Here is a 55,854-nt window from a genome sequence, read left to right as displayed (position 1 = left end):
ATATTACGGGCACAAAAAAAACGCCGCAATCAGACGGTGGCGTTATGACGCCGAGGGTACATAAAAGGGTTCCTACGCCCTGTCACTGAATTTGCAGCGACAGGCCAAAGACTAGCCACACAAGCACCACCCAGCAAGTTCACGCAAAGCGCGACAACATGCAGGAAATGTCCGACACCGCACTTTTTTAAACTTTGCACAAAACCAAATGTGGGAGGGGGCTTGCCCCCTCCCACATTTGCTTTGTGTTGCCTGCTAATTTCGCTGTAGCAGCACTGGCAACTGCGCTACCAGCTTCTGGTTGTTCAGCGGCGCACGGATAAACCCACGCTGGGTGCCGTCCGGGCCGATCAGCGCGAGGTTGCCGCTGTGATCCACGGTGTAGTTCGGCTTGCTGGTATCTGCCGGAATGAAGGGTATGCTCACGGCATTCGAGACCTTCTGCACATCTTCCACATTCGCGCCGGTCAGCCCTTCGAACTGCGGATCGAAGTAGCCCAGGTACTGCTTGAGCTGGGCCGGAGTGTCGCGGTTCGGGTCGACGCTGACCAGGATCACCTCCAATTTATCCACAGCCTCTTTGGGCAGCTCGCTTTTGATCTGGCGCAGTTGGGCGAGGGTGGTCGGGCAAATATCCGGGCAGAAGGTGTATCCAAAAAACAGCAGGCTCCACTTGCCTTTCAATTCATTGACCAGCACCGGCTGGCCGTCCTGGTTGGTCATACTCACCGAAGGTAATTGGCGGCTTTGCGGCAACAGGATGATGCCGGCGTCGATCAGCGCGGTGGGGTCGCCCTGGCCCTTGCCCGAGAGCACTTTGTTAACGGTCAGGCCCATGATCAACGCCACAAGGGCCACGAGGATGAAGACGGTTTTTTGAGTTCGAGTCATAGGTTCAACAGTAGGTAGTGGTCTACGAGCAGGGCGATAAACAACAGGAACAGGTACCAGATAGAGTACTTGAACGTGTTGATCGCCGCGTGCGGCTGGCTGCCACGGTACAGCACCCAGGCCCATTGCAGAAAGCGTGCTCCCAATACCAAGGCACAAGCCAGGTAGAGCAGGCCGCTCATATGGATGACGTAGGGCAACAGGCTCACCGCCAGCAAAGCAAAGGTATACAGCAGGATGTGCACCTTGGTGTAGTGCTCGCCATGGGTGACCGGCAGCATCGGGATATCGGCCTTGGCGTATTCCTCTTTGCGGTGGATGGCCAGGGCCCAGAAGTGTGGCGGGGTCCAGGCGAAGATGATCAGTACCAGCAGCAGGGGTTCGGCACTCACATGCCCGGTGACGGCGACCCAGCCCAGCAGTGGCGGCGCTGCGCCGGCGAGGCCGCCGATGACGATATTTTGCGGCGTCGCGCGCTTGAGAAAACCGGTATAGATCACTGCGTAACCGAGCAGCGAGGCCAGCGTCAGCCATGCCGCCAGCGGGTTGGTGAATGCAAGCAGCAGGGCCAATCCCGCAACAGCCAGAAACAATGCAAACGCTAACGCCGCAACCGGCGATACACGCCCCTCAGCCATCGGGCGTTTATGGGTACGCGCCATCACCGCATCAATCCGTCGATCGACCACGTGGTTCACCGCCGCCGCGCCGCCGGCACACAGGGCAATGCCCAGGTTGCCGAAAAGCAGCACCGTCCACGGCACCCCGGCGCGGGTGGCGAGAAACATGCCCACCAGCGAGGTGATCAGCATCAGCACCACTACTTTCGGCTTGGTCAGCTCCAGATAATCGCGCCAGATCGCCTGATCGCGACGTGCGCCGATCAAGGTCGCCATGGCATTTCTCCTTTAAGGGTGATCAGGCCCGAAACCCGTTTGCGCGGGCTGAAACGCCAGCCGAACGGTAACTGGTGGCGAACCCGGACCAGGCTGGTACGGGCGTGGTAATTGACCAGTACCAGGGTCAGTAACAACGCCGCTCCACCCGCGTTATGCCCCACCGCCACCGGCAACGGCAGGCCGAAAGCCACATTGCTCACCCCCAGGCTGATTTGCGCAGCCAGGGCGATCAACAACAAACCCGCCAGCCGCGTCATGCCCACGGCGCGAAGCTGCCAGGCCAGGCCCAGCAGCACCAGGGTGACCAGTACAGCGCCGATGCGATGGGTCAGGTGGATCGCCGTGCGCGCCTCGCTGTCGAGCTGGCCGCCCAAGTAATTGGGACCGATGTGCTGGGTCAGGTGAAAGCCATTGGCAAAATCTGCCGCCGGCCACCATTGACCGTGGCAGGTCGGCAGGTCGACACAGGCCACGGCCGCATAGTTGGAGCTGACCCAACCGCCCAGCGCGATCTGCCCGATCACCAGTACCAGCCCCGCCGTCGCCCAATACTGCAGGCGCTTGGGCACGATCAGCGCCGGCAGCACGCCAGATAAACGCAGGGTCAGCAAAAACAGCAGGCTCAAGGTCGCAAAACCACCCAACAGGTGCCCGGTGACGACTTGCGGCCACAACTTCAAGGTCACCGTCCACATGCCAAAGGCGGCTTGGGCGAATACCACCACCAACACAAACATGGGCAATTTCACCGGCTGGCCCGGATCACGCCGATGGCTCCACGAGCGCGCGGCCAGTAGCGCGATCAATAGCCCCAGGCTGCCCGCGAAATAGCGATGGGTCATCTCGGCCCAGCCTTTGTCAGCCTCTACCGGCGTGTCGGGAAAATGCAGTTCGGCATGGGCCAATTGGGCTTCGCTGTTGGGCACGCTGATAAAACCGTAGCAACCCGGCCAATCCGGGCAGCCCAGGCCGGCATGGGTCAGGCGCGTGTAGGCGCCTAGCAGCACCACAATCAGCGCCAGCAACGTGGCAAACAGCGCGAGACGAAATCCAGGCTTGGCCATGACGATCCCTTATCCGATGTTCGACAGTTTCAGCAGCAGGCGCAGGTCGTTGAGCAAGTCCTTGCCCTTGACCTTGGCGTCGTAGCGCAGCACCAGGTTGCCGTGGGGGTCGACGATCCACAGTTGCGCTTCGCCGGGGGCGGCGGCGCTCCTGGTAAAGGTCGGCAGATCCAGCGGGTAACGCTGCAGTTGTGGGTATTCGGCCTTGAGCTTGGCGTCGTATTGCGCAGCGACAGGTTGCGCGCTGGCCAGGGCGTGGCTGGCACGGGAGGCGTCGCGGCCGAGGCCGATCTGCAGTTGCCGAGCGAGGTAGACCAATTGCTGGCAATCGGCAGCGCAAGTAGCAGGGGCAGTAACCAGCAGCTGCCAGCGATCTTCATCTGCCTGTACGCCGATGTCGGCACGGGCCTGGCCGTTGCCGATCAGTTCGCCGTGGTAGCTGCGACTGTCCGGAACCCAGAATTGCAGCTTGTACATCAGGGTCGCCAGCACCATCGGGCCGACCACCATGAGCAGGATCAGGACCAGTTGCCAGCGACCTTTGCGGCGGTCAGGCACCTCAGATATGTTGAGTGGATTCATGGCCGCTCCCATGGGGCTTCTCCTTTTTGTTGTGCCATCCGAGGTAGAGATAGAGCACCAGCAACGCCAGTGCCATGGCGAACCACTGCACTGCATAGGCCAGGTGTTTTTCCGGGCCCATGGCGACTATTGGCCAGGTAGTTTCGTACGTACCGGGCCCGGCTTCGGCACGTAGTTCGTAGGCAAAGCCGCTACGCCCAAGCTCGTCCCACAGCGCGGCGGGGTGCAACGCGGTAAGCAGACGCGGCCATTGCGAGCTTGCAGGGTCGGCATGCAGCTGGAAGGTCTCACCGGGGGCGACATAGACCCAGGCGTCGAGATTCAGTGCCTGTTCAGGAGTGGAAAAGGCCGGTGGCGTACGCCGGTCCGGCCACGGCAGCCAGCCGCGATTAAGCAACAGCCACAGGCCGCTGGCCTGATCGTGAAAGGGTTGCAGCAACTCGACACCAACCTTGCCGTCACGCATACGGTTATCCAGCAGCACGCTGTGCTCGGCATCGAATTGACCACGAAGATGGACACGGCGGAAGGCTGGATCGGCCATGTCGTTGAGTTGCACGCTGCTCACCGGCTCGGCGGCGCGGCGCTCGGCATAGCTGTCCACCAGCAGCTGTTTTTCATGCCCTCGAGCCAGTTGCCAGAACCCCAGGCTCACCATCAATGGCAACAACACCAGCACCACCAGCGTCGGTGCGATACCCGGACGAAAGCGCTGCATGGCACTGGCTATACTGGATCTCATCGCCCCTCCCCCCAATAGCCCTGGAGCCAGACCATGCTCAAAGCAGCCATTGCCCTGATGCTGATCGCGACTGTCGTGAGCCTGTTCAGTGGCTTGTTCTTCCTGGTCAAGGACGAGGGCAACTCCAACCGCCTCGTCACTGCCTTGACCGTGCGCGTGGTACTGGCCGTGATTACCGTGAGCTTGATCGCCTGGGGCTTTTTCAGCGGCCAACTGGTCTCTCATGCGCCGTGGTAAACCACCTCACAGCACATAAACGAAGAAAAACAGCCCGATCCACACCACATCCACAAAGTGCCAATACCAACTGGCCGCCTCGAAACCGAACTGATGCTCGGCGTTGAAATGCCCACGCAGGATGCGCATCAGCATCACAAACAAAATGATGGTGCCAATGGTCACGTGGGCACCGTGAAAGCCCGTGAGCATGAAGAAGGTCGCGCCGTACACGCCAGAGCCCAAGGTCAAGCCCAGCTCTTTATAGGCGTGGATGTATTCCTCAGCCTGAAAACCGAGAAACGCCAGGCCCAGCAGCACGGTGATCGCCAGCCAGATCTTCAGCGCACCGCGATGGCCTTTACGCAGGGCATGGTGGGCGATGGTGATGGTCACGCTGGAGCTCACCAGCAGAATGGTATTCACCAACGGCAGGCCCCAGGGGCTGATGGTGCCTTTGGGCGCCGGGTAGAGCTTGGGATCGGGGTTGTTGAGCAGCGGCCAGGCAAACTCGAAATTCGGCCACAGCATATGGGCGATGCCTTTGGGGCCTTCGCCCGCCAGCCAGGGGCCCGCCCACACGCGGACATAGAACAGCGCACCAAAAAAGGCGATGAAGAACATCACCTCGGAAAAGATGAACCAGGTCATGCCCCAGCGAAACGAGCGATCCATCTGCGCGCTGTACAAACCGGCGCGGCTTTCCTTGATCACCGCGCCGAACCAGCCGAACAGCATGTAGGCCAGCAGCAGCCCGCCGACGAAAAAGATCCACGGGCCATGGGATTCCGGACGCGCCGCCTTCAAGTCGTTGAACCACACGGCCAGGCCATACACGGTGACCAGCAGGCCAATTGTGGCAATTATTGGCCATTTGCTTTGCGCTGGTACGTAGTACGTATCATGAGTCGACATGTATTCGCTCTCCTGATTGAGGGGGCAAACAGTAGCTAGCCGCCGCTGTTCGCGGCCACCGGCGCTTGCCGCGCAGTGATATCAAACAGCGTGTAAGCCAGGGTCAAATGCTTCACATCCTTGGGCATGGCGCGGTCGACGATAAAACGCACCGGCATTTCGATACGCTCGCCTGGCTGCAGCACCTGCTGGGTAAAGCAAAAGCATTCGGTCTTGTGGAAATACATCGCCGCCTCGGCCGGGGAAATGCTCGGGATCGCCTGGGCCGTCATCGGCTTATCGGTCGGGTTATAGGCCACAAACAGCATCTCGTTGACTGCCCCGGGGTTGACCACGATTTCATCGGCTTTGGAGTGAAACTCCCACACCATGTCGATGGCATTGGTTGACAGAAACTGCACCCGCACCTGGCGTGAAGGGTCAACGATTTGCTCACCCTCGTACTGCCCGGCGGTCTTGCCGTTGATGCCAAATGCCTTGCACATCACGTCGTAGATCGGCACCAGGGCGAAGCCGAAGGCGAACATCGCCAGCACCAGGATCAGCAGGCGGGTGACCAGGCGTTTGAGGGGCACGGAGTCAGCCATGACACCCACCCAAGGCTGGTGCAGTCAATGTGGGAGGGGCGGTGCGACGATTCGACTTGCTCCCGATGACGGTGTGCCAGGCGACATCATTAGTGGATGTGAGACCGCCAGCGGGAGCAAGTCGAATCGTCGCACCGCCCCTCCCACATGTACCGCGTTCGCAACACACAGAGGTATTCATTTGACCTCCGGCGGTGTGGTGAATGTGTGATATGGGGCGGGCGAGGGCACGCTCCATTCCAGCCCTTCGGCGCCATCCCACGGCTTGGCGGGTGCCGGTGTGCCGCCACGGATGCACTTGATGACAATGAACAGGAAGAAGATCTGCGTAGCACCGAACATGAAGGCGCCCACGGATGAGACCATGTTGAAGTCGGCGAACTGCAGGTTGTAGTCCGGTATCCGGCGCGGCATGCCGGCCAGCCCCACGAAGTGCATGGGGAAGAACGCCAGGTTCATGCCCACGAAGGACAGCCAGAAGTGCAACTTGCCCAGGGTTTCGTCGTACATGTGGCCGGTCCATTTCGGCAGCCAGTAGTAGGCCGAGGCGAAGATCCCGAAGATCGCGCCGGGCACCAGTACGTAATGGAAGTGCGCCACCACGAAGTAGGTGTCGTGGTACTGGAAGTCCGCCGGGGCAATCGCCAGCATCAGCCCGGAGAAACCGCCAATGGTGAACAGGATCACGAACGCCACGGCAAACAGCATCGGCGTCTCGAACGTCAGCGAGCCCTGCCACATGGTGCTGACCCAGTTGAACACCTTCACCCCCGTGGGCACCGCGATCAGCAGGGTCGCGTACATGAAGAACAGCTCACCCACCAGCGGGATACCGACCACGAACATGTGGTGCGCCCACACGATGAACGACAGGAACGCGATACTTGCCGTGGCGTAGACCATCGAGGTGTAGCCGAATAATGGCTTGCGAGAGAAGGTCGGGATGATCGAGCTGACGGCACCGAAGGCCGGCAGGATCATGATGTATACCTCCGGATGGCCGAAGAACCAGAACACGTGCTGGAACAGCACCGGGTCACCGCCGCCGGCAGCACTGAAGAAGCTGGTGCCGAAGTGAATATCCATCAGCATCATGGTCACGCAGCCCGCCAACACCGGCATCACCGCAATCAGCAGGAACGCGGTGATCAGCCAGGTCCACACGAACAGCGGCATTTTCATCAGAGTCATGCCCGGCGCGCGCAGGTTGAGGATGGTGGCAACCACGTTGATCGCGCCCATGATCGAACTGATGCCCATCAGGTGGATGGCGAAGATGAAGAACGTCACGCTCTCCGGTGCGTAGGTGGTGGAGAGCGGTGCATAGAAGGTCCAGCCGAAGTTCGGCCCGCCGCCGGGGCTGAACAGGGTGGACACCAGCAGCAGGAATGCCGCCGGCAGCAGCCAGAAGCTGAAGTTGTTCATGCGCGGCAGGGCCATATCCGGCGCGCCGATCATCAACGGGATCATCCAATTGGCCAGGCCGACGAAGGCCGGCATCACCGCGCCGAACACCATGATCAGGCCATGCATGGTGGTCATTTGGTTGAAGAACGCCGGCTCGACGATCTGCAGGCCCGGCTGGAACAGCTCGGCGCGGATCACCATGGCGAACGAGCCGCCGAGCAGGAACATGGTGAAGGCGAACCACAGGTACATCGTGCCGATGTCTTTGTGATTGGTGGTCAGCACCCAGCGCATCAAGCCTTTGGCAGGGCCGTGGGCATGGTCGGCATGACCATGGTCGATCACAGTGCTCATGGCCGTTCTCCTGCAAGCGAGTCAGCGGGGCGATTCAGGGCATTCGCAACGAAAGTAGTCATTTGCTTTCCGCCTGTTTCAGAGCCAGCACGTCTTTGGGCGTAACCATGTCGCCTTTGTTATTGCCCCAGGCGTTACGCTCGTAGGTCACGACAGCGGCGATATCCACTTCCGAGAGTTGTTTGCCGAAGGCTGCCATCGCGGTACCGGGCTTGCCGTGATAGACGATACCCAAGTGATCGGCTGCGGGGCCGGTGGCGATTTTCGAGCCCTTGAGCGCCGGGAACATCGGCGGCAAACCTTGGCCTTCCGCCTGGTGACACGCCACGCAGGTGGTGTGATAGACCTTGTCGCCACGGGCTACCAGCTCATCCAGCGTCCACTCTTTGGAGGTCAGTTCCTTGAGCTTGGCGGCCTCTTCCTTGCGCTCGCCGAGCCAGGTGTCGTAGTCGGCCTTGGATTTGACCTCGACCACGATGGGCATAAAGCCGTGGTCCTTGCCGCACAGCTCCGCGCATTGGCCACGGTAGATGCCGGGTTTCTCGACGCGGGTCCAAGCCTCGTTGACAAAGCCTGGGATGGCGTCGCGCTTGACCGCAAAGGCCGGCACCCACCAGGAGTGGATCACATCGGCGGCGGTCACCAGAAAGCGCACCTTGGCGCCCACCGGCAACACCAGCGGCTGGTCGACTTCCAGCAAGTAATGTTCGCCTTTGGTCGCCTGGTTATGGATCTGCTCGGCGGGCGTGGCCAGGTTGCTGAAGAACTCCACATCCTGGCCCAGGTACTTGTAGTGCCACTTCCATTGGTAGCCGGTGACCTGGATATCGATATCCGACTCACTGCTGTCGTAGATGTTGATCAGGGTCTTGGTCGCCGGAATGGCCATGGCCACCAGGATCAGCAGGGGCACCACGGTCCAGAGAATCTCCACGGTAGTGCTCTCGTGGAACTTGGCCGCAACCTGGCCCGTGGACCGGCGGTGCAGGATCATCGACCAGAACATGGCGCCAAACACGACGATGCCGATCACCACACAGATCCAGAAGATGGTCATGTGCAGGTCAAACACGGCGTGACTGACTTCAGTAGCCCCTGGCGCCATATTCGTTGTCCAGGCGGCGTGCGCCTGGCCGAATACCGACCACAACAGTAGGCCCATCCAAACGTGTGGATGTCGCGTCATTGCGGGTTCCCCTTTATGTTTCTTGTTATCCCGCCGGTTTGCACCTGCGGCGAAGGGAGCGGCTTCCATACTGCTTACAACCGCCAAGCCTTGCCTGCGTCATGCAGTTGGGCGTCATCAGCTAATTGCGTACAAAACCGAGTATAGACAGCCAGGGCAACCCCGCAATGTGTAGGGGCAAATGAGCGAAAACAGACCGGTGGGCCCAATAAAACCGGGGACGCAAACGTTTATCTGACGAACGATGGCATTTCGATATAACACACACGTATAACCATGAAATAATTATGACAAATGCGTCTTAGGCGCTCGTTTAAACGAGCTACCTTATCCTCTCCCTTTTCCTACACCTGCTTCACTGGAGCCTTCATGAACACCGCCGCATTGCGCGAGCAGATTTCCCGTGCCCGTCAACACGAAGCCAGCACTGGCCAGCTTGCCACACAGCTGGAAAAACAATTGCCGCACCTGCATTCGGCCATTTCCTTGGCTGACGGTGATAGCAACATTGTCATGACCCGCTTTGTCACCGCTTATATCGATCTGGTTCCCGATTTGCTGGACGCCGCCAATGATGTGGCCCGCGAGGCCGGAATTGAAAGCCAAATCAAGCCGGTGCTGAAAATCGCCGAACACTTTTTCCTGCAGCCGCCCGCGATCATGGCTGGGCACGAGGGCCTCGACGGCCTGCTGGACGAGGCTTACCTGGCCCATCGTCTGGTGGAGGAGGTCAACGATCTGTATATCAAGCATTTCGGCCAGCCGTTGATTCCCGCAGATACCACCGTAGCCAATGTGATTGCTCACCGATTGATCGGCGAAACATTCGCCAACCAATTGGATGAAGCCGTACACCACGCGGTAGATGAAATGCTTAACGAAGAAAGCTTTGCGCTGGAGTCGGTCGAGGCCTATCGCGAACAGCTCAAAAGCCCGGAAACAGAAGCGGCGTGGAAGCGCTGGCCATGCCTGTCGCGCCAGCTTGGGGTCGAATTGACGCTGGACCAGCCGGCGTAAATCGTCTGGTTTACAAAGATCAAATGTGGGAGTCCCCACCACATCTTCGATGTGACGCTGTCGCGCAGCAAACTAGGGAGCTTGCTCCTGTGGCGGCCTGACAGCCGAGCAGGATGTCGGTTTTCGTCTTGGGTACATATCCGTTATTTGGGCAACGGCCACTTATGGTTCCGCTTTTACAGCGGCTCACTTTTGAAAAGCGCAAAAGTAAGCAAAACGCTCTTGCCCCACCACTCGGCACCTCGCCTAGGCTCGGTGTGCCCTCACTCCGGCTTGAATCCGTGGGCCGCCGTCATGGGCCATCCCTGGCCCAGGACGGCTAACCCGGCGTCCTGCCGGGTTACCCACGGCTTCAAGCCTGCGTTCGGCCAGCGTGGTTTAACGGGGCGCCTGAGATCAAGATCAAAAGCGACTCGCTGCGCGTCGCAGATACGCTGGCGGTGCTTCTGCTTTTCTGTAGGAGCGAGCTTGCTCGCGAAAAACCTGAGAACGCCGCGTTCTTTCTGGTTTCCCGCGTCATCGTTAACGACCTTCGCGGGCAAGCCCGCTCCCACAGGGGTACGCGCACGCTTCAACGATCAGGTCGGCTATAAGGCCGCCTCGCTGTGTTTTTGATCTAAGGCGCCCCGTTAAACCACGCTGGCCGGAATTCGACAGGGATTTGGGGGGTAAACCGGCAGGGATGCCGGTTTAGCCGCCCCGCGCCATGGATGGCGCGTGGCGGCGGCCCCCAAAATCCCTGTCGGATTACGGGCACACCGAGCCCAAGCGAGGTGCCGAGTGGTGGGGCAAGAGCGTTTTGCTTACTTTGCCGCTTTTGCAAAGTGAGCCGCCGTAAGGGCGGAACCTATAGTGGCCGTTACCTAAGCAACGGATATGTACTCGCCCCAACAACCCAACAACCCGGTCACATCGTCGACGTGGCGCCGTCGCGCAGCAACCTGGGCCGACTCCAAAATATCCAGCGTCAGGACTAAATTTTAACCCTTTAAAATCAGTAGATTACTTGAAGTTTGATAAGAGGGGGCTTGCTCCCGCCCACATTTTTTGATCCGGTTTCGTCAGGTAGTAGACGGCGCCGAACCTATCCCCACCGTTGTGCGCACACGACCTTCCAACCGGCGCTTGAGCCCACGCGCCTCGATCACCAGCGTCGAGCCCTTGGCTGCATTGGCCCGGCCCCACTCCTCCAGTAACTCCAGGCAAGAGTGGTCGATATAACTCAAGTTACTCAGCGGCACGTGCAACGTGGTCCCCGCAGGCACCGCCGACAGCACCTGAGTCAGCGCTGGCACTTTGAGAAAGGTCGCGGCACCGGTCAGGCGCAACTCCATTTCACCGTCCTGAGGCAGGTCGACCAGACTGACTTTCAATCGTGACGCCTTGAATGCCAGCTTGACCAGAGTCAGTCCGAAGCCCACCAATACGCCGGTCAGCAGGTCAGTGAAGATGATCGCCAGCGCCGTGGCCGCATAGGTAAACATCGGCATCCGCCCATAGCGCCCCAGTGCCTTGAACGCCTTGACGTCCACCAACTTGATCCCGGTGTACACCAGCACACCCGCCAGGCTCGCCACCGGAATGCTTTGCAGTACGCTAGACAGCAAGAGTACAAAGCCCAGCAGCCACAGGCCGTGGAACATCGCCGATAAACGCGTGGTAGCACCGGCCTGGACGTTGGCTGAGCTGCGTACAATCACGCCGGTCATCGGCAAGGCGCCCACCAGGCCGCAAAGCATGTTGCCGACACCTTGGGCAGACAACTCCTTATCGAAATCGGAGCGCTGGCCGCTGTGCATACGGTCAACCGCAGCGGCAGACAGCAGGGTTTCGGCACTGGCAATAAACGCGACGGCAAATGCCGCGATCAACAGCTGTGGATCCGCCAAGTTGAGCAGGTCGCTGGGGCGCAGCCAGTCGATGGCATCCGCGAGGTTTTCCGGGACTTCCACACGCTTGACCTGCAAGGCCAACACCAGGCTGGTGACGGTCGCAAGGCCCACGCCGAGCAAGGCGCCCGGCACGAACCGTAGCTGTTGCGGACGGAATTTATCCCACAGGTACATCACCAACATGGTCGACAGGCCGAGCAGACCGGCTTGCCAACCCAGCCCGCCGCCGAGGGTCGGAATTGCTTCAGCGACAGCCGCCGGGAAACCTGCAAGATTATCCAGCCCAGACGGCTTGGGCGCCCCATCGAGCATCACATGGATCTGCGATAACACGATCAATACGCCGATCCCCGCCAACATGCCGTAGACCACAGCCGGTGCCGTGACACGAAACCAGCAGCCCAGGCGTAAACGTCCAGCCACCAGTTGCAGGAAACCCGCCAGCAACAGGATCGGCCCCAGCATCAGCATGCCGTGTTGGCGCACCAGCTCGAACACCAGCACCGCCAGACCCGCTGCCGGGCCGCTGACTTGCAGCGGCGACCCTGCCAACCAGCCCACCACCAGGCCGCCGATGATACCGGTGATCAGCCCTTTGGCCGGCGGCATGCCGGACGCGATCGCGATCCCCATGCACAGGGGCAGAGCGACCAGAAACACAACCACGGAGGCGAGCAGCTCCCGCGGCAGTACAGCTTTCAATTGAGCAGCACGCATTATGGCTCTCCCGAGGCATTCGCCGGGCACGGCAAAGCCTGGCTGCATCCATGGCAGCCACCGCTTTACCCGGCGGGGAAGTGTTTTAGAAGCGCGCTCTAGGCGTCGCGGACGGGATCGGCTCGGTGCCGTTCAACGGTCGAAACGCTGCCTTTTCCGCATCGTAGGCCCGAATTTCGCTGGTCTCGATGTTGTAGATCCAGCCATGGATAAACAGGTGACCATTGGCCATGCGCGAGGCCACGGAGGGGTGGGTGCGCAAATGCTGCAACTGGGCGATGACGTTTTCTTCGGTCAACACCTTCATGCTCTCGCCTTCATTGGCGCAGTCGCAGTTGTCATGGACCATGGCCTTGGCGACTTCGGCGTGACGCAACCATGCCCTGACCGTCGGCATCTTTTCCAGGCTGTCGGGGTTGAGTACCGCGCGCATGGCGCCGCAGTCGGAGTGCCCGCACACGATGATGTGCTGTACACCAAGGGCGAGCACCGCGTACTCGATGGCCGTGGATACGCCACCGTTCATCTGGCCGTAGGGAGGCACCACGTTACCGACATTACGGGTTACAAACAGGTCACCGGGGGAGCTTTGGGTAATCAGCTCAGGCACGATGCGCGAATCGGCACAGGTAATGAACATCGCCCGCGGGCTCTGCGCCGTGGCGAGTTTCTTGAAGAGTTCTTCCTGCTGGGGGAAGACGTCGTGATGGAAATGCAAAAAGCCGTCAACGATATGTTGCAACGCTGCATCGGCGGACTCCGCCCCAGGGGCTGAAGCCGACGCAGCCAAAGGCTGTTTATCCTTGTCACTCATGATTCATCCTCTTGATTAATGCAGGGGAGCGTTCATTACCATTCGACGCCGGGCGAGTGGAATAGTTGAGACCCCAGAATCCACGGCGGCGACTAATGAGTCACTCGCTGAACAAGGTAACCGCCGAAACTTAACTCAAACTGAATGAACCGCTCTAGCTCGGGGCTTTCAGTGATATCAAAACGCGACCACTCATACAGTAATCGTGCCGTCTTATTCATCAGTCTACAACAATGCCATTTGCCTGCCCGGCGGACAGAACGCCGCGCAATCCAGATTGAAACCTTCACGACGATTCAGCCCCAGGCGCTTGATCGCCTTGCTGAAGCGTTGCGCCAGCAGGTCCGCAAATGGCCCTTCACCCCGCATTCGCACACCAAAGCGGCTGTCATACACCTGGCCACCGCGCACCTGGCGCACCAAGCTCATGACATGGGCGGCACGCTGAGGATAATGGGCCGCCAGCCATTCCTCGAACAGCGGCGCAACCTCCAACGGCAAGCGCAGCATCATATACGCCGCGCTTTGTGCCCCGGCCGCGTGAGCCTCGGCGAGCAGGCTCTCCAATTCGCTGTCGTTGATCATCGGAATCATCGGCGAGCACAACACGCCCACCGGGATACCCGCCTCGCGCATAACCCGAATCGCCCTCAGCCGCGCCTTGGGCGCCGCCGTGCGTGGCTCCAGGATGCGCTTGAGTTCATCGTCCAGGCTGGTGAGGCTGATCATCACCGCCACCAGCCGCTGGCGGGCCAGCTCGGTCAGCAGGTCGAGATCGCGCAATATCAACGACCCCTTGGTGATGATAGTCACCGGGTGCCGGTAGCGCAGCAGCACTTCCAGAGTTTGCCGAGCGATCTTGTATTCCCGCTCGATAGGCTGGTACGGATCGGTATTGGAGCCCAGGTTGATCGGCGCGCACACATAACCAGGCTTTGACAGTTGCTGTTCCAGCACATCAGCCGCGTTGGTCTTGGCGATCAACCTGGTTTCGAAGTCCAGCCCCGGGGACATGTCCCAATAGGCATGACTGGGCCGCGCATAACAGTAGATGCAACCGTGCTCGCAGCCGCGATAAGGGTTGATGGAACGATCAAAGGGCAAGTCCGGCGAGTTATTGCGCGTGATGATGGTCTTGGCCGTTTCAATACGCACTTCGGTGCCTTGGGTCTCGGGCACCTCCTGGTACCAGCCGTCGTCCTCAGCCACGCTGACCGTAGGTGCAAACCGGTTGTGCAGGTTGGTGGCCGTGCCCCGACCGCGGGGCGGCAACGCAGTAGACATGAAAACGCCTCGATACTGTTTTTTTATACAGTACCGAGGCGTGAGGTTTCTGACCAGTGCCGTTGGGCAGCCAGGGAGAAATCAGTGCTTTTGCGTCACCTGCCCCAAGTCATCCCCCGAGGTCGTGCGCATAGTGCTCTTGCGCAGGTCCGCCACCTCACTGGCATTGACTGGCGCCCCCTTGTTGCCCCAGCTACCACGAATGAAACTGACCACATCCGCCACTTCCTGGTCCGACAGGCGCCAGGCGAACGCCGGCATGGTGAAGGTCGATGGCGCCGTATGGGTCGCCGGCAAAGTACCGCCGTTCAACACGATGTTGATCAACGATGTGGCATCCGCCGTCTGCAATACCGGGTTACCCGCCAGTGCCGGGAACACACGCGTATAGCCATGGCCATCGGTACGGTGGCAGGCCGCGCAGTTGTCGATATACACCGACGCACCTGGCTTACTGTCATCGCCTTTCCAGAGCGCTTGGGCTACCTGCTTGTCGTACTGGTGTGGCTGGTCCTCGGGATCGACCGCCGGCAGGCTCTTGAGGTAACGGGCGATAGCGGTCAGGTCGTCTTGCGACATGTACTGCATGCTGTGGACGACAACATCGCTCATGCCACCGAACACCGCGCTGCGATCACTGCGACCGGTCTTGAGGAACTGCACCAATTGCTCCTCGCTCCAGCTGCCAAGGCCATCCTTGTGGTCACCGCGCAGGCTCTTCGCGATCCAGCCTTCCAACGGTGCACTGCCGGACAGGAAGGCGTTGCCATCAGTGGCACTCAGGGCTTTTTCCTGCATGGTCAGGGCACGAGGCGTATGGCAGGCGCCACAGTGGCCGAGGCCTTCAACCAGATAAGCACCACGATTGATCACCGGATCAGCAGCGGTTTGCGCCTGATGCTCCTCGACCGCAGGCGCGAACATCCAGCGCCAAGCCGCCAAAGGCCAGCGCATGCTCAAGGGCCAGGGAATATCGCTGTCTTTGTTCTCTTGGGCAACCGGCTCAACGCCCTTCATGAAATACGCATACAACGCCTGCATATCGCTGTCGCTGACACGCGCGTAAGACGGGTAGGGCATCGCCGGGTAAAGCGTACTACCGTTCTTGGCGACGCCATGGCGTACGGCCTTGTCGAAGTCCTCGAAGCTATAGTCGCCCAGGCCGGTCTTGTCCGGAGTGATGTTGGTCGAATAGATCACGCCGATGGGGGTTTCCATGGGCAGGCCACCGGCGAAGGGTTTGCCGCCCTTGGCGGTATGGCAGGCCACGCAGTCACCGGCACGCGCCAGGTATTCACCCTGCTTGATCAAGTCGGTTTCGACGGCGCTGACCGAGCAACTGCTCAAGAGCGCCAGGGAGGCGATAACGAATGCTTTCATGTTCATCGCTCCTTATGCCTGAACCAGCGGGCCGGGGTTTTTCAGGTACTGCTCACGGATCGCCCGAGCTGACCAATAGGTCAACGCTGCCACCAGCCCCGTAGGGTTGTAGCCCAACCCTTGTGGGAAAGCAGACGCACCCGGGACAAACACGTTGTGTACATCCCAGCACTGCAGGTAGCGGTTCAAGGCACTGGTTTTTGGATCGGTGCCCATGATCGCGCCACCGTTGAGGTGGGTGGTCTGGTACGAGGCAGTATTGAAGTGCTCGCCGACTTTTTTACCCAACACCGCGATGGCCTTGGGGTTCATGGCTTGGGCGACCTTGCCCATTTTCTCGATCATGAAGCGGTTCATCTTGATGTCGTTTTCTTGCCAGTCGAAGGTCATGCGCAGCAGCGGCAAACCGTAGGCATCGCGGTAAACCGGATCCAGGTCCAGGTAGTTGCTGCGGTAGGACTGATGGGCGCCGTGGGCATCCATCGACACCTGATGGGTGTAGTAATCGGCGGTGGCGCGCTTCCAGGCGCTGCCCCAGGCAGGCGTGCCCGGCGGGTTGGAGGTACCGGCAATCGGCCGGCTGCCGGCCTGGTTGACCCACATCGGCGAGCCACCCACGAAGCCGTGGGGGCCGTGATCGAAGTTGTCGGCGTTGAAGTCGTCGATGGCCACGCCATTGCCGCCCGCGCCGATGAAGTTGTTGGTGTGAGTGTCCTTGTCGAAGAACGCCTTGATGGTGCCCATGTTCTGGTAGGCGAAGTTGCGGCCCACCACACCCTCATTGGTGATCGGATCGTAGGGCTTGCCGATGCCCGACAACAGCATCAGGCGCACGTTATGGAACTGGAACGCGCCAAGAATCACCAGGTCTGCCGGCTGCTCGCATTCGCGGCCCTGGGCGTCGATATAAGTCACGCCGGTGGCTTTTTTCCGGGTGCTGTCGAGGTTGACCTTGAGCACGTGGGAATTGGGTCGCAGCTCGAAGTTCGGCACTTGGCGAAGGGCCGGCAGGATGTTCACGTTCGGAGATGCCTTGGAATACATGTAGCACACGTAGCCACTGCAAAAACCGCAGAAATTACACGGCCCCATCTGCGCGCCATAAGGGTTGGTGTAGGGTCCCGAAGTATTGGCCGACGGCAGGTTGTAGGGTTTGTACCCCACTTCAGCCGCGGCTTTCTGAAACAGCTGTGCGGAGACGGTATTTTTCTGCGCCTCCAGCGGGAACGGGTTGGAGCGATCCGGCGCATACGGGTTGCCACCGCGGCCTACGCCAACCAATTGGCCCTTGACGGTCCAAGCTTGGCCGGAGGTGCCGAAGACTTTTTCCGCATAATCGAAAAATGGTTCCAGTTCTTCGTAGCTGACACCAAAATCCTGGATGGTCATGTCCTTGGGAATAAAGTTCTTCCCATAGCGCTCTTCGTAATGGCTGCGCATGCGCAGTTCGATGGGGTCGACGCGAAAATGCACACCTGACCAGTGCAGGCCCGCGCCCCCTACGCCATTACCCGGCAGGAATGCACCCAACTGACGGTTGGGCAGGGCAATATCATTCACGCTATGGCGAATGGTCACCGTCTCCTTGGAGATATCCTGGAACAGCTTTTTACGCACGCTGTAGGTCAATTCGTCGATGACCTGGGGATAGTTGCCGTCCGGATAAGTGTCCTGCATCGGGCCGCGCTCCAGCGCTACCACGTTGAGACCCGCTTCCGTCAGCTCCTTGGCCATGATCGCGCCGGTCCAGCCGAAGCCAACAATCACCGCATCCACTTTCTTCATGATGGTCGCCACGTTTATGCCCTCTCGCCGCGAATGGAAACAGCCGGGAAGGGGTATTGCTCGTTGCGTTCCACCCAATCCATAAAGTCGGCGCGGGCGCCCGGGAAGCCAATCATGGTCCAACCGACCATGCCTTTATTGCCGCCATGGATGGGATCGCAGAAGAAACCCTCCTTAGTGTTTTGCAGCAACAGGTTGAAGAATATCTTCGCTGGCACCGCCTCGAAATGCGCTGCGACTTCACTGCCGCCAGCCTCCAGGCGCCGCAGCATATCGTCTCGGGTAGCGCTGTCTTGCGCAGCAAAAGCTTTACCGTTGAACGCCTTCGACCATGCATCCGTCGCAGCAATACCCAGGCGGTAGATTTCCTTGGGCACTAATTTGCTCTGCCAACCCATCTCCGGCGCTGCGTCGGCTTTAAACGGGCCTTGCATGTACCACAGGGCGCCGCTGGCATACGGCGTGTTCATCTGACGGTCGATGTATTCCGGCGCGCCAGCTTCCAAGGCGCCAGGGCCCTGTGCGTCAGCGGGAATCAAGCGCTCCACGGCGGCGTTGATAAAGGCCCATTCCTCAGCCGTGAAGTAGCTCGGTTCGTAGGTTTTGTCGCTCGCCACAGGCTTGACCGGAGTGGCCTGGGCAGGCTCCGGCGTAGCCATCAGCATCGAACCGCCAAGGCCGGTGCTGGCAACCGTGACCACCGGGATCAAGGTCAAGGATTTGCGTAGAAAATCACGCCGGGGGTTGTCTTGATCTTGATCAGACATGGGTACACCTCATCATGTGGTCACGGGTTTATCCGCCACTTCTGGGAGCAGCGTGAAGGCTTGCCAAGCACTGGAATCTAAAGTGATAGAGCACACTGGCAAACAATAGTTACAAATGATAGCAGGCTAAGGATTGAGAGGAATCGGTTCATTGACGAAAAAACCGGATCAGATCGTATGAAATCATGGATGCATGGCGTAAGCCGCAGCAGCTGGATAGCCACAATTTATCGGAAAGTGATTCACCAATAGGTTTAGGAGCACGCGATAAATGAGACGACGCTGGGTGCGTTTCGGCGTAATAGTCGATGATCGGCTGGTTGAAGCCAGCGCCAAACGGAAACGAACGTATTAACGCCGCAGGTGCGTCAGCCTGGAAATCGGGCATGGCGAGGAGCATCCGTTTATCTACCAGGTGCAGATGCGCGGCTACTTCACGCCGTCGTTCGCCCGTGGTGGCATGGGCATAAGAAAACGCCGGTTGATCGGTACGTTTGCTCCTTCAGCCGGCGCTCCTGTTTAGGTATAGGCTCTCGGATTTCTAGCGTGAGTTATTCGGTACTAAAACCCCACCATGTTCCGATAGTTCAATGCCCTGAAACTCTGTCTGGCCTCCATACGTTTTTTCATAATACTCATTGTTCAATGCTTCCAATTTTTTCTGCTGCGACTCTAGCGCCTGCTCACTACGGTCAGGCAATGCAGGCTGATCAGGAAATTTTCTTTCCTTATTTAACGTCCGCGCCATTTCGTGTATTTCTTCAACAGACTTTCCTTTAATATCCACCCCAAAGAAATTCAGCACCAAACTGAGTGGCGCAGTGTCCTCAGAGAAATACCCACTCACGACCCCTCCGTTAGGCGCAACTACTTTGGCCACGTCTACTATTGGTTCAAGCGCATTGGAAAATTTTGGAAATTTCTTTGAAAATTGTTCAGGGGTATATGAAAGCTCCTTTCCTTCATATTTTTTTGCATGAAACACCCCTGCCGCTGCATCATAAGTAAAACTGTTGCGATCTATATTAAACTTTGATGCCCACTCATTAATCACATCGTTATTGAATGCGCCTGCTACTTGTTCGTACCAGGGATACAACTTTGAATCTTCGGAAATATTAATGTATGCGCTTGAGCCATCCTTATTAGATTCGTCCAGCTTCAACATCGCATCTGCGGTTGACTCCACGATTTTTGCTTCTGGGAACTGCCTTTGCTCTTTAGGAGAAAGTGGATAGATCTCCGTAGGGCTATTGAGCCTGTCCGTAAATTCAGTTTCCCTCGCCTGCAGGGCCTGCTGTTGCTCTGAAAGTGTCTGTTGATTGCGCTCCTTCACCTCCACGTTGGGCGCAAATGCGTGCCTGCTCAATAACTCATTTCCTGTCTGATTGACTTTTTCTATATTTTTTTCGGTGGGGTCTAATCCATAGAAGCTCAGCACTAGGTCGAGACCAGCCTTATTGTCGGGATACCTTTGAAGAATCACTCCCCCCGCCGGCGAGACTACTTTGGCAACATCAATTATGGGCGTGAGCCCATCGCGGTACTTTGGATACTGCTCGGCAAACTCTTCGGCAGTGAAGTTTAGATTTTTACCCTCCAACGTCTGCACACCAAACAACTTAAGTAATGGGTCATATTTTAAGGTGTCCAGCTTCACGTCATAATTATCAGCCCAGTCCATGAGTATCTTATTACCAAAAGCAGCGTTCACCTGCTGTAGCCATGGCGTCAAACTGGATTTGGGCGGAATATCGATCAGTGGTGTCGGTCCATTAAGGCTCACCTGATCCAGGTTCGCCATTATTTCCCCTGTGGAAGCGGCGATGGTGTCGTTGACGTCCGATGTTTCAAAGTCAAGTTCATCGGGACGATGCTCCACTTCAGGCGCCAATTTATTCACGTAGCTCTTTTCTTTCTGCTCCATGGCAACTCTATGCTTAACCACCTCTGTAACGCCGGGCAACGTGTTTTGAGTTGCATTTGGAAATTCTCCATGGTGCAGCTCTTTCGCGATCTCGTGAATTTTTTCAAGTGACTTCTCATTGGGGTCTAAGCCGTAGAAACTTTGAATCAGATCAAGGCCCGCGCTACCCTCTGGATATTTCTGAAGCTGGACGCGACCCTTTGGAGCAACGACCTTTGCAACATCAATGATTGGATCAAGCGCCTCTTTATATTCCGGAAATTCTGATGAAAATTCACTTTTTGTGAAGCTCAGCTCCTTGCCATCAAGCGTCTTTGCATGAAAAGTATTCGTTAAGGTGTCGTAACGAAGACTGGCGGGATCTACCTTATTATCTACCGTCCAATCCCGAAGTATTCGGTTGGTGAAAGCAGCAGATACCTGAAGCATCCATGGATACAGCGTCGATTTCTTGGGTACGACAACTTGTGGTGAGGGATCACTCAGGTCGGCCTCTGTTAGAGCTTGCATCTTTTGTGACGTGGCGGTTGCGAGCAGGGCATCACCTTCAGATCTATCGGCCACTGCCTCGAAATCATCGACATGCTGTGCAGTATCCACTGGGGGACCGTCGGGGCTAATTGCATTTTTTTTTGCCCACTCATCCAGCGCACTTTTAGTCGCCGTTGCTTCTTTTTCTAAAACTTGTCCGGTTGGCGTTTTTTGATGATAGACACTGGCGTCCCTTTTCGCTCTGTTAAGGCCAGAACCGTTCGTGTCAAAACGATGTAGCACTGCCTGTTCCCTGAAGGTGTTTTTCACCTTCGCCTCTTCTGCCATCATCCTAGGCTTTGGAACTAGCGGTTGAACATAGCGTTGCTCAACGGAACCATCCAACTTCGGTTTACTGTTATTGAATTCAGGCAATTGCTGCGGTACATAAACTTTGGATTCAGTCACCAGGCTCAATTTGATTTCCCTGTAGGTCAAATACACGTAAGCATATGGAATAGATATGCGCTTACTGTGTGACTTTGCCCAAGCATGTCGTTCCACAGCACTTTGTAACTGTCAATTTCTCAAGTGTTTTTTACATTCAGAGCCCTACACGTTTTGAAGGCAGACTTATTTATGAGTACTTAAACTGAACACGGTAATGTGCCAGCGTAGTACTTATATTTAACCTGATAATTTTTCAAGCCAAGGTTCGCCCAATAGGGCAGGCGAAAAACATAGCGGCTTAGCTCGCCAGCGGCGAAGGCAAAGCCCTGAAAAGACGTGGCTACCCTCGAGTACCGGTGGTCACGAGGGTTAGCCAATAGGGCAGGAGGTTTTGGTTAGAGCGCATATAAGCAGATGAGACAGCTACTAAAACCGCGCCCCTGAAGCGGCGCTCCAGGGGGGCATCAGTCTTTTTTCAACTTCGGATTAGGAAAGAACTGCACCGCTTGCACCTTCGGGTCCGCCGGCGCCTTCAATGCCGATGTGTTGACCCGCGTACCCAATTCCTTGGGTACAGACAAGCCTTGATCATTCAGCGTATCGGTATAGCCGCAGGCCACGCATTCACGGTGCGGCACGCTGTCTTCGGTCCACATCTTCAACTTGTCCGGCTCGCTGCACGCCGGGCAGACTGCCCCGGCGATAAATTGCTTTTTGGTAATCACAGGCCCTTCACTCATGCTGCCGCGTCCTCACTCAGGCCGCTGTGGCGCAAGAGTGCGTCAATCGACGGCGCTCGTCCGCGGAAGTCGACGAACAGCACCATCGGTGCCTGGGAACCCCCACGCGCCAGAATCGCTTCGCGGAAGGCCCGACCGGTCTGGGCGTTGAGCACGCCGTCTTCTTCGAATTTGGAAAATGCGTCCGCAGACAGCACTTCCGCCCACTTGTAGCTGTAGTAACCCGCCGCATAACCACCGGCAAAGATGTGCGCGAAGCTGTTAGGGAAGCGGTTGTAGGCTGGCGGACGCATCACCGAGACTTCGTCACGCACGCCTTCGAGCACCTGCGCCACGCTGCGGCCATCGCCATGGGTGGCGTGCAGCTCGAAGTCAAACAGCGAGAACTCCAGCTGGCGCACCATCATCAGGCCGGACTGGAAATTTTTCGCGGCGAGCATTTTTTCCAGCAGGTCGTGGGGCAGCGGCTCGCCGGTTTCATAGTGGCCGGAGATCAGTGCCAGACCTTCGGGCTCCCAGCACCAGTTCTCCATGAATTGGCTCGGCAACTCCACCGCATCCCACGCCACGCCGTTGATACCGGATACGCCGGCATGTTCAACGCGGGTCAGCAGGTGATGCAGGCCGTGGCCGAATTCGTGAAACAGCGTGGTGACTTCATCGTGGGTCAGCAGGGCAGGCTTGCCGCTGTCGGCCGGAGTGAAGTTGCACACCAGGTTGGCCACGGGGCTTTGCAGCACGCCGTCGACGGTGCGGCGGCGGTCACGGGCTCCGTCCATCCAGGCGCCGCCGCGCTTGTTGGCGCGAGCGTACAGGTCGAAGAAGAAGCGCCCCACGTGTTCGCCGTTTTCCTTGATTTCGAACAGGCGGACATCCGGATGCCAGGCGTCGAAGCCCTTTAGCTCGGCGATCTCAATGCCATACAGGCGCTGAACGATGGCAAACAGCCCGCCCAGCACCTTGTCGATGGGGAAGTAGGCGCGCAGGGCTTCCTGGGACACGCTGTAGCGCTGCTCGCGCAGTTTCTCGCCATAGAAACCGCTGTCCCAGCTCTGCAGGTCAGCGCAGCCTTGTTCGGCGGCGTAAGCCTTGAGTTGCTGCAAATCCTGGGTAGCAAACGGCTTGCTGCGCTTGGCCAGGTCACGCAGGAAGCTCAGCACCTGGTCACTGGACTCGGCCATCTTGGTTGCGAGGCTGAGCTCGGAGAAGGACGCAAAACCCAACAACTGGGCCAGTTCCTGACGCAGGTCGAGGATCTGCTCCATCACCGGGCCGTTATCGTTCTGGCCGGCGTTCGGGCCTTGGTCCGATGCACGGGTGCAGTAAGCGGCGTACACCTCTTCACGCAAGGCGCGGTCCTGGGCGTAGGTCATTACCGCGTAGTAGCTGGGGAATTCCAGGGTGATCAGCCAGCCATCAAGGCCCTTGGCCTGGGCCGCAGCGGCCATTTGCGCCTTGGCAGAGTCGGTCAGGCCGGCGAGGGTGGTTTCATCGGTGACCTGCTTGGTCCAGGCTTGGGTGGCGTCCAGCAGCTGGTTGGAGAATTTGCTGCCCAGCTCGGAAAGCTTGCTCTGCACTTCGGCGTAGCGCTTTTGCTGCTCCGGCGGCAGGTCGATGCCCGACAGGCGGAAATCGCGCAGGGCGTGTTCCAGAATGGTTTTCTGCGCCACGTCGAAACCGGCGGCCTCTGGGCTGTTGGCCAAGGCTTCGAAGGCTTGGAACAGTTCGCGGTTCTGGCCCATTTCGGTGGAGTAGGCGCTCAATGCCGGCAAGCAAGCCTCGTAGGCTTCGCGCAGCTCGGCGCTGTTGCACACGGCATTGAGGTGGCTGACCGGGCTCCAGGCAGCGCCAAGACGATCATTGAGTTCATCCATGGCAAGGACCAGACCGGCCCATGTCGGATTTTTACCCTGGCTTTGCAGGATGTCTGCGATAGCCACACGGTTGTCGGCGAGGATCTGTTCGATGGCCGGCTGGACGTGCTCGGCACGGATCGCCGAGAACGGCGGCAGGTCGTAGGACTGCAATAGAGGGTTGTTCGCGCTCACGGTTGGCACCTTGGCTGAAGAAACATGTAAGAACAAAGATGGGGCCATCTTAATTACAATCAACACCCACCGCAGCTATCAGCAGAAGAGAGAGAGGCTATCGTGACCCTTCGCACCTATCAGAACCACACGCCAACCCTGGGCGCCGGGGCTTTTGTCGATACTTCGGCGGTGGTGATCGGCGATGTCGAAATCGGCGCCGACAGCTCGGTATGGCCGCTGACAGTGATACGCGGCGACATGCACCGCATCCGCATCGGTGCACGTACCAGCGTGCAGGACGGCTGCGTGCTGCACATTACCCATGCAGGGCCGTTCAATCCTGACGGTTTCCCGCTGCTGATCGGCGACGACGTGACCATCGCTCACAAGGTCATGCTGCATGGCTGCACCGTGGGTAGTCGTGTGCTGATCGGCATGGGCAGCATCGTGATGGACGGCGCCGTGGTCGAAGACGACGTGATCATCGGCGCCGGCAGCCTGGTGCCGCCGGGCAAGAAACTCGACAGTGGTTTTCTGTATGTGGGCAGCCCGGTTAAACAGGTCCGTGCGCTGACTGACAAAGAGCGCGCCTTTTTCACCTACAGTGCCGCGAACTACGTGAAGCTCAAGGACCTGCACCTGGCAGCGGGGTTCGACCAGTGAGCCTGCATTACTCAACGGTTCTATTCGACCTCGATGGCACCCTCACCGACCCGCGCGAGGGCATTACCCGTTCGATCCAGTACGCCCTTGGCAAGTTAGGCATCGATGAGCCAGACCTAACCCGGTTGGAGCACTTTATCGGCCCGCCGTTGCTGCAGGCGTTCATGCAATTCTATGACTTCGACGAGGCCAGGGCCTGGGAGGCGGTGAATTTCTACCGCGAGCGCTTCAGGGTCACCGGACTGTACGAAAACCTCGTGTTTGACGGTGTCATGCCGCTGCTGGACGAACTGAACAGCCAAGGCCGCCAGCTGTACGTGGCCACCTCCAAGCCGTGGGAATTTGCCCGTGAGATCGCGCGGCATTTCGATTTTGCCCGGCATTTCAAGGTCATCTACGGCAGTGAACTGGATGGTACGCGCACCAACAAGGTCGAGCTGATCGCCCACTTGATACAACAGGAAGGGCTGGACCCGACCACGACCTTGATGATTGGCGATCGTAAGCATGACCTGATCGGAGCGCGGAGCAACGGGCTGGATTCGGCGGCGGTGGGGTATGGGTTTGGCAGCTTTGAAGAGTTGAATGCCGAGGCGCCGACCTGGCACTTCGAGACGTTGGCGCAGATGCACCAGGCGTTTTTGCAGCGCCCTTGAAACCGCTATCGGGGGCAAGCTCCCTCCCACAATTAGCCTTTGTACATCGCTCAAAATGTGGGAGGGGGCTTGCCCCCGATGAGGCCCTAACGGCCGCGACTCTCCAATTGCCTCAACGCCGCTTTACGCTGCACCACCGGCAATTTCCCCAGCCTTTCCACAGCCGCATAAAACTTCACCCAATCCCCACCCTCCTGCGCAAACAACGCCGCAAACGCCGGCACCCACTGGTCATACAGCCCGAACGGCAACAGCCGCGCATTGTTCATCGGCTGATTGATCCAGGCGTCATAACGCTTGTCGCCGCCCCACTGGCTATCACGCAGCCGCCGGTAGTCGGTGCGCAAACGCTCGAACTGCGCAGCTTTGGCCCGGCGCATCGCATCAGCCGACAAAGGCTGCGCGTAGATCTTTTCCAGGCGTTTACGGGTATCGAGGATCAGCCTGACAAACTGGTCACGCTGCTGCAACGTCGCATCGCTCAGGGGTGCCAGGCCACGAAAAGCCCGCCATTGCCGGGTGCCTTCCTGCTCGACAAAAGTCGCGAATGACTCATTGAACTCGGTGTCGTCCTTCACATAAAAGCGCTGGTGGGCCAGCTCATGGAAGATCAGCGTGGCGAGACGCTCATCGCCCCAGCCCAGCATCGAGCTCATGATCGGGTCATTGAACCAACCCAGGGTGGAATAGGCTTCGACGCCACCGATCGACACGTCCATACCTCGTTGGCGCAACAGCGCCGCTTCGCCACGCGCCGCACCTTGGCTGTAGTAGCCGCGATAGGCAACGCAACCGGCAATGGGAAAGCAGTGGTTTTCAGCAGACAGGGAAAACTCCTGGGTGGCGAAGACATTCCACACCACATAAGGCCGGCCGATATCGGCGTATAGCCGATAACTTTGGTTGTCCGGCAACTGCAGGTGTTCACTGGCAAAAGTGCGGGCTTTCTGCGATTGAGCCAGATGCTCGCGCAGCAATTGCGGGCGAGACGGGTCGGCGATGACCTCGACCACCGGCTCCCGGGCCCGCAACAGCTGCCACTGGCCGCTCGCCAATTGGCCGTAATAACTGACGCTGGAACAGCCGCTGAGGAGCACAACCATCAACCCCGCAAGAAAACGCCTGATCATGCCCCGACTGCCCCTGGTTGATTAAATCGCCAGACTATCGCGCTTGAATGGAATTTTTCCACGGCGCGGCGTGTTTATACTCAAACCTCTCCCTGCGTTGAGTACCTGCCATGCGTCAGTTTCTGTTTCCCGCCGCCGCCCTGTTCCTCAGCGCCTGCGCTTCGGCCCCAATCCCGCCAGTCGATCCGCAGCAGGCCTGGGTCGACTTCACCACGCCGACCCCGGGCTCCAAGTTGGTCATGGCCCAGCGCCTGGATGGGAAGAACCTCGACGACGGGCGCTTTTTCCAGATGCCCCCCGGCCCTCACGAGCTGATGGTGCGCTTTGATTTTGAAGTGCCCGCCGGCGGTGGTTTGGGGGGCCTCAGCCAGATGATGTATCGAACCTGCTTCATGACCTTGCAGTACGACCATTTCCAGGCTGGCCAGCGCTATGTGCTCGAAGGCCGCTCGCTGGCGTTCACGCCCAATATCCGGCTGTATGACTCAGCACGGCAGTTGCTGGCCGAAGAACGCAGCGTTAACTGCATCTGATCAGTCGTTGTTCTTCTGATAGATGATGCGCTTGGTGCCGTTTTCGCACGAACCGACAATCATGGCTTCGTCATGATTCTTGGCTTCTTCGGCGGTAATGATTTCCAGGGTGTAGGACGGAATCGCCTTGGCCTGGAGCTGTACTTCAATTTCCTTCCTGAGCTCTTCACAATCTTTCGGAGCGGCCACGGCCGAAGTGGCCAATCCAGCGCAGATGATCGCCAAGGCAAAACGTTTCATGTGTGAAGCTCCCTGAATGCATGCGCACGAGTGTGCGCCTAAGGCTGCATAGGCTATAGGACCACATAGGGGAAACACGAGTTCTGATTTAACGCATAACTAAATGAAGGAGGGGGCTTGTGCCCGATAAAAGTGTGCCCGTCATCCAACTATTGGCTGACCCACCGCTATCGGGGACAAGCCCCCTCCCACAAAAAAGCGCTGTGTTAGTTAACCAGCGTGCCATCCAGGGTGATGGTCGCGTTCAGCACCTTGGAAACCGGGCATCCCTCCTTGGCCTTTTTGCTCAGTTCGTCGAACTGTGCCTGGCTGGCGCCTGGGATCTTGGCTTTCAGGGTCAGATGCACCGCAGTGATCGCAAAGCCGCCATCGACCTGGTCCAGCGTCACATCAGCCTGGGTATCGATGCTGTCGGCCTTGAGCCCGGCGTCGCCGAGAATCATGGAAAACGCCATGGAGAAACAGCCGGCGTGAGCCGCGCCAATCAGTTCTTCGGGGTTGGTACCCTTGCCGCCCTCGAAACGGGCCTTGAAACCGTAGGGCGCTTCGCGTAGCACGCCGGTTTCCGTTGAGATGGAACCCAGGCCAGTCTTCAGATCACCTTCCCAATGCGCGGATGCTTTTTTAACGATACTCATAGCGGTCTCCTCGAACGGTGGTTTTGCGTCAGTAAGGGTTCTGAGGATAGACGCCCAGGCAAAGTTCATCTTGTCGGAGAAACCTACGGATTTAGTAGGAAATTTCGGACCCCCCTATTGAATCTCGGGTATATGCCCTCATTGCATAGAACATGCACATGAAGCAGCAGGTTTTGGTTCGTCTAAAAAGCCTGCGCCCCAATTGGAGAAGCAGGCTTATGAAATCGCTGTCTGACGTAAAATTCTCGACCCTCGACCTGGTGCCCGTGCGGGCCGACGGTAACCCGGCGCAGTCGCTGCGCAACTCCCTGGACCTGGCCCAGCACGTGGAAAAGTTCGGCTATCACCGTTTCTGGGTAGCTGAGCACCACAATATGGACGGCATCGCCAGCTCGGCCACCTCGGTACTGCTCGGCTACCTGGCCGGCGGCACCTCGACCATTCGCGTGGGTTCCGGCGGCGTCATGCTGCCTAACCATGCGCCGCTGGTGATCGCCGAGCAGTTCGGCACCCTGGAAAGCCTCTACCCAGGCCGTATTGACCTGGGCCTGGGCCGTGCGCCCGGCTCCGACCAGATGACCGCCCGCGCCCTGCGCCGTGAACGCTCAGGCAGTGCCGATGATTTCCCCGAGGATGTGGCCGAATTGATGGCCTACCTGGGCCCACGTACGCCCGATCAACGGGTGATCGCCGTACCGGGTACCGGCACCAACGTGCCGGTGTGGCTGCTGGGTTCAAGCCTGTTCAGCGCGCAATTGGCCGGTGAGCGGGGTTTGCCGTATGCCTTCGCCTCCCATTTCGCACCACGCTTGATGCATGAGGCGATTCGCGTGTACCGCAATCACTTCAAGCCGTCGGCAGTGTTGGACAAGCCCTACGTGATGCTCGGCATTCCGCTGGTGGCGGCGGATACCGATGAACAGGCCGATTACCTGGCCACCTCGGTGTACCAGCGCATCCTCGCACTGATGCGCGGCCAGAGCCTGGTGCAACGCCCACCGGTGAACACCATGGACGGCCTCTGGCTGCCCCATGAAAAAGACGCGGTCGGCAGTTTCCTTGGTTTGGCCATGGTGGGCGGCCCGGCGAAGATCCGCGCCAAGCTGGAGGTGTTGATCGAGCAGACCGGCGCCGATGAGCTGATCTTCACCAGCGACCTGTACGAGCATGCCGACCGAATTCATTCCTACGAGCTGTTGGCGCAGGTGATGAAAGGCTGAACCCAGGCGAAAAAAACGACGCACCTGTGGCGAGGGAGCTTGCTCCCGCTGGGCTGCGTAGCGGCCCCAAGAAAAGGGGAGCGCTGCGCACTCCAGCGGGAGCAAGCTCCCTCGCCACAAGTGCGTCGCTTTATGTCTGCAACATGGGATTAACCGCGTTTGTAGACGATTTCCTTGGTGCCACCTTCGCAGGTGCCGACCACTTCAGCGTCAGTCGAAGCGCCTTTATCCACTACTTCCAGCGAATAACCCGAAGCGCCCTTGGCGTCGATTTTCGCTGCGATTTCGCTTTTCAGCTCTTCACAAGGCTTGCCCGCCGCCAGGGCCGTGCCCGCAATGCTTAACAAACCTACCGCCAACAGAAACTTCTTCATCCGTTACATTCCTTGCGCTGATCGAAAGAGCGTGCCGACGCTCATCGCGTCGGCACCCGTTGTTTGTAGCGCAGGTTATGGCAATCGGCCAGCGGTCAAAGTTCAACTCAGCCGATCAACTACTGGCAATTCGGAATCCCACCTTAAGCGTGACTTGGAAATGCGCGGCCTTGCCATCCTTGATGTGGCCGCGGGTTTCGGTCACCTCAAACCACTCCAGGTGCTTGATGCTTTTATTGGCCTCGGCCAGGGCATTGTTGATCGCGTCTTCGATGCTGGTGGTGGAAGAGCCCACCAATTCGACTTTCTTGTAGGTGTGATGATCACTCATGGCATTTCTCCTAGGGGTCGTTAATCAAGACTAGCAGTGAATACTCGTACTGCTTCTGGCGACCGTTGAGAGGTGAAAGTTCAGAATTACTGCACTTTCTGAAACCGCCGCAGTCGGTATCTACACACGCCACTCAATCACTTCAGGAGATGTTCACATGGCCAACACTTCTTTACGCAAAGCGTCGCTGGAAAGCATGGAAGCCGAGATCTCGAGCCTGCTCAAGTCCCTTGAGAGCCTCAAGGATGATGCATCCGATGAGTCGCGCAAAACGCTGAAGGCCCTGAAAAGCAATGCCGAGAACGCCCTCAAGCACTCTCGTCATCTGATCAGCGATGCCTATGAAGAAAGCAAAGTCAAAATCCGCGAAACTGGTGTTGCCACCCGGGACTACGCACAAGAGCATCCATGGACCACCGCCGGTGTCGCCGTTGGCGCGTTGGGTCTGCTGGCGGCCTACCTTCTGTGCAAGCGCGGCGACTGATTTACCGGCTATAGCGGTTGGCGCATCAGCTCGGCCTTGAGCCATTGCGCCAACTGCGCGGCGCGCCCGTCTGCGGCGCGCTTGGGTAGCCACAACGCCAGGTGCGCCGGGGTTTCGCTGAAACCCCACGGCGCCACCAGGCGACCCGCACGCAGGTCCTCTGCCACCAGCGGTTCTGGCGCAATCGCCACTCCCAATCCTGCAACTGCCGCTTCCAGCAAATAATACAAATGCTCAAATCCCTGGCCGAGTTTCAACGCGCCCGGCTCAATGCCGTGTTGACGCGCCCAACTGGGCCAGGCTTGGGGCCGTGAGGTGGTGTGCAGCAGCGCTTCATCAGCCAAGGCGGATGCCGGTGCCAGGCGCAACTGTTCATAACCGTCAAAACGCGGGCTCATGACCGGACCGATGCGTTCGCTGGCCAGTTCATACACCTGCATATCCGCCGGCCACGGCGGCTCGGCAAATACCAGCAGCGCGTCCAACCCAGGGCGACGAGGGTCAAGGTCACCTTCGCCGGCAGACAGGTGCAAGCGCAAGTCCGGCAAATCCGCATTCAAGCGCCCCAGGCGCGGAATAAACCAACGCGCCAGCAGACTGCCCGAACAACCGAGTACGAAAGGCGCATCGGCGCTGCTCTGGGTGAGCTCAGCGCACACATCCCGCAAACGCTCAAACGCCTCGGCGCTTGCATCTCGCAGCCTTACGCCCGCATCTGTGAGTTTAAGGCCTCGCCCTTCCTTGACGAACAGGCTTACCCCCAAGTGTTCTTCAAGCACTTTCAACTGGCGGCTCACCGCACCATGTGTCACATGCAATTGTCCGGCGGCCTGGCTGACGCTGTTGAGGCGGGCAGTGGCTTCAAATGCGCGTAAGGCGTTGAGGGGTGGAAGGTCGCGGCTCATCTGTGAGTTTTCCTGACAGGTTGCGGCGATCTTATCGGTTTTCAGGCTACAGCGTCAGGGGTAGAGTGGGCCCCATTGCTTCTCACATACATTTTTCCTGGAGCGTCCCATGACTCAGTCCCAGACCGATCTACGCAACGGCCCTGACGCCAACGGCCTGTTTGGTGGGTTCGGTGGCCGCTACGTCGCTGAAACCTTGATGCCGTTGATTCTCGACCTGGCCCGTGAATACGAAGCGGCCAAGATTGATCCGGCGTTCAACGAAGAACTGGCCTACTTCCAGCGCGACTACGTCGGACGCCCCAGCCCGCTGTATTTCGCCGAACGCCTGACCGAGTTCTGTGGCGGCGCCAAGATCTACCTCAAGCGCGAAGAGCTCAACCACACCGGCGCGCACAAGATCAACAATTGCATCGGCCAGATTTTGCTGGCCCGGCGCATGGGCAAGAAACGCATCATCGCCGAGACCGGCGCCGGCATGCACGGCGTGGCCACCGCCACTGTCGCTGCACGCTTTGGCCTGCAATGTGTGATCTACATGGGCACCACCGACATCGAGCGCCAGCAGGCCAACGTGTTCCGCATGAAACTGCTGGGCGCCGAAGTGATCCCGGTGGTCGCCGGCACCGGTACTCTGAAAGATGCGATGAACGAAGCCCTGCGTGATTGGGTAACCAACGTCGACAGCACCTTCTACCTGATCGGCACCGTGGCTGGCCCACACCCTTACCCGGCGATGGTGCGCGACTTCCAGGCCGTGATCGGCAAGGAAACCCGTACCCAGCTGCAAGCCCAGGAAGGCCGCCTGCCGGACAGCCTGGTGGCGTGCATCGGCGGCGGTTCCAACGCCATGGGCCTGTTCCACCCGTTCCTGGATGACACCAGCGTCGAGATCATCGGTGTTGAAGCCGCAGGCCATGGCATCGAAACCGGCAAGCACGCCGCCAGCCTCAATGGGGGCGTACCGGGCGTGCTGCACGGCAACCGTACCTTCCTGCTGCAGGACGACGACGGCCAGATCATCGACGCCCACTCGATTTCCGCCGGCCTCGACTACCCCGGCATCGGCCCTGAGCACGCCTGGTTGCATGATATCGGTCGCGTCCAGTACACCTCGGTGACTGACGACGAAGCCTTGGACGCCTTTCACAAATGCTGCCGTCTCGAAGGGATTATTCCTGCTCTGGAAAGCGCCCACGCCCTGGCAGAAGTATTCAAGCGCGCACCGACCTTGCCGAAGGATCACCTGATGGTGGTCAACCTGTCCGGCCGTGGCGACAAAGACATGCAGACCGTGATGCACCACATGGAACAGTCTCAGCAGGAGAAACACTAAATGAGCCGCCTGCAAACCCGCTTCGCGCAACTCAAGGAACAAAACCGCGCTGCCCTGGTGACTTTCGTCACCGCCGGCGACCCGGGTTATGACACCTCACTGGCGATCCTCAAGGGCCTGCCGGCAGCCGGCGCTGATGTGATCGAGCTGGGCATGCCCTTCACTGACCCGATGGCTGACGGCCCGGCTATTCAACTGGCCAATATCCGTGCGCTGACCGCCAAGCAGAACCTGGTGAAAACCCTGCAAATGGTCCGCGAGTTTCGCCAGGACAACAACGATACCCCACTGGTGTTGATGGGCTACTTCAACCCGATCCATAAATACGGCGTGCCACAATTCATTGCCGATGCCAAGGCAGCTGGCGTCGACGGCCTGATCGTGGTCGACATGCCGCCTGAGCATAACGGCGAACTGTGCGACCCGGCCCAAGCCGCAGGCATCGATTTTATCCGCCTGACCACCCCGACCACCGATGACGTACGCCTGCCCACCGTACTCAACGGCAGCTCCGGCTTTGTGTATTACGTGTCGGTCGCCGGTGTGACCGGTGCCGGTGCCGCCACCCTGGAGCACGTCGAAGAAGCCGTGACCCGCCTGCGTCGCCATACCGACCTGCCGATCAGCATCGGCTTTGGTATACGCACGCCGGACCAGGCAGCAGCCATTGCGCGCCTGGCCGACGGTGTAGTGGTGGGTTCAGCGCTGATCGACCATATCGCCAACGCCGAAAACGACCAGCAAGCCATTGATGGCGTGTTGAGCCTGTGCGCGGCGCTGTCGGAAGGTGTGCGTAACGCTCGCAAGTAAATGTAATCCCTCCATCTGAACGCCTTCCGGCTGATCAGCTAGGCTTCAAGGGAGGCGGGCATGTCGCCCGCCTCCTTTTAACGCGCTTCGTGCCCTTTGCCGTCTAACCACCCTCGCAGGCCACGCAGTCCTTGCCCCCGGTCGTTAAGTTAGCCGCATCAGAAGTCATCTTTGTCTCTTCAGGAGTACATCATGGCATTTGATCTCGTCACCCCTTCAGACCGCCGTCATTCAACATTGCAGAAAGGTTTCAACCTGCGCTGGCCACTCGGCAACGTGCAGGGCCAGTCCTCGCCCAATGGCGCCAACCTGATCTACCTCTGCCACAGCCCGCAAGACATCATTGACGCCGCCGCACAGGCATTGGCCCAACCCAACGGTCGCATTACCGTGCGCAGCGGGGGCCATTGCTACGAAGGTTTTGTCGCCAACAAGATGCCTGATAGCCCCCATGAGGTGCTGTCGATCCTGGATATCAGTGCGCTGAACCGAGTGGTCTACGACGCTGCCGGGCAAATCGGTTCCGATCTGGACCCAGATGCAACTGAACGCTATAGCTTTCGCCTCGAAGCCGGTGCGCAAAACTGGGATGTCTACGTAGCGTTATACAAACTGGCCAACAAGACCCTGCCAGGGGGGTCGTGCTATTCGGTGGGTCTGGGCGGGCACATTTGCGGGGGCGGCTATGGGCTGCTGTCGCGCAAATATGGATTGGTGTGTGACTGGCTCAGCGGTGTGGATATCCTGGTGCCCGATTTCGAAGGCAAAGCTCTCAAAAAGCATCACGTTTCCCGGGACAGCGCCAGCCAGGATGAACTGGACCTGTTCGCTGCGTGCTGCGGTGCGGGCGGCGGGCAGTTCGGCATCATCACCAGCTACTACTTCAAAGACCTGCCACCGGCGCCGAAGGAGGTGCTGTGGCTGGTGCTGGAATGGGACTGGTCCGTACTGACCAAGCCTGCACTCGATAACCTGCTGGTGGCCTATCAGTCATGGTTCGCCAGTAATCAAGGCAACCCGGACACCTGGGGGCTGGCGACCAAATTGGAGATGCGCCACCGACACACGGGCAACATGACCTTGGGCATTCACTATGTGGACAAGGCTGGGGAACTGAACGACCGGGCGCCCTTCGATGACTTTGTCAGCAGAATGCTCACCGCCATTGGCCTGCCCGCGACCGAATCGCTGGTGCCGTTTCATGTCATCCATCTGCCGCCCGGCACCGCCACCGGTCGCACCATCGACTCAGTCTCAGCCGCGAAGGCAGCCGAGCAGCGCCTGGATTGGCTGGTGTGCCAACAGACGTTGAATGGCTCAGGGGACAACCAGCGGGGGCGCTATAAGTCGGCTTACCAAAAGGGCCCATTCACCCCTCAGGTACTGGACGCCATCTGGTCCACATTGAACTGGCCAGACCCAGACAAGCACCTGACACAAAGCCTTATCCAGATTCAGTCTTTCGGTGGCCAGATCAATGCCGTCAGCGCGCCAGTGCGCAGGGAATCCTCAGCCGCGCAGCGCTCTTCCTACCTCAAATGGCAGCCACAATGTTATTGGCGCGATGCCAGCGCCGCTTCGGACCAAGCCCACGCCAGCTGGATCCGAGGGCTGTACCTCAACGCGTTTGCCGATGATCAGGGCGTACCGATCAACAATGAATTCGAAGGTTGCTACATCAACTACCCTGACCTCGACATGACGTACGTGGGTGGCAATCCGCCCAACGGCAAAAACCCCCAGTGGTACCGAATCTTCTTCCCCGACCTGATCATCGAAAGCCGATTAAGGCGTACCAAGCAGCGCTGGGACCCACACCATATTTTTCGTAACGAGATGTCGGTGCCGTAGCTCGAAAAAAAGGGCGACCCTAAGGTCGCCCGTTTTTACAGCTCGATCCGCTCGACTTTACCTACGAGCAATATGTAGGAAAGCGCACCAAGCAATGCCAGTACCGCAATATAGGTAATCGCCGGCGCAAACGAATCGCCGCTGGCCAGAAAACCAATCACGATAGGCGTGGCAATCGCTGCCAGGTTACCGATGAAGTTGAACACCCCACCGGTCAGCCCCAGCAACCGGGCAGGCGCCAGGGTCGACACCAATGACCAGGTGATCGATGCAAGGCCATTGCCGAAAAACGCCACCGCCAGGAACGCGATGACCCACGCCGTGGAGTCCACGTAGTTGGCGCCGATGATCGCCGTAGAAATCAGCAGGCCGCTGATGATCGGCAGCTTGCGCGCGAAGCCCACCGAGGCGCCACGGCGAATCAGCCAATCGGAAAATACCCCCGAACACAGCACGCCCACAAACGCGGCCAGGAACGGCAATGATGCCAACAAGCCTGACTGGATGAAGTCCATGCCGCGATACTTCACCAGGTACGTCGGGAACCAGGTCAGGAAGAACCACAGCGTGGAGTTCAGGCAGAACTGGCCCAGGTAGATGCCCCAGAGTTTGCGCTTGCTCAGCACGATACCCAGGTCGACCCAACTGAAGGGCGCCTTGACGGTTTGTGCCTGCATGTCCACCAGGCCGCCGCCATCACGGATCAACTGGATTTCAGCCGCATTGGCGCCCTTGAAATCCTTCGGCTCACGGTACACCGCGTACCAGATCGCGGCCCACAGGATACCGACGCCACCGGTAACGACAAACACCATGTGCCAGCCATAATGATGTTGCAGCCAGGCAAGGACCGGCGTAAGGAACGCCAGGCCAACGAATTGCCCGGAGGTGTAGACGCCAATCGCGGTCGCGCGCTCGCGCTCAGGGAACCAGGTGGTGACCACACGGCTGTTGATCGGATAGGCCGGTGCTTCCAATGCGCCCACCGCCATGCGCAACACGAAGAGCGCGATAAAGCTTGCGGCGAAACCGAGCATAACGGTGGCGATCGACCACAGCAGCAGGGCGACCGTATAGAGAATACGCGGCGGCACACGATCTACCAGCCAGCCGCCGGGGATTTGCATGGCCGCGTAAGTCCAGCCGAACGCCGAAAAAATCAGCCCGACCTGCACCGGGTCGATGCCCAGGTCGCTGGTCAGCGCCGGGGCGGCAATCGACAGGTTGCTGCGGTCGAGGTAGTTGATAACCACGGTGATAAACAGCAGCACCATGATGAAGAAACGCTTTCGGCTGGGCGTGACTAAAGAAGCCTGCCCGGGGAGGGATTCAGGATGCATGGGGGGTGCCTCTTCTTATGTTTATTGAGGATAGGTCTAACTGAATAAACGCGGTTAGAAATGTGGGAGGGGCGGTGCGACGATTCGACTTGCCCCCGATGGCTGAGTGTCAGTCGACATCGTCGGTGGCAGATTTACCGCTATCGGGAGCAAGCCCCCTCCCACATTTTTGAACCGCAGTTGCGTCAGTCAGAAATCACCACTCGGCAAAACTGCCATCGGCATGACGCCAGATCGGGTTGCGCCAGCGATGGCCAATAGCCGCGCGCTCAACCACATATTCCTCGTTGATCTCGATGCCCAGGCCCGGCCCGTTCGGAATTTTCACAAAGCCCTGGTCATAGTCGAATACCCCCGGGTCACGCACATAGTCGAGCAGATCATTGCTCTCATTGTAGTGAATGCCCAGGCTCTGCTCCTGGATAAACGCGTTGTAGCAAACCGCATCCAACTGCAAGCACGCCGCCAGCGCGATGGGGCCCAGCGGGCAGTGCAGGGCCAAGGCCACGTCGTAGGCTTCGGCCATGTTGGCGATCTTGCGGGTTTCGGTAATACCGCCTGCGTGAGAGGCATCCGGCTGGATGATGTCGACATAGCCTTCGCTGAGCACGCGCTTGAAATCCCAACGCGAGAACAGGCGCTCACCCAAGGCAATCGGTGTGCTGGTCAGCGGTGCCAGTTCTTTCAACGCTTCGTAGTTTTCGCTGAGCACCGGCTCTTCGATGAACATCAGCTTGTACGGGTCGAGTTCTTTCATTAGAACCTTGGCCATGGGCTTGTGCACGCGGCCATGGAAGTCGACGCCGATCCCTACGTTAGGGCCTACCGCATCACGCACGGCCGCGACGTTGGCCAGGGCCAGGTCGACTTTTTCAAAACTGTCGACAAACTGCAACTCTTCGGTACCGTTCATCTTCACTGCAGTAAAGCCACGAGCCACGGCCTCTTTGGCGGCGCGGGCGGTGTCGGCGGGACGGTCACCGCCGATCCAGGAGTACACTCGGATCTTGTCGCGCACCTGGCCGCCCAGCAGATCGCTGACCGACACCCCTAGGGCCTTGCCCTTGATATCCCACAGGGCCTGGTCGATGCCGGCGAGGGCACTCATGTGCACGGCTCCGCCACGGTAGAAGCCGCCGCGATAGAGCACGGTCCAGATGTCTTCGATATTGCGTGGGTCTTTGCCGATCAGGTAGTCGGACAGTTCTTCGACGGCAGCCGCGACGGTGTGAGCACGGCCTTCGACCACAGGCTCACCCCAGCCAGTCACGCCCTGGTCGGTTTCGACCTTGAGGAAGCACCAGCGCGGCGGGACGATAAAGGTCGTCAGTTTGGTGATTTTCATCTCTTGTCTCTCTTATAGATGCAGCGCCTGTAGGCGCGGAACTTGATATCAGCTCAGGGCTTTCCAGGCGGCGACATAAGCCTGGGCATGGCTCGCGACCTGATCCACTGTCATTCCCGGCTTGAACAGCCCGGACCCCAACCCGAACCCCTTGGCGCCGGCGTCGATGAACACCTGCATGTTGTCCGGGGTAATGCCGCCCACCGGCAGCAACAAGGTGCCCGTCGGCAGTACCGCCAGCCATGCCTTGATCACTGCCGGGCCGACTTGCTCAGCCGGGAACAGCTTCAATACATCGGCGCCTTCGGCCAGTGCAGCAAAAGCTTCTGTGGGAGTGGCCACGCCAGGTGATAAGTACAGACCCGCCGCCTTGGCGGCACGCAAGACCTTGGCATCGCTATGGGGCATGACGATTACCTGGCCACCCGCAGCCTTGACCTGCTCGACCTGTCCCGGCGTCAACACCGTGCCGGCACCGATCAGGCAATCGGCGGGCAGGCTGTCACGCAGGGTGCGGATGCTGGTGTACGGGTCGGGCGAATTGAGCGGGACTTCGATCACACGAAAACCCGCGTCATACAGCACCTTACCGATAGCCTGGGCTTCGTCCGGGCGTATGCCGCGCAGGATTGCGATCAAACCGTTTTGCGCGAGTGCTCGCTTGAGCATGTCAGGCCTCCGTTACAGGTTGAATGAGCCCAGCCGCCACGGCCAATTGCCACAGGCCGCGTTCGGTGGCTTCCTGCGCCAGGCTCACATGGGCAAAACCGCAAAGGGCGAGGGCGCGTTGATAGCGGACGCAGAGGGGTGCCGCGCCCACCAGGATGATGGGTTTATGTTTGGCGCTGTCTGGCAAGCCGGCGAGTTCGTGGCCGATCAGCAGGCCGGACAGGTAGTCGGGCTGCTGCTCGGGCGCCAGTTCAGCAGTCAGCCCCAGGGTGCGGGCACTGAACAGCGTCGACAGCACGCCACGCTCACCGTCTTTCGAAAGCGCCACCTGCACACCGCGATCGAACGCCTCGGCCTGGAATTGCTCGCACGGTTGCTGGGTGCGGCCCAGGATGCTGTGCTTGCTCAATACCGCAAACAGTTCGCCGGTCATGAAAGTGTCGAAATGGGTAATGCGACCTTCGACCACCTCGACCCATTTGGAATGGCTGCCAGGCAACCCAATCAGCACCTGGGCCCCAAGGCCTTGGAGCACGCCGAGCACCTGGGTTTCTTCGCCGCGCATCACATTGGGCAGGCCAGCCTGTTCGATTACCCCCGGCACGATATGCACATCCATCCCGCGCAAGCTACGCACGCAGTGCAGCGCCTGGCCGAGGCTGGCGACGTCCACAGGGGTGTTGCGATAAGCCGCCTCGCTCCAGCCCTGGGCGCTGCCGACCATGCCGCAGGCGATCACCGGCAGGCCCGGTTGGGCCTCGAGCCAATCGCCGCAGGCGGTATCGAACGCCAACTCAAAACCGTCAGTACAGTCAACGCCGGCGATCTTCCGGGGTTCACTGGGCAAATGCATGATGCCCAAGGCCAGCGAGCGTTGTTCCAGCACCACGCCTGCGGAGCCGAGTTTGTAAGCACGAAGGGAGCTGGTCCCCCAATCGAGCGCGATCAATTGCGCCTGCATCGCTTCACCTGAAATGAGTGGGTGCTGAAAAAAGCAGATGGGCGAATATAAACCTACGGCCAGGGACATCTCAATATATAAATATCAATCCCATATAATGAGACAAGACAAGATAAGTCCTACAGCTCTCCCGGATTTTTGCGACGGAGAGGCAAGGCTTTATCTGATAAGGAAGGTTAAAAAACCGACAAATTCAATTCGCGCATGGCCCCCATCCAGACCGCGTAGTCGGTGTGATCCTTCAAGTCATCGCCGGTTTCAGGGTGCAGGAACACCACCAAACCATTGCGATGCAGCGCCAGCCACGGCAATACCACACCGATGTATTCCGGCTCGAACGCCAGTTGGCAGCTCCAATCCGGGTGCGGGCCCACCGGCTTCTCGTGCACACGGCCCATGCGCAGGGGAAACAGCCTGGCCGCGTCTTCACATAGGGTACGGGCCTGTTCGATAGTGCTGGCATCGAAGTAGATGTGGGCGTGGTAGCCCTTGATACGTTGCATGACGGACTCCGGATCCAATATGCGCCGATCCTAGACCGCAATCGATGGCAGGGCCAGCCCGGTCAACGACTGCGCACTGCTGGCCTGTTCAGCGACCAGCCACTCGACAAAGCGCTCGACCAACTGCCCACGGCGTTTGCGCTGGGGTTGCACCACGTAATAGCCGAAACGCGAGGTCACGGTGTCGCTGATCGGTCGACACAGCCAGTTTTGCTCCAGCAGGTTATCCACCAGGTGGCGCCAGCCGATGGCCACACCCTGGCCGGCAATCGCGGCCTGGATCAGCAAGGTGTAATTGTCGAAACGCAATTGACCAGGAGTCGGCGCGGCCGTAATACCCAGTTCACGGAACACCCCGCTCCAGTCGAACCACCGGCTGTTATTTTCCTGGCGCAGGTGCAGCAACGGGCAATCTTGCAAGGCCTGCACGGTCAGCGGCGCGGCCTGGTCCTTGAGCCATTGCGGACTGCACACGGGGAATACTTCCTCATTGAACAACCACAGGCTGTCGCCCTGCTTGAAGCGGCCATCGCCAAACAGTACCGCCACATCGATATCGCTGCGCAGGGTGGCGTGGTTGCGCTCACTGGTCACCAGGCTGACATCCACCTGCGGGTTGGCCTGGTGGAAACGGTGCAGGCGCGGCATCAGCCAATAGGCGGCGAAGGCGAAGTCGGTGGCCACTTGCAGCACTTCGTGCTGGTCTTGCTGGGAGATGGCGACGAGGCCCTGGTTGACGCTCTGCAAGCCGCTTTGCACATGCTCGAACAGCAGCGCGCCGGCGTCGGTCAGTTCGATACCGCGATAAATGCGGTCAAACAGGCGGATTGCCAATTGCTCTTCAAGACGCTTGATCTGCTGACTGACGGCCGGTTGAGTAGTGCCCAGCTCCATGGCGGCGGCGGTGAAACTACGATGCCGCGCTGCCGCTTCAAAGGCACGCAGCAGGTCGAGAGAGAGGTTACCCAGCGCTTCATACATAAGCTCAACTTATCCTAGACATTGCTTGGCATGGGCTTTACCCCATGTTTCATAGGCCGCATGCTCATTCGCATAAACACCGCCTATGGAATGCCGAGAAACCATGAAGCGCAAGAACATTCTTTTCATCATGGCCGATCAAATGGCCGCACCCATGCTGCCGTTCTACGGGCCGTCCCCGATCAAATTGCCCAACCTCAGTCGCCTCGCCGCCCAAGGCGTGGTATTCGACGCCGCTTACTGCAACAGCCCGTTGTGCGCACCGTCGCGCTTCACCCTGGTCAGCGGCCAGTTACCGAGCAAGATAGGCGCCTACGACAACGCCGCCGATTTCCCCGCCGATGTGCCGACCTATGCCCACTACCTGCGGCGCCTCGGCTACCGCACCGCGCTGTCGGGAAAGATGCACTTCTGCGGCCCCGACCAATTGCACGGCTACGAAGAGCGCCTGACCAGCGACATCTACCCCGCCGACTATGGCTGGGCAGTGAACTGGGATGAACCGGACGTACGTCCCACCTGGTACCACAACATGTCCTCAGTGCTGCAAGCCGGCCCGTGCGTGCGCACCAACCAGCTGGATTTCGACGAAGAGGTGGTGTTCAAGGCCCAGCAGTACCTGTTCGATCATATTCGCGAGGACGGCGACCAGCCGTTCTGCCTGACCGTGTCGATGACCCACCCCCACGACCCCTACACCATTCCCAAGCCGTTCTGGGATCTGTACGACGACGCCGACATCCCTTTGCCTGCAACGCCGGCGCAAGGAGATTTGGATCCACACTCCCAGCGGCTGCTCAAGGTCTATGACTTGTGGGACAAACCGCTGCCTGTGGACAAGATCCGCGATGCGCGCCGCGCCTACTTCGGGGCGTGCAGCTACATCGACAGTAATGTCGGCAAACTCCTGCAAACCCTGGAAGACACCGGCCTGGCCGACGACACGCTCATCATCTTCTCCGGCGACCACGGCGATATGCTCGGCGAACGCGGCCTCTGGTACAAAATGCACTGGTTCGAGATGGCCGCCCGCGTACCGCTGCTGATCAGTGCGCCGGGGCAGTTCGCCGCTGGCCGCGTCACTCAGGCCGTGTCCACCGCTGACCTGTTGCCGACCCTGGTAGAACTGGCCGGCGGCGAACTGGACCCGCGCCTGCCACTGGACGGCCGTTCGCTGGTCCCACACTTGCGGGGGCAAGGCGGGCACGACGAAGTGTTTGGCGAATACATGGCCGAAGGCACTATCAGCCCGTTGATGATGATCCGCCGGGGCGCCTACAAATTCATCTACAGCGAAGACGATCCTTGTCTACTGTTCGATGTGCACAACGACCCGCACGAGCGGGAGAACCTCAGCGAGTCACCGGAACACCGGGTGTTGTTCGAAGCGTTTTTGCGTGAAGCGCGGGCTAAATGGGACATCCCGGCGATCCACCAGCAGGTGCTCGCCAGCCAACGCCGTCGCCGCCTGGTGTTCGAGGCGCTGACCCAAGGCAAGCTGAAGAGCTGGGACCACCAGCCACTGGTGGACGCCAGTCAGCAGTACATGCGCAACCATATCGACCTCGACGATCTGGAGCGCAAGGCACGTTATCCACAACCCTGCCAAAACCAATAAATAAACAGAGGGAAGGCCATGCAAAAGTTGACTGTGGTGCTAAGCGTAGCGGTACTCGCCTTAAGCAGCGCCCATGTGTACGCGGACGCCCGTTGTGAAACGGTAAAAATGGCCGATCCGGGCTGGAGCGATATTGCCGCCACCAACGCCATCACGGGTTTCCTGCTGACGGGCATGGGCTACAAGCCCAAGGTCGATACCCTGGCGGTGCCGATTATCTTTGGCGGGCTCAAGGACGGCCAGGTGGACGCGTTCATGGGCAACTGGATGCCCGCGCAGCAGGGCTTCTATGACAAGTTCGTGGCCAACGGCGATGTGGTGCAACTGGCGAAAAACCTCGACGGCACCGAGTTCACCCTCGCCGTGCCGGATTACGTATGGGACGCCGGGGTGCATGAGTTTTCCGACCTGAACAAGTTTGCCGACAAATTCGACAAAAAGATCTACGGCATCGGCTCTGGCGCGCCAGCGAATATATCGCTGCAGGAGATCATCAAGAAAAATGACTTTGATCTCGGCCAGTGGAAGCTGATCGAGTCCAGCGAACAGGCAATGCTTGCCGAAGTCTCGCGGGCGGTGAAGAGACAGCGTTTCGTCACTTTCCTCGGTTGGACTCCACACCCGATGAACGTGCAGTTGAAAATGCGTTACCTCAAGGGCGGCGAAAAGTACTTTGGCGACACCGGCAGCGTGTATACCTTGACCCGCAAGGGTTACGCACAAGCCTGCCCGAATGTGGGAAAACTGCTGACCAACCTGAGTTTTACCCAAGAGATGGAAAACAGCATCATGGCTGAAGTGGCCAATAACAAGGTCAGCAATGCCGAGGCGGCGAAAGCGTGGATCAAGGCCAACCCGGCGGTGCTGGACAAGTGGCTCGACGGCGTGAAAACCATCGATGGCCAGGAGGCATTACCGGCGGTAAAAGCCAAACTCTAAGAGGCGCCGCGATCCAAATGTGGGAGGGGGCTTGCCCCCCGATGACGGCCTATCAGCTATGAATGTACGGGCTGAAACACCGCTATCAGGAGCAAGCCCCCTCCCACAGGGAGCCGGTGTGTACTGATACTCTAAGCCAAACCTTCTACCCGAGCCTGCGATGCCCCGGCCCAACCGCCATACCCTCTTCCCCTTCCTCAGTTGGCTCCCGCGTCAAACCCGCGCCAGCATCGGTAGGGATGCCATCGTCGGCCTCAGTGGCGCCGTGCTTGCCTTGCCGCAGTCGGTTGCCTACGCGCTGATCGCCGGCCTGCCACCGGAATACGGGCTCTACGCGGCAATCGTCCCGGTGTTGATCGCCTGTCTGTGGGGCTCTTCCTGGCACCTGATTTGCGGGCCTACGGCAGCCATTTCCATTGTGCTTTACGCCAGTATCAGCCCCTTGGCCGTGCCGGGCTCACAGGACTACATCACGCTGATCCTGTTACTGACCTTGCTCGCCGGGGTATTCCAGTGGCTGCTTGGCTTGCTGCGCTTCGGCGCACTGGTGAATTTTGTATCCCATTCGGTGGTGCTGGGTTTCACCCTGGGCGCGGCCGTGGTCATCGCCCTGGGGCAGTTGCCCAACCTGATGGGGCTGGATTTGCCGAGCCAGGCCACAGCCATCAATAGCTTGCTGGCACTGATCGACCATGGCGCAGAATGGGACCACGCCTCCCTCGCCCTGGGGCTTGGCACTTTACTGGCCGGTGCATTGCTCAAGTATCTGGTGCCACGCTGGCCAACGCTGCTCATCGCCCTGACCCTGGGCAGCCTTGCGGTATGGCTGTGGCCGACAATGTTCGGGCATGTGGCGCTGGTCAGTGCGTTTATCGGCAAGCTGCCGCCGTTCAGCCCGTTGCCGATGGACCTGGACCTGGTCTTGCGCTTGCTGCCCAGCGCCGTAGCGGTAGGGATGCTGGGGTTGGTGACCAGCCTGTCGATTGCCCGCTCACTGTCAGCCCGCTCGCAAAAGTTGCTCGACGCCAACCAGGAAGTGCGCGCCCAGGGTTTATCCAACATCGTCGGCGGATTTTTCTCCGGTTACCTGTCGGCGGGCTCCTTCACCCGCTCGGGCCTCAGCTACGAGGCGGGCGCCTGCTCGCCGTTGGCGGGAGTGTTTTCGGCACTGTGGGTGGCGTTATTCGCGTTATTTGGCGCGGCTTTAATCGCACATATTCCAATCCCAAGCATGGCCGCGAGCATCCTGCTGATTTGCTGGGGCCTGATAGACCACCGGGCCATTCGAGCATTATTCCGAGTCAGTCGCGCCGAATTCGTGGTGATGAGCCTGACGTGTGTCGCCACTTTACTGCTGGAACTGCAAACGGCCATTTATGCCGGGGTGCTGGCGTCGCTGTTTTTCTACCTCAAGCGCACCTCGCAGCCACGGGTTCAGCAATGGCGCGATGGTGATGAAGATGTGTTGCGAGTGGGCGGCTCGATCTTTTTTGGTGCCAGCCATTACCTGCAAGTGCGACTGCAAAGCTTGCAGGGCGAGCGGGTGGTGATCGAGGCGCAGCAGATCAATTTTATCGACTATTCCGGGGTGGAGATGCTGCATCAGGAGGCGCGACGGTTGGCGGGGTTGGGACGCAGCTTGACGTTGCGTCGGGCCAGGCCGCAGGTCGTTGAAGAACTGAAAAAATTGGAAGGTGCCGATAACTGCCCCATCCATTTCGAAGAATGAACATGATCAAACTGTGGGAGGGGGCTTGCTCCCGATTGCGGCCTGTCAGCTACCAAAATGTGACTGACACACCGCTATCGGGAGCAAGCCCCCTCCCACATTTAGATCTGTATCAGGCCAATTGGCGGCGCAGTTCGGCCAGTACCGGCGCCGAATCCGGGCGCACGCCGCGCCACAGGAAGAAGGCTTCGGCCGCCTGTTCCACCAGCATGCCCAGGCCATCCATTGCCACCACTGCGCCGTGTTCCGTGGCCCAACGGCAAAACGCGGTGGGTTCCTTGGCGTACATCATGTCGTAGCAGAACGTCTTGCCCGGTTCGACCAGGCTGCCGGCAATCGGCGGTACATCGCCTGCCAGGCTGGCCGAGGTAGCGTTGATGATCACATCCACCGGCTCACGCAACCAGTCGAAACCACTGGCAGACACCGGACCCAGGTCATCGAACAGCTCAGCGAGCAGCTCGGCCTTTTCCACGGTGCGGTTGGCAATGATCAAGGATGAGGGTTGCTGCGCCAGCAACGGCTCCAGTGCACCGCGCACCGCACCGCCGGCACCCAGCAACAGGATGCGCTTGCCGTGCAGGTTAAGCCCTGCGTTCACCGTCAGGTCGCGCACCAGGCCGGCGCCATCAGTGTTGTCGCCCAGCAATGTGCCGTCAGCCAATTTGCTCAGGGTGTTCACCGCCCCGGCGCGCTGGGCGCGCTCGGTCAAGGTGTTGGCCAGACGGCAGGCTTCTTCCTTGAAGGGTACGGTGACGTTGGCGCCACGGCCCTGTTGGAAAAACTCACGGGCGCAATGGGTGAAATCCTCCAACGGCGCGAGCAAAGTGCTGTAGTCCAGTTGTTCGCCGGTCTGCTCGGCGAACATACGGTGAATCAGCGGCGATTTGCTATGGCCGATGGGGTTGCCGAACACGACATACCGGTCCATCACACCGCCGCCTTGGGCGCGACGACGCCGAGCCAGTCGCGGTCTTGCAAAAAGTAGTCGGTAAGGCGCGCTTCTTCGCTGCCGACCTCGGCTTTCCAGTCATAGCTCCAACGTACCTGGGGTGGCAGCGACATCAGGATCGACTCGGTGCGCCCACCCGATTGCAGGCCAAACAAGGTGCCACGGTCATAGACCAGGTTGAACTCAACGTAGCGGCCGCGGCGGAACTCCTGGAACTGGCGCTGCTGCTCGGTATAGGCCATGGCCTTGCGGCGCTGCACAATCGGCAGGTAAGCGTCGATATAGGCATCGCCGATAGCACGAATGAAGGCAAAGCAGGTGTCGAAGCCCCACTCGTTCAAGTCATCGAAGAACAGGCCACCGATGCCACGGGGCTCATTGCGATGCTTGATGTGAAAGTAGGTGTCGCACCAGGCTTTGTAGCGCGGATAGACGTCCGGGCCAAAGGGCGCACAGGCCTGCTCGGCCACGCGGTGCCAGTGGACGCAATCTTCTTCATTGCCGTAGTACGGGGTCAGGTCAAAGCCGCCACCAAACCACCACACCGGTTCTTCGCCGTCTTTTTCTGCGATGAAAAAGCGCACGTTGGCGTGGGAAGTCGGTACATGCGGGTTGTGCGGATGGATCACCAACGACACGCCCAGGGCTTCGAAGCCGCGACCGGCCAGCTCAGGGCGATGGGCGCTGGCCGACGGTGGCAGGCCACTGCCAAAGACGTGGGAAAAGTTGACGCCGCCTTTTTCAATCACCGTACCGTTCTCGATCACACGGGTGCGACCGCCACCACCGGCAGGCCGGGTCCAGGCGTCTTCGATAAAGCGAGTGTCCGTCTCGAAGGTTTCCAGGGCGCTGCAAATGCGATCTTGCAGGTCAAGCAGATAGGCTTTAACAGCCTCGGTGCGGGTAGTCATGGCATCACCTTGAATCGGGCAAAGCTACGCGAGGCCACTGGGCGTCGGCGGCAAATGGGCGCACAGGATACCACTGCATTACATTGCATCGCAGTTGACGAAGATCAAGCTTAGGAGTGGGATAGGGGGCTACGCGAATGCAACCTCAGGAGAAGTGCAGATGGCCAAACGTATCCAGTTCAGCGCCCATGGCGGCCCCGAAGTTCTCGAATATGTGGACTACACGCCGGCGGAGCCTGGCCCGCAGCAGGTTCGCGTGCGTAACGAGGCGATCGGCCTGAACTTCATCGATACCTATTTCCGCAGTGGCCTCTACGCACCGCCCGCCCTGCCATCGGGCCTGGGCGCGGAAGGCGCCGGTGTGGTGGATGCCGTTGGCAGTGAAGTCACGCAGTTCAAGGTCGGCGACCGCGTTGCCTACGGCAGCGGCCCGCTGGGAGCCTACAGCGAGTTACATGTGCTGCCCGCCGCCAATCTGGTGCATTTGCCGGAGGACATCAGCTTTGAACAGGCCGCAGGCGCCATGCTCAAGGGCCTGACCGTGCAGTACCTGCTGCGCCAGACCTACGAGCTGAAAGGCGGCGAGACTATCCTGTTTCACGCCGCTGCCGGTGGCGTCGGTTCCCTGGCGTGCCAGTGGGCCAAGGCCCTGGGGGTGAAATTGATCGGTACGGTCAGCTCCCCGGAAAAGGCTGCCCTGGCCAAATCCCTCGGCGCCTGGGAAACCATCGACTACAGCAAGGAAAATGTCGCACAACGCGTGTTGGAATTAACTGACGGCAAGAAGTGCCCAGTGGTGTACGACGGCGTCGGCAAGGACACCTGGCTGACCTCCCTGGACAGCACGGCGCCAAGGGGTTTGGTCGTCAGCTTCGGCAACGCGTCAGGCGCGGTGGATGGTGTGAACCTGGGCATCCTGTCGGCCAAGGGCTCGCTGTACGTGACGCGGCCGACGCTGGCGACCTATGCCAGCAACCCGCAGGCCTTGCAGGCGATGGCCGATGACCTGTTTTCGATGATCAAGAGCGGCAAGGTGCGGATTGATATCAACCAGCGGTTTTCGTTGGCGGATGCAGCCAAGGCGCAGACGGAGTTGTCGGGGCGCCGTACGACCGGCTCAACAATCCTGTTGCCTTAAGCGAGTCATCCCGGGCAAGCCCACTTCCACATTTGATCTGTGTCCGTCATGACAACGCGGTCAAATTATGGGAGGGGGCTTGCCCGCGATGGCCGCACCTCGGTCTTAGGAGGGCCGCACAACATCCCCGGTTACCAGGTCACGAATCAGGCTCGGGTTCTTGCGCCCACCCAGGGCGCCACCCAATACTAAATCCAGTTGCCCGCGGAAATACTGTTCCACGCGAATCCGCGTGCGTGCCGCCGGACGCCCCTGAGGATTGGCCGACGTGGAAATCAGCGGCCCGACCTGCGCGCACAAATCCCGCACCAACGGGTGGTCCGTGACCCGCAAGGCCACCGTGTCATGCAAGCCTGTGACCCATTCCGGCAGCAAGTCCTGATGGGGCACCAGCCAGGTGTTAGGACCAGGCCAGGTGCTGGCCATGCGTTCGATCCAGGTGTCCGGGAAGTCTTCAAACAGAAAGTCGAACTGACGGATATTGTCCGCCACCAGGATCAGGCCCTTGTCCACTGACCGGTTCTTGATCGCCAGCAGCCGATCCACCGCTTCTTCATTCCACGGGTCGCATCCCAGGCCCCAGACCGCTTCGGTCGGATAGGCAATCACCGCGCCTGCGCGAATTTCTCGTGCGGCTTCCAGCACACGCCACCTGTTGACCATTGTTTACTCTCCGAACTAAAGCTCTGGGCAGTTTACCGATCTTCGTTACAAAACCTAGCTCCAAAGAACTGACGGCTACAAAAGCTGGCAACGCGCAAGCCAGCGTCCGCTTTCACAGGTCACCTGGCCTTCCAGTTCCAGTTCCGTAAGGGTTGCCAGCACCTGGGACAACGGTCGGCCGCTGGCAATCGCCAGGGCTTCGCTGCTATGCGGCGCCGCATGCAGCAGCGCCACCAATGGGTGAATAACCGGAAGCGGCGCGGGACGCGACACCGCTTGCCAACCGCGCAAGCCTTCCAGAATGTGTTCGATGGTTTCCACCAGCACTGCGCCATCGCGAATCAGCTGATGACAGCCCTTGGCTCCGGGATGATGGATGGAGCCCGGGATCGCATACACCTCACGCCCTTGTTCCGCCGCCAGCCGTGCAGTGATCAGCGAACCGCTGGCCATGCTGGCTTCCACCACCAGGACGCCCAGCGAGAGCCCGCTGATAATCCGATTGCGCCGTGGGAAATTGCCGGCCTGAGGCGGCGCATCCAGCGCAAACTCGGAAACCACCGCGCTGCCCTGGGCAATCATCGCCGCCGCGAGCTTGCGATGGCGCTGTGGATAAAAATTTTCCAGGCCAGTGCCGAGCACGCCGATTGTATGGCCGCCCACATCCAGTGCCGCCTGATGCGCCGCGCCGTCTATACCCAATGCGAGACCGCTGGTGATGACAAAACCGGCGCTCGCCAGGCTGCGGGAAAACGCAGCGGCCGTGTCCATTCCCGGGCGCGACGCCCGCCGACTACCGACCATGGCCAACTGGGGTTTTTCCAGAATGCCAGGATTGCCCGCGACAAATAACAACGGCGGCGCGTCATCGATCTGGGCGAGCAGTGCAGGGTATTCAGGCTGGTCCCACATCAGCAAATGCTGGGCCGGGTGGCCCAGCCAAGCCAATGTCTCACTGGCACCATCACGGATTTGCGGGCTACGTCGGGCATCGGCACTGATGGTGGGCAAGCCGAGGGAACGCCAGGCACTGGCAGGCGCACTGATGGCCTTGGAGGCGCAGCCGAAGGCATCGATCAACGTATGAAAACGCTTCGGGCCCAGTTCCGGCAGCCTGTGCAAGCGTAGCCGGGCTTCCAGCTCTGCCGGAGAAATTTCACTACTGTTTATCGGATTCATTTGATCATCCTTGACCGGAACAAGCTGTGGATAACTCTGTTGGTAACTTATTTAGCAGGCTATTTATTGTGATTGTTGAGGCGTCTCAAAACGGTCCTTTATCGCCAGGGCGCGTGAAGCACTGAGCACCAGGGCATAACTGAGCTTTTCATAGGTGCGAAAGACCTGCAGGGTGCCGGCCCGCTCATCAGGAAGTCGGGTCGGCACGCCGGTAAGGGCGTCTCGCACAGTGGCGCCAGTCTTGATCACCGTGAGCAATTGGCCCTCCACCAGGCCATCGCGACGTCCCTTGTTCAGGGTCACGGCATCCAGCACGCCGAACTGAGTGATGCCCCTGGGAATATCGATAATGTGCCCTTCGATGAAGGGTGCTGATTTGCCTGCTTGCAGGTTGGCCAGCTCGACAGGCGGTTCGGCACGGAGCAAACGGTCGCCCGGGCGGATTTCCTGGGTAACCCTTTGCACCGCCAAGGTGGTGAGGTTGTCGGCGAGCAAAAAGCGTGCAGTGCCGATGTCATTGGCGTTGATGCCCAGTAGCTCCTGGGTGTCAGGGTCGATGTAGGCCTTGCCCTGACGAAAGATCCCGTAGCTGGGCTGGGCCGGGTCCAGGCTACCGCGAGCATGTATACGCTCGCCGTTGGCGCCCAGCACACGTCCGCCTTGTACCGCGACTATGTAAGGTGCGTTGTCCAGGTCCTGGGGTGAATCGAGAATCCGGTTATGCAGCAGGAAGTGCTCGATGGCCTGTTGCGGCGCCTGGCCCAGGCGCTCGGTGGGCTGTGCAATCAGTGCCGTGGCAAGCGGAGCCCATAGCAGCAAGACGAGTAGCGATTTCCTCATGGGGTCAATCTCCTTTATTATGTGCGTTCGCGTGAAATGTCATGGCCTTCGCGGCTTCCGAGCGTTTCACACCGGCCGTGTGGGTCCATCCCACCGCCGATTGGTCTCTACCTCACATGTGCAGCAATTACGCTTATGGCTATTTTGAACATCCTCGAATTTCCCGACTCGCGCCTGCGCACGATCGCCAAGCCGGTGGCCGTAGTGGACGACAAGGTTCGTCAGTTGGTCGATGACATGTTTGAAACAATGTATGAAGCCCCGGGCATCGGCCTCGCCGCCACCCAGGTCAACGTGCATCTGCGCGTCGTGGTCATGGACCTGTCGGAAGATCGCAGCGAGCCTCGGGTATACATCAACCCCGAGTTCGAACCGCTGACCGACGAGATGGGCGAATACCAGGAAGGCTGCCTGTCGGTGCCGGAGTTCTACGAGAACGTCGAACGCCCGTTGCGCGTGAAGATCAAGGCCCTGGACCGTGATGGCAAACCGTTCGAGCTGGTTGCCGAAGGCCTGTTGGCGGTGTGCATCCAGCATGAATGCGACCACCTCAACGGCAAGCTGTTTGTCGATTACCTGTCCACGCTCAAGCGTGACCGGATCAAGAAGAAGCTGGAAAAAAAGCATCGCCAGCAAGCTTGATACCCTTCTTCCAAAGGCTTGCTGCGGCAAGCCTTTTTCTTTTGTGACTGCTTTTAACCGAGAACGCCCATGACCGAGCCATTGCGCATTGTTTTTGCCGGCACCCCTGAATTCGCCGCCGAACACCTCAAGGCGCTGCTTGCCAGCCCTTATGACATCGTCGCGGTGTATACCCAGCCGGATCGCCCGGCCGGTCGCGGGCAAAAACTGATGCCGAGCCCGGTCAAGCAATTGGCGCTGGAGCACAATATCCCAGTGCTGCAGCCACCGACCCTGCGTAATGCCGAGGCCCAGGCCGAAATGGCCGCGCTGAAACCGGACCTGCTGGTGGTGGTGGCCTACGGCTTGATCCTGCCCCAGGCGGTGCTGGATATCCCGCGCCTGGGTTGCATCAACAGCCATGCCTCGCTGTTGCCACGCTGGCGTGGTGCGGCGCCTATCCAGCGCGCCGTGGAAGCGGGCGATGGGGAAAGCGGTGTGACCGTGATGCGCATGGAGGCGGGTTTGGACACCGGGCCGATGCTGCTCAAGGTCACCACGCCCATCACCGCCCAAGACACCGGCGGCAGCCTGCATGACCGTCTGGCCGAACTGGGCCCGCCTGCCGTGATCCAGGCCATCGGCGGCCTCGCGGTGGGCACCCTGGAAGGCGAAGTACAGGACGACAGCCTGGCCACCTACGCCCACAAGCTGAACAAGGACGAAGCGCGCATCGACTGGAGCCGCCCCGCCGTGGAGTTGGAGCGTCTGGTGCGTGCATTCAACCCGTGGCCGATCTGCCACAGCAGCCTCAACGGCGAAGCCTTGAAAGTACTCGCCGCATCCTTGGCCGACGGCAAAGGCACTCCCGGCCAGATCATCGGCGCCAGCAAAGATGGTCTGCTGGTGGCTTGTGGTGAACAGGCGCTGTGTCTGACTCGCCTGCAATTGCCCGGCGGCAAAGCGCTGAACTTCAGCGATTTGTTCAATAGCCGCCGTGAGAAATTTGCCCTGGGCACCCTCCTTGGGGTGGCCGCTCAATGAACCCGCGTCTGGCCGCCGCCAAGGCTCTCGCTGCTGTCCTCAACGGCAAGGCTTCGCTGAACAGCTCCCTGCCAACCCAGCTGGATAAAGTCGAAGACCGCGACCGCGGCTTCACCCAGGACCTGGCCTTTGGCACCGCCCGTTGGCAGCCACGGTTGTCGGCGCTGGCGGCCAAGCTGCTGCAAAAGCCGTTCAAGGCCGCGGACGCCGACGTCGAGGCACTGTTGCTGGTGGGCCTCTACCAGTTGCTCTATACCCGAGTGCCGGCCCACGCCGCCATTGGCGAAACCGTCGGTTGCGCCGACAAGCTGAAAAAGCCGTGGGCCAAGGCCCTGCTCAACGCCGTGTTGCGCCGCGCCCAGCGTGAGAGCGACGCGCTGCTGGCCGAGCTGGAACATGATCCGGTGGTGCGCACTGCCCACCCGCGCTGGCTGCAAAAGTCCCTGAAAGCCTTTTGGCCTGAGCAATGGGAAGCCATCTGCGCAGCCAACAACGCGCACCCACCGATGATCCTGCGGGTCAACCGTCGTCACCACAGCCGTGATGCGTATCAGCAGTTGCTGGCCGACGCTGGCATCAACGCCACACCCTGCGTGTACAGCACCGATGGCATCGTGCTCGAAGCCGCCACCGATGTGCGCAGCCTGCCGGGTTTTGCCGAAGGTTGGATCAGCGTGCAGGACGAGGCCGCGCAATTGGCCGGCGACTTGCTCGACCTGGCGCCCGGCCAGCGTGTACTCGACGCCTGTTGTGCGCCGGGCGGTAAGACGTGCCACATCCTGGAAGTCGAAAAAGACCTGGCCGGTGTAGTGGCCGTGGATCTTGAAGCCAAGCGCCTTGTACGTGTACGAGAAAACCTCGCACGCCTGGGCCTGAGCGCCGAACTGATTGCCGCCGATGGCCGCGACACCGCCACTTGGTGGGACGGCAAGCCGTTCCAGCGCATCTTGCTGGACGCACCGTGCTCGGCCACCGGGGTCATACGCCGGCACCCGGACATCAAGCTGACCCGCCAGCCCGACGACATCGCCGCCCTGGCGGTGCTGCAAGGCGAACTGCTCGACGCGCTGTGGCCGACCCTGGAGGTCGGCGGCATCCTGCTTTACGCCACCTGCTCAACCTTGCCCACCGAGAATACCGAGGTCATCGCAGCCTTCCTCGCCCGCACCAGCGGCGCGCGTGAGCTTGATCTCGCGACCACCGCAGGCATCAAGCAGCCTCACGGTCGCCAACTGCTCGCGCAGGAAGGTGGGCACGATGGCTTCTACTACGCCAAACTGATCAAGATCGCCGCCGCGCGCGGCTGAATGGTTTTAAGGGAGTGACCGGATGAAAATCATCATCCTTGGGGCAGGGCAGGTCGGTGGCACGCTGGCCGAACATCTGGCCGGTGAAGCCAACGACATCACCATCGTCGACACCGATGCCGAGCGCCTGCGCAACCTGGGCGACCGCCTGGACATCCGCACGGTGCAAGGCCGCGCATCCTTTCCGACGGTGCTGCGTCAGGCGGGCGCTGACGATGCCGACATGCTGGTCGCAGTGACCAACAGCGACGAGACCAACATGGTCGCCTGCCAGGTGGCCCACACCTTGTTCCATACCCCGACCAAGATCGCGCGTGTGCGCGAGGCGGCCTACCTGACCCGCGCCGGCCTGTTCGATAACGATGCCATTCCCGTCGACGTACTGATCAGCCCGGAACAGGTGGTGACCCACTACATCAAGCGCCTGATCGAAATTCCGGGCGCCTTGCAGGTGATCGACTTCGCCGAAGGCAAGGCACAATTGGTGGCAGTGAAGGCTTACTACGGTGGGCCGTTGGTGGGCCAGCAATTGCGCCAGCTGCGCGAACACATGCCAAATGTGGAAACCCGCGTAGCGGCGATTTTCCGCCGTGACCGGCCGATCCTGCCCCAGGGCGATACGGTGATCGAGGCCGACGACGAGGTCTTTTTCATCGCCGCCAAAGCGAATATTCGCGCCGTCATGAGCGAAATGCGCAGGCTCGATGAAAGCTACAAACGCATTGTTATCGCTGGCGGCGGGCAGATTGGCGAACGTCTGGCCGAGGCCATCGAAAGCCGCTACCAGGTGAAGATCATCGAGATGAGCCCGGCGCGTTGCCGGCATTTGTCCGACACCCTCGACAGCACCGTCGTACTGCAAGGCAGCGCCTCGGACCGCGACCTGCTGATGGAAGAGAACATCGCCGACGCCGACATTTTCCTGGCCCTGACCAACGATGACGAAGCCAACATCATGTCGTCGCTACTGGCCAAGCGGCTGGGGGCGAAGAAGGTGATGACCATCATCAACAACCCGGCCTACGTCGACCTGATCCAGGGCGGCGATATCGATATCGCCATCAGCCCGCAGCTGGCCACCATCGGCACCTTGCTCGCCCACGTGCGCCGTGGCGATATCGTCAGCGTGCACTCATTGCGCCGGGGCGCGGCGGAAGCCATCGAGGCGATTGCCCACGGCGACTCGAAGTCGAGCAAGGTGATCGGCAAGGCCATCCGCGATATTGGCCTGCCGCCGGGTACGACCATTGGCGCAATTATTCGTGATGAAGAAGTGATCATTGCCCACGACGACACGGTGATCGCCACCGGTGACCATGTGATTCTGTTCCTTGTGGATAAAAAACATATCCGCGACGTGGAGAAACTGTTCCACGTGGGCTTGAGCTTTTTCTGATCAGACGGAGTGACCGACATGCTCGAATCCTTGGAAAAAATGCACGCCAAGGGTGTGGATAATTCGCTGCTGCGCTTTGGGTTGGGCAAGGGTTATCTGGACTTGAAGGACAATGCCAAGGCGGCCGAGCATCTAGCCAAGTGCGTCGAGTTCGATCCGAAGTATTCGGCAGCGTGGAAGCTGTTGGGTAAGGCGCAGCAAGGGTTGGGTGATAACGCCGCAGCACGACTGGCTTGGGAGAAGGGCATCGAAGCGGCCCAGGCCCATGGCGATAAACAGGCCGAAAAAGAGATGACCGTGTTCCTGAAAAAACTCGACCGCCAGGCTTAGGCAGATCCAAATGTGGGAGGGGGCTTGCTCCCGATAGCAGTGTGTCAGCCAATGCATAGTTGACTGAACCTCCGCTATCGGTAGCAAGCCCCCTCCCACA

General features: G+C 59.5%; 55 protein-coding genes and 1 pseudogene. 20 read left to right on the top strand and 36 right to left on the bottom strand.

The genetic code is table 11. The features are described 5' to 3' along the window. Window positions 1–255: 255 nt before the first annotated feature. The 5 genes from QYQ93_RS01275 to QYQ93_RS01255 are packed head-to-tail and all read right to left on the bottom strand — an operon-like array spanning window position 256 to window position 4,178. Window positions 256–891 carry an SCO family protein gene (locus tag QYQ93_RS01275; protein WP_043048316.1) on the bottom strand — a complete coding sequence of 212 codons (636 nt, stop codon included), beginning with the start codon at window positions 889–891 and terminating at the stop codon, window positions 256–258. Beyond that, window positions 888–1,787 (bottom strand): heme o synthase, encoded by a 900-nt coding sequence (gene cyoE, locus QYQ93_RS01270; RefSeq protein WP_043048315.1) that lies wholly within the window; start codon window positions 1,785–1,787, stop codon window positions 888–890. The genes QYQ93_RS01275 and cyoE overlap by 4 nt, the downstream gene beginning before the upstream one ends. Beyond that, window positions 1,775–2,854, bottom strand: coding sequence for a COX15/CtaA family protein (locus tag QYQ93_RS01265; protein ID WP_217880630.1), 1,080 nt, complete (start codon window positions 2,852–2,854; stop codon window positions 1,775–1,777). The genes cyoE and QYQ93_RS01265 overlap by 13 nt, the downstream gene beginning before the upstream one ends. Before the next feature lie 9 nt (window positions 2,855–2,863). Beyond that, window positions 2,864–3,448 (bottom strand): hypothetical protein, encoded by a 585-nt coding sequence (locus QYQ93_RS01260; RefSeq protein WP_338476118.1) that lies wholly within the window; start codon window positions 3,446–3,448, stop codon window positions 2,864–2,866. Beyond that, window positions 3,414–4,178 carry an SURF1 family protein gene (locus tag QYQ93_RS01255; RefSeq protein WP_043048313.1) on the bottom strand — a complete coding sequence of 255 codons (765 nt, stop codon included), beginning with the start codon at window positions 4,176–4,178 and terminating at the stop codon, window positions 3,414–3,416. The genes QYQ93_RS01260 and QYQ93_RS01255 overlap by 35 nt, the downstream gene beginning before the upstream one ends. Before the next feature lie 33 nt (window positions 4,179–4,211). Between QYQ93_RS01255 and QYQ93_RS01250 the strand changes: the two genes are divergently transcribed. Further along, on the top strand, window positions 4,212–4,415 hold the full coding sequence (locus QYQ93_RS01250) for a twin transmembrane helix small protein (protein ID WP_043048312.1): 204 nt from the start codon (window positions 4,212–4,214) through the stop codon (window positions 4,413–4,415). Window positions 4,416–4,421: 6 nt separating this feature from the next. On the opposite strand, the gene QYQ93_RS01245 is transcribed toward QYQ93_RS01250, so the two are convergent. The 4 genes from QYQ93_RS01245 to coxB form a co-directional block, all read right to left on the bottom strand. Next, window positions 4,422–5,309 (bottom strand): cytochrome c oxidase subunit 3, encoded by an 888-nt coding sequence (locus QYQ93_RS01245; RefSeq protein WP_043048310.1) that lies wholly within the window; start codon window positions 5,307–5,309, stop codon window positions 4,422–4,424. Between the two features lie 35 nt (window positions 5,310–5,344). Further along, a complete protein-coding gene (locus QYQ93_RS01240) occupies window positions 5,345–5,896 on the bottom strand; it encodes a cytochrome c oxidase assembly protein (protein ID WP_124398841.1) in 552 nt (183 codons plus the stop codon). 177 nt (window positions 5,897–6,073) lie between these two features. Beyond that, window positions 6,074–7,657 carry a cytochrome c oxidase subunit I gene (gene ctaD / locus QYQ93_RS01235; protein ID WP_043048306.1) on the bottom strand — a complete coding sequence of 528 codons (1,584 nt, stop codon included), beginning with the start codon at window positions 7,655–7,657 and terminating at the stop codon, window positions 6,074–6,076. 58 nt (window positions 7,658–7,715) lie between these two features. Next, window positions 7,716–8,843 (bottom strand): cytochrome c oxidase subunit II, encoded by a 1,128-nt coding sequence (coxB, locus tag QYQ93_RS01230; RefSeq protein ID WP_124398840.1) that lies wholly within the window; start codon window positions 8,841–8,843, stop codon window positions 7,716–7,718. 369 nt (window positions 8,844–9,212) lie between these two features. On the opposite strand from coxB, the gene QYQ93_RS01225 reads away from it, so the two are divergent. Next, window positions 9,213–9,860, top strand: a complete 648-nt coding sequence (locus QYQ93_RS01225; protein WP_338476116.1) for a hypothetical protein — start codon at window positions 9,213–9,215, stop codon at window positions 9,858–9,860. Between the two features lie 1,061 nt (window positions 9,861–10,921). Here QYQ93_RS01225 and QYQ93_RS01215 read toward each other — a convergent pair. The 7 genes from QYQ93_RS01215 to QYQ93_RS01185 all read right to left on the bottom strand — a co-directional run bounded on the left by QYQ93_RS01215 (window position 10,922) and on the right by QYQ93_RS01185 (window position 18,887). Next, entirely contained in the window at window positions 10,922–12,469 is a 1,548-nt protein-coding gene (locus tag QYQ93_RS01215; RefSeq protein WP_338476115.1) for a SulP family inorganic anion transporter, read from the bottom strand. Window positions 12,470–12,554: 85 nt separating this feature from the next. Continuing rightward, complete coding sequence (locus QYQ93_RS01210) at window positions 12,555–13,283, bottom strand: carbonic anhydrase (RefSeq protein ID WP_043048302.1); 729 nt, start codon at window positions 13,281–13,283, stop codon at window positions 12,555–12,557. A gap of 225 nt (window positions 13,284–13,508) precedes the next feature. Next, window positions 13,509–14,567: a PA0069 family radical SAM protein gene (locus QYQ93_RS01205; RefSeq protein ID WP_043048301.1), complete on the bottom strand. Its 1,059-nt coding sequence runs from the start codon at window positions 14,565–14,567 to the stop codon at window positions 13,509–13,511. Window positions 14,568–14,648: 81 nt separating this feature from the next. Beyond that, a complete protein-coding gene (locus tag QYQ93_RS01200; RefSeq protein ID WP_043048300.1) occupies window positions 14,649–15,947 on the bottom strand; it encodes a cytochrome c in 1,299 nt (432 codons plus the stop codon). 12 nt (window positions 15,948–15,959) lie between these two features. Further along, complete coding sequence (locus QYQ93_RS01195) at window positions 15,960–17,744, bottom strand: GMC family oxidoreductase (protein ID WP_338476114.1); 1,785 nt, start codon at window positions 17,742–17,744, stop codon at window positions 15,960–15,962. A gap of 2 nt (window positions 17,745–17,746) precedes the next feature. Further along, entirely contained in the window at window positions 17,747–18,499 is a 753-nt protein-coding gene (locus tag QYQ93_RS01190) for a gluconate 2-dehydrogenase subunit 3 family protein (protein WP_338476113.1), read from the bottom strand. 148 nt (window positions 18,500–18,647) lie between these two features. After that, window positions 18,648–18,887, bottom strand: a complete 240-nt coding sequence (locus QYQ93_RS01185; protein ID WP_338476112.1) for a hypothetical protein — start codon at window positions 18,885–18,887, stop codon at window positions 18,648–18,650. Here QYQ93_RS01185 and QYQ93_RS28460 point away from each other — a divergent pair. Beyond that, window positions 18,867–18,965: pseudogene (locus QYQ93_RS28460) on the top strand (hypothetical protein); the annotation flags it as partial. The gene QYQ93_RS01185 and the pseudogene QYQ93_RS28460 sit on opposite strands and share 21 nt — an antisense overlap. 75 nt (window positions 18,966–19,040) lie before the next feature. Here QYQ93_RS28460 and QYQ93_RS01180 read toward each other — a convergent pair. The 3 genes from QYQ93_RS01180 to prlC all read right to left on the bottom strand — a co-directional run bounded on the left by QYQ93_RS01180 (window position 19,041) and on the right by prlC (window position 24,183). After that, window positions 19,041–21,374, bottom strand: a complete 2,334-nt coding sequence (locus QYQ93_RS01180) for a hypothetical protein (protein WP_338476111.1) — start codon at window positions 21,372–21,374, stop codon at window positions 19,041–19,043. 437 nt (window positions 21,375–21,811) lie between these two features. Next, on the bottom strand, window positions 21,812–22,087 hold the full coding sequence (locus QYQ93_RS01175) for a YheV family putative zinc ribbon protein (protein ID WP_017528719.1): 276 nt from the start codon (window positions 22,085–22,087) through the stop codon (window positions 21,812–21,814). Then, window positions 22,084–24,183 carry an oligopeptidase A gene (gene prlC / locus QYQ93_RS01170; RefSeq protein WP_338476110.1) on the bottom strand — a complete coding sequence of 700 codons (2,100 nt, stop codon included), beginning with the start codon at window positions 24,181–24,183 and terminating at the stop codon, window positions 22,084–22,086. Before prlC ends, QYQ93_RS01175 begins: the two co-directional genes overlap by 4 nt. Window positions 24,184–24,237: 54 nt before the next feature. On the opposite strand from prlC, the gene QYQ93_RS01165 reads away from it, so the two are divergent. After that, entirely contained in the window at window positions 24,238–24,780 is a 543-nt protein-coding gene (locus QYQ93_RS01165) for a gamma carbonic anhydrase family protein (RefSeq protein WP_338476109.1), read from the top strand. Then, on the top strand, window positions 24,777–25,436 hold the full coding sequence (locus tag QYQ93_RS01160) for an HAD family hydrolase (RefSeq protein ID WP_338476108.1): 660 nt from the start codon (window positions 24,777–24,779) through the stop codon (window positions 25,434–25,436). Before QYQ93_RS01165 ends, QYQ93_RS01160 begins: the two co-directional genes overlap by 4 nt. An 86-nt stretch (window positions 25,437–25,522) precedes the next feature. On the opposite strand, the gene QYQ93_RS01155 is transcribed toward QYQ93_RS01160, so the two are convergent. Continuing rightward, entirely contained in the window at window positions 25,523–26,566 is a 1,044-nt protein-coding gene (locus QYQ93_RS01155; RefSeq protein ID WP_043048290.1) for an aminopeptidase, read from the bottom strand. Window positions 26,567–26,676: 110 nt separating this feature from the next. On the opposite strand from QYQ93_RS01155, the gene QYQ93_RS01150 reads away from it, so the two are divergent. Next, window positions 26,677–27,099 carry a lipoprotein gene (locus QYQ93_RS01150; protein WP_043048288.1) on the top strand — a complete coding sequence of 141 codons (423 nt, stop codon included), beginning with the start codon at window positions 26,677–26,679 and terminating at the stop codon, window positions 27,097–27,099. Here the strand turns inward: QYQ93_RS01150 and QYQ93_RS01145 are convergent, their stop codons facing one another. Both QYQ93_RS01145 and QYQ93_RS01140 read right to left on the bottom strand, forming a co-directional pair. Further along, entirely contained in the window at window positions 27,100–27,339 is a 240-nt protein-coding gene (locus QYQ93_RS01145) for a DUF1161 domain-containing protein (protein WP_043048286.1), read from the bottom strand. A 206-nt stretch (window positions 27,340–27,545) separates the two neighbouring features. Beyond that, complete coding sequence (locus QYQ93_RS01140; RefSeq protein ID WP_043048284.1) at window positions 27,546–27,977, bottom strand: OsmC family protein; 432 nt, start codon at window positions 27,975–27,977, stop codon at window positions 27,546–27,548. Between the two features lie 218 nt (window positions 27,978–28,195). Between QYQ93_RS01140 and QYQ93_RS01135 the strand changes: the two genes are divergently transcribed. Then, entirely contained in the window at window positions 28,196–29,197 is a 1,002-nt protein-coding gene (locus QYQ93_RS01135) for an LLM class flavin-dependent oxidoreductase (RefSeq protein ID WP_338476107.1), read from the top strand. Window positions 29,198–29,346: 149 nt separating this feature from the next. Here the strand turns inward: QYQ93_RS01135 and QYQ93_RS01130 are convergent, their stop codons facing one another. Together QYQ93_RS01130 and QYQ93_RS01125 are read right to left on the bottom strand one after the other, a co-directional pair. Continuing rightward, a complete protein-coding gene (locus QYQ93_RS01130; RefSeq protein ID WP_043048282.1) occupies window positions 29,347–29,571 on the bottom strand; it encodes a DUF1161 domain-containing protein in 225 nt (74 codons plus the stop codon). 115 nt (window positions 29,572–29,686) lie between these two features. Continuing rightward, on the bottom strand, window positions 29,687–29,902 hold the full coding sequence (locus QYQ93_RS01125; protein WP_005783406.1) for a dodecin: 216 nt from the start codon (window positions 29,900–29,902) through the stop codon (window positions 29,687–29,689). Between the two features lie 157 nt (window positions 29,903–30,059). Between QYQ93_RS01125 and QYQ93_RS01120 the strand changes: the two genes are divergently transcribed. Further along, window positions 30,060–30,386: a DUF883 family protein gene (locus tag QYQ93_RS01120; protein WP_003170746.1), complete on the top strand. Its 327-nt coding sequence runs from the start codon at window positions 30,060–30,062 to the stop codon at window positions 30,384–30,386. Window positions 30,387–30,394: 8 nt separating this feature from the next. On the opposite strand, the gene QYQ93_RS01115 is transcribed toward QYQ93_RS01120, so the two are convergent. Continuing rightward, window positions 30,395–31,291, bottom strand: a complete 897-nt coding sequence (locus QYQ93_RS01115; RefSeq protein ID WP_338476104.1) for a LysR family transcriptional regulator — start codon at window positions 31,289–31,291, stop codon at window positions 30,395–30,397. Between the two features lie 109 nt (window positions 31,292–31,400). On the opposite strand from QYQ93_RS01115, the gene trpB reads away from it, so the two are divergent. The 3 genes from trpB (at window position 31,401) to QYQ93_RS01100 (ending at window position 35,288) form a co-directional block, all read left to right on the top strand. Then, the gene (trpB, locus tag QYQ93_RS01110) at window positions 31,401–32,627 is read left to right on the top strand and encodes a tryptophan synthase subunit beta (protein WP_043048280.1); all 1,227 of its coding nucleotides are present in this window, start codon (window positions 31,401–31,403) and stop codon (window positions 32,625–32,627) included. Next, a complete protein-coding gene (gene trpA, locus QYQ93_RS01105) occupies window positions 32,628–33,437 on the top strand; it encodes a tryptophan synthase subunit alpha (RefSeq protein WP_043048279.1) in 810 nt (269 codons plus the stop codon). It abuts the gene before it with no gap. Between the two features lie 192 nt (window positions 33,438–33,629). Further along, window positions 33,630–35,288, top strand: a complete 1,659-nt coding sequence (locus QYQ93_RS01100) for an FAD-dependent oxidoreductase (RefSeq protein WP_338476102.1) — start codon at window positions 33,630–33,632, stop codon at window positions 35,286–35,288. A 35-nt stretch (window positions 35,289–35,323) separates the two neighbouring features. Here QYQ93_RS01100 and QYQ93_RS01095 read toward each other — a convergent pair whose 3' ends face one another. From QYQ93_RS01095 to QYQ93_RS01070, 6 genes are all read right to left on the bottom strand, one after another. Further along, window positions 35,324–36,628, bottom strand: a complete 1,305-nt coding sequence (locus tag QYQ93_RS01095; protein ID WP_043048277.1) for an MFS transporter — start codon at window positions 36,626–36,628, stop codon at window positions 35,324–35,326. A gap of 196 nt (window positions 36,629–36,824) precedes the next feature. Next, window positions 36,825–37,973, bottom strand: a complete 1,149-nt coding sequence (gene dgoD / locus QYQ93_RS01090) for a galactonate dehydratase (RefSeq protein WP_003187297.1) — start codon at window positions 37,971–37,973, stop codon at window positions 36,825–36,827. Window positions 37,974–38,021: 48 nt separating this feature from the next. Next, on the bottom strand, window positions 38,022–38,642 hold the full coding sequence (locus tag QYQ93_RS01085; protein WP_338476101.1) for a 2-dehydro-3-deoxy-6-phosphogalactonate aldolase: 621 nt from the start codon (window positions 38,640–38,642) through the stop codon (window positions 38,022–38,024). Window position 38,643: 1 nt separating this feature from the next. Further along, on the bottom strand, window positions 38,644–39,603 hold the full coding sequence (locus QYQ93_RS01080; protein WP_043048275.1) for a 2-dehydro-3-deoxygalactonokinase: 960 nt from the start codon (window positions 39,601–39,603) through the stop codon (window positions 38,644–38,646). A 176-nt stretch (window positions 39,604–39,779) separates the two neighbouring features. Continuing rightward, the gene (locus QYQ93_RS01075; RefSeq protein ID WP_043048273.1) at window positions 39,780–40,106 is read right to left on the bottom strand and encodes a DOPA 4,5-dioxygenase family protein; all 327 of its coding nucleotides are present in this window, start codon (window positions 40,104–40,106) and stop codon (window positions 39,780–39,782) included. Between the two features lie 30 nt (window positions 40,107–40,136). Next, complete coding sequence (locus QYQ93_RS01070; RefSeq protein ID WP_338476100.1) at window positions 40,137–41,087, bottom strand: choline sulfate utilization transcriptional regulator; 951 nt, start codon at window positions 41,085–41,087, stop codon at window positions 40,137–40,139. 103 nt (window positions 41,088–41,190) lie between these two features. On the opposite strand from QYQ93_RS01070, the gene betC reads away from it, so the two are divergent. The 3 genes from betC (at window position 41,191) to QYQ93_RS01055 (ending at window position 45,373) form a co-directional block, all read left to right on the top strand. Further along, window positions 41,191–42,705: a choline-sulfatase gene (gene betC / locus QYQ93_RS01065; protein ID WP_043048271.1), complete on the top strand. Its 1,515-nt coding sequence runs from the start codon at window positions 41,191–41,193 to the stop codon at window positions 42,703–42,705. A gap of 18 nt (window positions 42,706–42,723) precedes the next feature. After that, window positions 42,724–43,644 carry a choline ABC transporter substrate-binding protein gene (gene choX, locus QYQ93_RS01060; RefSeq protein ID WP_043048270.1) on the top strand — a complete coding sequence of 307 codons (921 nt, stop codon included), beginning with the start codon at window positions 42,724–42,726 and terminating at the stop codon, window positions 43,642–43,644. A 160-nt stretch (window positions 43,645–43,804) separates the two neighbouring features. Continuing rightward, window positions 43,805–45,373, top strand: a complete 1,569-nt coding sequence (locus QYQ93_RS01055) for a SulP family inorganic anion transporter (protein WP_338476099.1) — start codon at window positions 43,805–43,807, stop codon at window positions 45,371–45,373. Between the two features lie 112 nt (window positions 45,374–45,485). Here QYQ93_RS01055 and aroE read toward each other — a convergent pair whose 3' ends face one another. Both aroE and hemF read right to left on the bottom strand, forming a co-directional pair. Beyond that, window positions 45,486–46,304 (bottom strand): shikimate dehydrogenase, encoded by an 819-nt coding sequence (gene aroE / locus QYQ93_RS01050; protein WP_043048268.1) that lies wholly within the window; start codon window positions 46,302–46,304, stop codon window positions 45,486–45,488. Further along, window positions 46,304–47,236 (bottom strand): oxygen-dependent coproporphyrinogen oxidase, encoded by a 933-nt coding sequence (gene hemF / locus QYQ93_RS01045; protein WP_217880658.1) that lies wholly within the window; start codon window positions 47,234–47,236, stop codon window positions 46,304–46,306. Before hemF ends, aroE begins: the two co-directional genes overlap by 1 nt. Window positions 47,237–47,396: 160 nt before the next feature. On the opposite strand from hemF, the gene QYQ93_RS01040 reads away from it, so the two are divergent. Next, window positions 47,397–48,374 carry an NADPH:quinone reductase gene (locus QYQ93_RS01040; protein WP_043048266.1) on the top strand — a complete coding sequence of 326 codons (978 nt, stop codon included), beginning with the start codon at window positions 47,397–47,399 and terminating at the stop codon, window positions 48,372–48,374. Window positions 48,375–48,479: 105 nt separating this feature from the next. Here QYQ93_RS01040 and QYQ93_RS01035 read toward each other — a convergent pair whose 3' ends face one another. The 3 genes from QYQ93_RS01035 to QYQ93_RS01025 form a co-directional block, all read right to left on the bottom strand. Beyond that, window positions 48,480–49,037: an L-threonylcarbamoyladenylate synthase gene (locus QYQ93_RS01035; protein ID WP_217880659.1), complete on the bottom strand. Its 558-nt coding sequence runs from the start codon at window positions 49,035–49,037 to the stop codon at window positions 48,480–48,482. A gap of 75 nt (window positions 49,038–49,112) precedes the next feature. Then, window positions 49,113–50,216, bottom strand: a complete 1,104-nt coding sequence (gene dprA / locus QYQ93_RS01030) for a DNA-processing protein DprA (RefSeq protein ID WP_217880660.1) — start codon at window positions 50,214–50,216, stop codon at window positions 49,113–49,115. A gap of 63 nt (window positions 50,217–50,279) precedes the next feature. Beyond that, window positions 50,280–51,056 carry a peptidoglycan-binding protein gene (locus QYQ93_RS01025; RefSeq protein ID WP_338476096.1) on the bottom strand — a complete coding sequence of 259 codons (777 nt, stop codon included), beginning with the start codon at window positions 51,054–51,056 and terminating at the stop codon, window positions 50,280–50,282. A 135-nt stretch (window positions 51,057–51,191) separates the two neighbouring features. On the opposite strand from QYQ93_RS01025, the gene def reads away from it, so the two are divergent. The 5 genes from def (at window position 51,192) to QYQ93_RS01000 (ending at window position 55,754) form a co-directional block, all read left to right on the top strand. After that, complete coding sequence (gene def, locus QYQ93_RS01020) at window positions 51,192–51,698, top strand: peptide deformylase (protein WP_034116599.1); 507 nt, start codon at window positions 51,192–51,194, stop codon at window positions 51,696–51,698. A gap of 69 nt (window positions 51,699–51,767) precedes the next feature. Further along, a complete protein-coding gene (fmt, locus tag QYQ93_RS01015; RefSeq protein ID WP_338476095.1) occupies window positions 51,768–52,721 on the top strand; it encodes a methionyl-tRNA formyltransferase in 954 nt (317 codons plus the stop codon). Next, window positions 52,718–54,028 (top strand): 16S rRNA (cytosine(967)-C(5))-methyltransferase RsmB, encoded by a 1,311-nt coding sequence (rsmB, locus tag QYQ93_RS01010; RefSeq protein ID WP_338476093.1) that lies wholly within the window; start codon window positions 52,718–52,720, stop codon window positions 54,026–54,028. The genes fmt and rsmB overlap by 4 nt, the downstream gene beginning before the upstream one ends. Window positions 54,029–54,050: 22 nt before the next feature. After that, complete coding sequence (gene trkA / locus QYQ93_RS01005; RefSeq protein ID WP_043048258.1) at window positions 54,051–55,424, top strand: Trk system potassium transporter TrkA; 1,374 nt, start codon at window positions 54,051–54,053, stop codon at window positions 55,422–55,424. An 18-nt stretch (window positions 55,425–55,442) separates the two neighbouring features. Next, complete coding sequence (locus QYQ93_RS01000) at window positions 55,443–55,754, top strand: hypothetical protein (RefSeq protein ID WP_043048257.1); 312 nt, start codon at window positions 55,443–55,445, stop codon at window positions 55,752–55,754. Window positions 55,755–55,854 lie beyond the last annotated feature (100 nt).

The sequence above is a fragment of the Pseudomonas khavaziana genome, from assembly GCF_036704165.1.
Taxonomy (GTDB): domain Bacteria; phylum Pseudomonadota; class Gammaproteobacteria; order Pseudomonadales; family Pseudomonadaceae; genus Aquipseudomonas; species Aquipseudomonas khavaziana.
The sequence above is the reverse complement of the archived record's forward strand: the minus strand, read 5'-3'. Positions and strand labels throughout refer to the sequence as shown.

Coding starts and splice junctions, on each gene's coding strand:
- QYQ93_RS01275 (WP_043048316.1), bottom strand. CDS start 891: ATGACTCGAACTCAAAAAACCGTCTTCATCCTCGTGGCCCTTGTGGCG.
- cyoE (WP_043048315.1), bottom strand. CDS start 1,787: ATGGCGACCTTGATCGGCGCACGTCGCGATCAGGCGATCTGGCGCGAT.
- QYQ93_RS01265 (WP_217880630.1), bottom strand. CDS start 2,854: ATGGCCAAGCCTGGATTTCGTCTCGCGCTGTTTGCCACGTTGCTGGCG.
- QYQ93_RS01260 (WP_338476118.1), bottom strand. CDS start 3,448: ATGGGAGCGGCCATGAATCCACTCAACATATCTGAGGTGCCTGACCGC.
- QYQ93_RS01255 (WP_043048313.1), bottom strand. CDS start 4,178: ATGAGATCCAGTATAGCCAGTGCCATGCAGCGCTTTCGTCCGGGTATC.
- QYQ93_RS01250 (WP_043048312.1), top strand. CDS start 4,212: ATGCTCAAAGCAGCCATTGCCCTGATGCTGATCGCGACTGTCGTGAGC.
- QYQ93_RS01245 (WP_043048310.1), bottom strand. CDS start 5,309: ATGTCGACTCATGATACGTACTACGTACCAGCGCAAAGCAAATGGCCA.
- QYQ93_RS01240 (WP_124398841.1), bottom strand. CDS start 5,896: ATGGCTGACTCCGTGCCCCTCAAACGCCTGGTCACCCGCCTGCTGATC.
- ctaD (WP_043048306.1), bottom strand. CDS start 7,657: ATGAGCACTGTGATCGACCATGGTCATGCCGACCATGCCCACGGCCCT.
- coxB (WP_124398840.1), bottom strand. CDS start 8,843: ATGACGCGACATCCACACGTTTGGATGGGCCTACTGTTGTGGTCGGTA.
- QYQ93_RS01225 (WP_338476116.1), top strand. CDS start 9,213: ATGAACACCGCCGCATTGCGCGAGCAGATTTCCCGTGCCCGTCAACAC.
- QYQ93_RS01215 (WP_338476115.1), bottom strand. CDS start 12,469: ATGCGTGCTGCTCAATTGAAAGCTGTACTGCCGCGGGAGCTGCTCGCC.
- QYQ93_RS01210 (WP_043048302.1), bottom strand. CDS start 13,283: ATGAGTGACAAGGATAAACAGCCTTTGGCTGCGTCGGCTTCAGCCCCT.
- QYQ93_RS01205 (WP_043048301.1), bottom strand. CDS start 14,567: ATGTCTACTGCGTTGCCGCCCCGCGGTCGGGGCACGGCCACCAACCTG.
- QYQ93_RS01200 (WP_043048300.1), bottom strand. CDS start 15,947: ATGAAAGCATTCGTTATCGCCTCCCTGGCGCTCTTGAGCAGTTGCTCG.
- QYQ93_RS01190 (WP_338476113.1), bottom strand. CDS start 18,499: ATGTCTGATCAAGATCAAGACAACCCCCGGCGTGATTTTCTACGCAAA.
- QYQ93_RS01185 (WP_338476112.1), bottom strand. CDS start 18,887: ATGCCCGATTTCCAGGCTGACGCACCTGCGGCGTTAATACGTTCGTTT.
- QYQ93_RS01175 (WP_017528719.1), bottom strand. CDS start 22,087: ATGAGTGAAGGGCCTGTGATTACCAAAAAGCAATTTATCGCCGGGGCA.
- prlC (WP_338476110.1), bottom strand. CDS start 24,183: ATGGCCCCATCTTTGTTCTTACATGTTTCTTCAGCCAAGGTGCCAACC.
- QYQ93_RS01155 (WP_043048290.1), bottom strand. CDS start 26,566: ATGATCAGGCGTTTTCTTGCGGGGTTGATGGTTGTGCTCCTCAGCGGC.
- QYQ93_RS01150 (WP_043048288.1), top strand. CDS start 26,677: ATGCGTCAGTTTCTGTTTCCCGCCGCCGCCCTGTTCCTCAGCGCCTGC.
- QYQ93_RS01145 (WP_043048286.1), bottom strand. CDS start 27,339: ATGAAACGTTTTGCCTTGGCGATCATCTGCGCTGGATTGGCCACTTCG.
- QYQ93_RS01140 (WP_043048284.1), bottom strand. CDS start 27,977: ATGAGTATCGTTAAAAAAGCATCCGCGCATTGGGAAGGTGATCTGAAG.
- QYQ93_RS01135 (WP_338476107.1), top strand. CDS start 28,196: ATGAAATCGCTGTCTGACGTAAAATTCTCGACCCTCGACCTGGTGCCC.
- QYQ93_RS01130 (WP_043048282.1), bottom strand. CDS start 29,571: ATGAAGAAGTTTCTGTTGGCGGTAGGTTTGTTAAGCATTGCGGGCACG.
- QYQ93_RS01125 (WP_005783406.1), bottom strand. CDS start 29,902: ATGAGTGATCATCACACCTACAAGAAAGTCGAATTGGTGGGCTCTTCC.
- QYQ93_RS01120 (WP_003170746.1), top strand. CDS start 30,060: ATGGCCAACACTTCTTTACGCAAAGCGTCGCTGGAAAGCATGGAAGCC.
- QYQ93_RS01115 (WP_338476104.1), bottom strand. CDS start 31,291: ATGAGCCGCGACCTTCCACCCCTCAACGCCTTACGCGCATTTGAAGCC.
- trpB (WP_043048280.1), top strand. CDS start 31,401: ATGACTCAGTCCCAGACCGATCTACGCAACGGCCCTGACGCCAACGGC.
- trpA (WP_043048279.1), top strand. CDS start 32,628: ATGAGCCGCCTGCAAACCCGCTTCGCGCAACTCAAGGAACAAAACCGC.
- QYQ93_RS01100 (WP_338476102.1), top strand. CDS start 33,630: ATGGCATTTGATCTCGTCACCCCTTCAGACCGCCGTCATTCAACATTG.
- QYQ93_RS01095 (WP_043048277.1), bottom strand. CDS start 36,628: ATGCATCCTGAATCCCTCCCCGGGCAGGCTTCTTTAGTCACGCCCAGC.
- dgoD (WP_003187297.1), bottom strand. CDS start 37,973: ATGAAAATCACCAAACTGACGACCTTTATCGTCCCGCCGCGCTGGTGC.
- QYQ93_RS01085 (WP_338476101.1), bottom strand. CDS start 38,642: ATGCTCAAGCGAGCACTCGCGCAAAACGGTTTGATCGCAATCCTGCGC.
- QYQ93_RS01080 (WP_043048275.1), bottom strand. CDS start 39,603: ATGCAGGCGCAATTGATCGCGCTCGATTGGGGGACCAGCTCCCTTCGT.
- QYQ93_RS01075 (WP_043048273.1), bottom strand. CDS start 40,106: ATGCAACGTATCAAGGGCTACCACGCCCACATCTACTTCGATGCCAGC.
- QYQ93_RS01070 (WP_338476100.1), bottom strand. CDS start 41,087: ATGTATGAAGCGCTGGGTAACCTCTCTCTCGACCTGCTGCGTGCCTTT.
- betC (WP_043048271.1), top strand. CDS start 41,191: ATGAAGCGCAAGAACATTCTTTTCATCATGGCCGATCAAATGGCCGCA.
- choX (WP_043048270.1), top strand. CDS start 42,724: ATGCAAAAGTTGACTGTGGTGCTAAGCGTAGCGGTACTCGCCTTAAGC.
- QYQ93_RS01055 (WP_338476099.1), top strand. CDS start 43,805: ATGCCCCGGCCCAACCGCCATACCCTCTTCCCCTTCCTCAGTTGGCTC.
- aroE (WP_043048268.1), bottom strand. CDS start 46,304: ATGGACCGGTATGTCGTGTTCGGCAACCCCATCGGCCATAGCAAATCG.
- hemF (WP_217880658.1), bottom strand. CDS start 47,236: ATGACTACCCGCACCGAGGCTGTTAAAGCCTATCTGCTTGACCTGCAA.
- QYQ93_RS01040 (WP_043048266.1), top strand. CDS start 47,397: ATGGCCAAACGTATCCAGTTCAGCGCCCATGGCGGCCCCGAAGTTCTC.
- QYQ93_RS01035 (WP_217880659.1), bottom strand. CDS start 49,037: ATGGTCAACAGGTGGCGTGTGCTGGAAGCCGCACGAGAAATTCGCGCA.
- dprA (WP_217880660.1), bottom strand. CDS start 50,216: ATGAATCCGATAAACAGTAGTGAAATTTCTCCGGCAGAGCTGGAAGCC.
- QYQ93_RS01025 (WP_338476096.1), bottom strand. CDS start 51,056: ATGAGGAAATCGCTACTCGTCTTGCTGCTATGGGCTCCGCTTGCCACG.
- def (WP_034116599.1), top strand. CDS start 51,192: ATGGCTATTTTGAACATCCTCGAATTTCCCGACTCGCGCCTGCGCACG.
- fmt (WP_338476095.1), top strand. CDS start 51,768: ATGACCGAGCCATTGCGCATTGTTTTTGCCGGCACCCCTGAATTCGCC.
- rsmB (WP_338476093.1), top strand. CDS start 52,718: ATGAACCCGCGTCTGGCCGCCGCCAAGGCTCTCGCTGCTGTCCTCAAC.
- trkA (WP_043048258.1), top strand. CDS start 54,051: ATGAAAATCATCATCCTTGGGGCAGGGCAGGTCGGTGGCACGCTGGCC.
- QYQ93_RS01000 (WP_043048257.1), top strand. CDS start 55,443: ATGCTCGAATCCTTGGAAAAAATGCACGCCAAGGGTGTGGATAATTCG.